We start from the raw sequence: 56,391 nt of genomic DNA, 5'->3' as shown, positions 1-56,391 counted from the left end.
CGATGGTGATGATGCTCAACGGCCTTCCTTGGACCACACGCCGCGAAGGGACGCTGTGGGACTTTAATTTCACTGCCGGCGTTCTATCCTTTGGCGAAGCAAAAATCGAGGAAGGCATTCATGAAACTGACCTGGTACGGACATTCCGCATTCCGCATCGAAACCACCGACGCGAAAATCCTCATCGATCCCTATCTGATCGGCAATCCGTCATGGACGGGCGGCTGGGAAGGGCCGGCGGAAGGGGTCACGCATGTCCTTTTGACCCACGGCCATAGCGACCACATCAACGGTGCGCTGGAAGTGCTTGGGAAAAGCGGCGCCATGCTGGTCGCCAATTTCGAGGTCTGCATGTATCTGGTCGGCAAGGGCGCCAGCGACAAGAAGATTAATCCCGGCAATATCGGTGGCACGATCGATTGCGGCGGTTTCACCACCACGTTCGTTCAGGCCCTGCATTCATCGTCGTTCCCAGGTGACAATGGCCAGAACACCTATCTCGGCAATCCAGGCGGCCTCGTCCTGCATTTTTCGGACGACAAGACGCTCTATCACATGGGCGACACCGACATCTTTTCAGATATGGCGCTGATCAACGAATTGCATGAGCCGAAGATCGGCATTGTGCCGATCGGTGACCGCTTCACCATGGGTGGCGCAGTGGCAGCCCTTGCCTGCCGACGCTTCTTTCAGTTCGAGACGGTCATTCCTAGTCACTTCGGCACGTTCCCGATCATCGACCAGACCGCCGACAAGTTTGTCGCGGGGTTGGAGGGATCCGGCGTGAAGGTGGCGTTGCCGGAGATCGGCGGGACGATTACCTTGTAGAGCATGCCCAAGGCGCCAGCTATTTCCTCTGCGACGGCGTGGCCCAGCCATAGACCTTCTGGCCCGGTTCACGGCACGATGCATGTTGCGCGGCACGCGCCGCGCCGCTATAGCGCGGACTGGTTTTCCAGAGGCACAAACAACTATGTCCGTTGATGTCAAGACTGTGAAGCGCGTCGCGCGTCTCGCCCGTATTGCGGTGAGCGAGGAGGATGCAGAGCGCATGACCGGCGAGTTGAACGCCATTCTCGGTTTTGTCGAGCAATTGAACGAGGTCGACGTTTCCGGCGTCGAGCCGATGACTTCAGTTATCCCGATGGAGATGAAGAAGCGCCCGGACGTCGTCACCGACGGCAGCAAGGCGGCCGACATCGTCGCCAACGCACCGGCCACCGAAGAGAATTTCTTCCTCGTTCCGAAGGTCGTGGAGTAGCGGGCCGATGGCAATCGAGATCGCCATCGAGACGCCGCTGCAGGACGACGTGCGCGGGCTGGTTAGGGAGCTCAACGACGCGTTGCTGGAACTGACGCCGCCGGAGCACTGCTATCACATGACCGTCGAACAGATGGCCGACAACGACACAACCGTCTTCATCGCTCGCGACAACGGCCTTGCCATCGGCTGCGGCGCGCTGAAGCGCCACGATGGCGCTGTCGGCGAGGTCAAGCGCATGTACACGCGGCCTTCGCATCGTGGACAGAAGATCGGCGCCAGGATCGTCGAGCGGATCGAAGCGCTGGCGCACAATGAAGGGCTGAAGCGTTTGGTGCTGGAAACCGGCGACCGCCATCCGGCAGCGTGGACCGTCTATGAGCGCGCCGGATTTTCGCGCTGCGGCCCGGTGCTGGACTATCCCGATACCGAGTGGTCGGTGTTTTACGAAAAGAGCCTTGCCTGATGAGCGACCTGACCCACCTGACGATTTCGCAGGCCCGCACCAAACTGCGCGCCAAGGAAATCACCGCAACCGAGATCACCGAAGCCTATCTCCAGGCGATCGAGCGCGCCAATCCTGTGCTCAACGCCTATGTCGTCGTTACCGACGACAAGGCGCGCGACATGGCCAAGGCCTCGGACGCGAAGCTGGCGAAGGGCGAGGGCGGGTCGCTCGAAGGCATTCCGCTCGGGATAAAAGACCTGTTCGGCACCGAAGGCGTTCACACCCAGGCCTGCAGCCATGTGCTGGATGGGTTTAAGCCGCACTACGAATCGACCGTCACCGCCAATCTGTGGGCCCACGGCGCCGTCATGCTCGGCAAGCTCAACATGGACGAGTTCGCCATGGGCTCCTCCAACGAGACCTCCTTTTACGGCCCTGTCGTCAATCCGTGGCGGCGTTCGCGCCTCGACACGGTGGTGATGCCGACCACGCATCAGGGCGATGGCGGGTTCGTCTCGGCCGGCGGCACCAGGACCGCGCGCACGCTGGACAACGCCCAGCTCGTGCCGGGCGGCTCGTCGGGTGGCTCGGCCTCCGCCGTTTCGGCGCTCCTGTGTGCCGGCGCCACTGCCACCGACACCGGCGGGTCGATCCGCCAGCCCGCCGCCTTCACCGGCACGGTCGGCATCAAGCCGACCTACGGCCGCTGCTCGCGCTGGGGTATTGTCGCCTTCGCTTCGTCGCTCGACCAGGCCGGACCGATCGCCCGCGACGTGCGCGACGCCGCGATTCTCTTGAAATCCATGGCCTCGGTCGATCCGAAGGACACCACCTCGGTCGACCGGGCGGTGCCGGACTACGAGGCGGCGATCGGCAAGCCGATCAAGGGCATGAAGGTCGGCATCCCCAGGGAATACCGCGTTGACGGCATGCCCGAGGAGATCGAGGCGCTGTGGCAGAAAGGCATTGCCTGGCTGAAAGATGCCGGCGCTGAGATCGTCGACATTTCGCTTCCGCATACCAAATATGCGCTGCCGGCCTATTACATCGTCGCGCCCGCCGAAGCCTCGTCGAACCTCGCCCGCTATGACGGCGTCCGCTATGGGTTGCGCGTGCCGGGCAAGGACATCGTCGACATGTACGAGAAGACCCGCGCCGCCGGCTTCGGCCGCGAGGTCAAGCGCCGCATCATGATCGGCACCTATGTCCTCTCCGCCGGCTACTACGATGCCTACTATCTGCAGGCGCAGAAGGTGCGAAATCTCATCAAGCGGGATTTCGAAAATGCATTCACGGCCGGCGTCGATGTCATCCTGACACCGGCGACGCCGTCGGCGGCCTTCGGCATCGCCGACGAGGACATGGCCGCCGACCCGGTCAAGATGTACCTCAATGACATCTTTACGGTGACGGTGAACATGGCTGGACTGCCGGGCATCGCCGTGCCCGCAGGGCTAGACGCCAAGGGCCTGCCGCTCGGCCTGCAGCTGATCGGCCGGCCCTTCGACGAAGAAACTTTGTTCCAGACCGCCCATGTCATCGAACAGGCGGCGGGTACGTTCCAGCCCGAAAAGTGGTGGTAGTATCTCCTCCCATCTGAAGGGGTGAGGGATGTTCTACTATCTTTCCAAGGTATTTTGGCTGCTCGTCCAGCCGTTGAATCTGGCGATCATCCTGCTGCTGGTCGCGTTGCTTGCTGCCTTGGTCGGGCGCAGAAAGCTGTTTGCCACCGGCAGCGGGCTGGCCTTTCTCATCCTCGCCCTCTCGACCTGGACCTCGCTTGGCGCACTGATGCTCAACCCGCTCGAAGAGCGCTTTCCGCGACCGCCGCTGCCGGATAAGGTCGATGGCATCGTCGTGCTCGGAGGCGGCATGGAGGGCGCCGTCAATTTCGCGCGTGGCGGCTATGAACTGAGTGCCAGCGGCGATCGGATGGTCGCGGCGGCCGTGCTGGCACGGCATTTTCCGACAGCGAAAGTCGTCATCTCAGGGGGCACCATCGCAATGATCGGCGAAGGTGAGGGCGATGCAGAGACGGCGCCACGTCTGTTCGCCGCGCTTGGTGTGGCGGCCGATCGGCTGATCCTCGAGAACAAATCCCGCAACACCTACGAGAACGCCGTGTTCACCCGGGAACTGGTCATCCCAAAACCGGGCGAGACCTGGCTGCTGGTGACCTCGGCCTTCCACATGCCGCGCGCCAAGGCGCTGTTCGACAAGGCCGGCTTTGCCACCGTTCCTTGGCCGGTCGATTACCGCACCTCCGGCAAGGAAGGCATCGGCCTATTCCGCGACGACCCCTTCGGTTCGCTGCAGACCACCACCACGGCGGTCCGCGAATGGATCGGGCTTGTCGCCTACTGGCTGTCGGGCCGCATCGATCGGCTTTTTCCTGGACCGGGTGTTGGCTCGGGCGGCTGACCGATCACGGCTTGCCGCGCCGCCGAGAAGAACTGGCGACGCACCAGAACCGCTAGCAACAGCAGCGTCGACAGCACGAACACCATTGGGTCGACGAACCAGCCGAGATAACCGATCGAGAAGAACACCCCGCGCATGCCGGAATTGAAATGTTTCCCGGCCAGCATGTTCATGCGCGCCGCACGCCATACCGCCGTTTTGCTAACCGGGTTGCGTGATGCCTCGCCATGCGGGATCGGCACCGCACCGATCAGGATCGAGCAATAGTTGAACAGCCGGTAGGCCCAGCCGAACTTGAAAAAGGAATAAGCAAGGATCAGCACCAACCCGAACACCTTCATCTGAAAGGCGGAGCGGGATGATGTCGCGCCGAGGGGCAGATCGCTCAGCACAGAAAGAACCTGATCGGAGGCGCCGAGCAGGGCGAAACAGCCGCCGATCGCAATCAGCGAACTGGAGGCGAAGAAGGCGGTTCCCTGTTGAAGGCCGGCCATGATGGCGGTGTCGACGATGCGGACCTCGCGTTCGGCCATGTTCCGCATCCAGGCTTCGCGCTGGACGTTCATCGCCGTCGTCAGCGACATGCGGCTGACCAGCTTTCCGTCGGAGGCGAGCGTATGCAGCACCCATACGAAAAGGAAGAAGGCCAGCGCCACGAGGTCGGCCGTCGACAAATGAAAGGAATCGCCCATGCGACCCTTTTACCACAAGCGGTGGCGGTGCTTCGATGGCGGAACGCAACGATGTCGCTGCCGGAGCAAACAAGGTCGGCAGGTGCAGCGCGGCGATCTTTGAAAGAGCGGAAACATCACAGGAATTCCTATATGTAAATTCCAATAGGAGAGAGCGGCGCGTGTTCCTTTCGGTTTTCGACCTGTTCAAGATCGGCATTGGACCATCGAGTTCGCACACGATGGGACCGATGACGGCTGCGCGGCGTTTTCTCGACGAGGTCGCGGGAGATGACTGGCCACGCCCGGCCGGCGCCAAGGTCGACCGCGTCGCCGCCAGCCTGCACGGCTCGCTCGCTTATACCGGCATCGGCCATGGTTCAGATCGCGCCGTCGTGCTCGGCCTTGCCGGCCAGACGCCGCAGACGGTGGACCCCGATCAGGCGGACAGCATCGTCGACCGTATTGCCGTGGACAAGCGAATTTCGCCGCCCGGCCATCCCTCCTATCGCTTCGACCCGGCCACAGATCTCGTGCTTGACCGCAAAACGCCGCTTCCCGGCCACGCCAACGGCATGGCTTTCTCCGCCTATGATGCAGACGACCGCCTGCTGCTCAAGCGTATCTATTATTCGATCGGCGGGGGCTTCGTGGTTTCGGAGGAGGAACTGCAGCGGATGAAGGTGAAGGGCTCGGTGACAACGGAAGGCAAGAAGGTTCCATACCCCTTCAAGAACGCCGTCGAGATGCTGTCGATGGCGGCGAAAAGCGGCCTTTCCATCGCCGACATGAAGCGCGTCAACGAAGAGACGCAGATGCCGCGTGAGGAGCTCGACGCCGGCCTCGACGGCATCTGGAGTGCTATGAAGAGCTGCATCGAGCGCGGCCTGTCGCAGGACGGCATCATGCCGGGTGGACTGAAGGTGCGTCGTCGCGCGCGGCGATTGCATGACAAGCTGCAGGAGCAGTGGCAGCAGAACCGGCCCAACCCGCTGCTCGCCAACGACTGGCTGTCGATCTATGCCATGGCGGTGAACGAGGAGAACGCCGCCGGCGGGCGCGTCGTCACCGCGCCGACCAATGGTGCTGCAGGCACGCTGCCCGCGGTGCTGCGCTACTGGCTGCACTTCCATCCCGAGGCCGACCAGCCAAGCATCCGCGATTTCCTGCTGACCGCAGCGGCGATCGGCGGCATCATCAAGACCAACGCTTCGATCTCGGGCGCCGAAGTCGGCTGCCAGGGCGAGGTCGGTTCGGCCTCGGCGATGGCGGCAGCGGGGCTGTGCGCGGTCATGGGCGGCACGCCCGAGCAGGTCGAAAACGCTGCCGAGATCGCGCTCGAACATCATCTCGGCATGACCTGCGATCCGGTCGGCGGCCTGGTGCAGGTGCCTTGCATCGAGCGCAACGCGCTCGGCGCCGTCAAGGCGGTGACTGCCGCTTCGCTGGCCATCAAGGGCGACGGCGTTCATTTCGTGCCGCTCGATGCCGCGATCGAGACCATGCGCCAGACCGGCCTCGACATGAACGAGAAATACAAGGAAACCAGCCTCGGCGGACTGGCCGTCAATATCGTGGAATGCTGAGCCAAACCTGGCACTGTGGAGACAGCACTGCGAAGACTGGCACTGTGGAGAAAGTCGACCAGGCCGTTGACGCCTTCGCACGCCGGACTAAACCTTAATTCATGTCTCTCAATCTCATAAAGCTCTGCGTCGGCTGCGACAGCGTCGAAGATCTCGAAGAGTGGATCGCCTTCCGCCTCGACGAACGGCAGCGCGCCGGTGAACCGGTCGAGCATTACCACACCACCCGCATGATGCCGACGCGCGGCGCCGAGGTCACCGATGGCGGTTCCCTCTACTGGGTGATCAAGGGCAATGTGCAATGCCGCCAGTTGATCACGGAAATCCGTCCTTTCACCGATGACGAGGGCATCGGCCGCTGTCATCTGATGCTCGATCCCGCGGTCGTGCGCACCGAATGGCAGCCGCGCCGCGCCTTTCAAGGCTGGCGCTACCTGAAACCGTCGGACGCACCGGCCGATCTCGGCAAGGGTAAAGCGGGATTGGTCGAGATGCCGCCGAAACTCAGGCGCGAGCTTGCCGATCTCGGCCTTCTCTAGGAACGCCTCCAAATTCAAAGCTGCCGTGATCGCTGGCCCTCCGGGTCGCCTCATGCTGGGCTTGCAAGCTGCGCGGCAACGCCACATCTTGAATGTCATGAGCGACAAGAAGCAGCCCGTGCCCGCAAAGGCCAATCTGGCGCCGGTCGAACCCCAATCGAGCACCGGCGAGATCGACGCCTTTATACGTCAGGCAAGAACGCTCGCTGCGTCCGCGACCGGTTCTGGCAGGCTGATTCTCTCGCTCGACGCGACGATGAGCCGCCAGCCGACCTGGGACCTCGCCTGTGCGCTGCAGGGCGAGATGTTCGACGCCGTCGGCAAGGCCGGGGCGCTCAAGGTACAATTGGTTTATTTTCGTGGTCTCGGCGAGTGCCGCTCATCCGCATTCGTCACCGATACGGAGGCGCTGAAACAGTTGATGACGCGGATCGAATGCCGCAGCGGCCACACCCAGATCGGCAAGGTGCTGACTCATGCGCTGAAACAGACGACGGCGGCCAAGGTGAACGCGCTGGTCTATATCGGCGATGCGATGGAAGAAAATATAGACGATCTGGCCGAAAAGGCCGGCAGCCTCGGCCTGCACGGCGTTCCGGTCTTCGTCTTTCAGGAGGGCCATGATGCCGGCGCAGAAAAGGCATTTAAGGAGATTGCGCGGCTGTCCAAAGGGGCTTGGTTCCGATTTGATCGGCGGGCCGCCGCAACCTTGGCCAGCCTGCTTTCGGCGGTCGCCGTGTTTGCAACCGGCGGGCTGAAGGCACTGGAGGCCAGGGGCAGGCCGGAAGACCGGCTGATGATCGAGCATCTGCGGAGCGGCAGGAAATAATGGGCGCGATTATCGCATTCGTGGCGTTGCTTTTGGTGCTGCTCGGCGTGGCCACGATCTTTCTCCGCGCCGACCCCGCGAGACTCGCAAGCGGGATGAGGACACTTGGGCCCGTCCTGCTGGCGCTGATCGGCGTCGCCGTGCTTCTGGTCGGACGCGAAGGTATCGGCGGCTTGATTCTGTCGACGGCGCTCGCCTGGTATGGCTCCATGCGGATGAAGCGGCCGACGGCGAAACTGGAGCCGGGCAAGCATTCGACGGTGCGCACCGCGGCACTCGAAATGGAGCTTGATCACGATACCGGCAGTCTGGAGGGGCTCGTGCTCGCCGGCCGCCATGAAGGCAAGATGCTTGGCACGATGAGCCTTGCGGAATTGCAGCAACTTTATCGCGAACTCCCCGGGGACCCGGAGAGCCGCCAGTTGCTAGAGACGTATCTTGACGGCAGATTTCCCATCTGGCGCAAAGACGCTGAGGCGAATGGTGGCGAAGGGCTGGGTGTTTCGCCAGGTTCGGGCGCCATGACTAAGGAGGAGGCCTACAAGATCCTTGGTCTTGAAGCGGGGGCCGCCGCGGCGGATGTCCGCAAGGCGCACCGCCGCCTGATGCAGCGCCTGCACCCCGATATCGGCGGCACGTCTTTTCTGGCGGCGCGGATCAATGAAGCCAAGGACGTCTTGCTCTCCAATCACAACTAGTCTCCTTCGACGCAGAATTTTTCCGGGAGATGGTTTCGACGCCGCCTACTGCTGGACGGCGTAGCACTCGATTTTCTTTTTCTTCAGAGCGTTGCAGGCTTTCCAGGCAGCAGTCTTCGAACCAAAGCCGAACCGGGCGCGGTAGTAGGTGACGCCGTCCTTTTCGAAGGCGACGGTGAAACCTGTGGCATCGGCGAGGATCGAAGGCGCCTGCTTGCTCGTCTCGTCCAGGAGAGCCTGGGCTTCGGATTGTTTTGGCGAAGAGGCGACCTGGACTGCCCAGCCTGACGGCACCGATGCCGTGTTGACGGGATCGACCGCCGCCGGTTCGGCGTAGGCAGCTGCGACCCGTGCCGTCGCGACATCGTCGGCCGTGGCCGCGGCCAAGGCGTTGACCTTCCTGGTCTGAGAGACGGGCATGGTCTGGACGACGGGGGTGGTTTCTTCAACGACCGGCTCGGCTTCCTCAACAAGGGAGGCAATAGCATCGTCGTCCGGCCTGCTGTCCGGCATCGGCGCATCGCGCTTGGGCAGGAATACTTTTGCCAGGGCGGTGATCGGGTTGCCACCGCTGGCTTTGGCGATCAGCATGCCGCTGCCGCGCGACGACGCCTTCGGCATGTAGGTTTTGATCAATGCGGCCATCTGGTTGTCGCGGCTGCCGCCGGATTTCCCGCCTATCACCACCGCGACAATGCGGCGATCGCCGTCGTCAACCGAGGAGACGAGATTGTAGCCGGAGGCGCGGGTGTAACCGGTCTTGATGCCGTCGACGCCCTTGATGCGCCCAAGCAGGCGGTTATGGCCGTTGATGCGCTTGCGGCCGTAGAGAAAGGAACGCTGCGAGAAATAGCCGTAATACTGCGGAAAATGCTCCCGCAGCGCGATGCCGAGCACCGCCATGTCGCGCGCGGTCGTGAATTGACCGGGATTTGGCAAGCCGTGGGCGTTGCGGAAAACGGTACCCTTCATGCCCAGCGCCCGCGCCTTGGCCGTCATCATGTGAGCGAAATTGGCTTCATTGCCGCCGAGAAGTTCGCCGAGCGCCGTTGCCGAGTCGTTTGCCGACTTGGTCACCATCGACAGGATCGCGGTCTCGACCGTGATCGCACCGCCCCGTCTGACGCCGAGTTTCGTCGGCGGTTCAGCAGCAGCATTGGCCGAAAAGACGACCCGGGAGTTCTTGCTGATCTTGCCGTTCGCCATGGCCTCGAAGGCCAGGTAAAGCGTCATCATCTTGGTGAGCGAGGCCGGATAGCGCCGACCATCGGCATTCGAAGAATAAAGCACCTTGCCGGTCTTGGCATCGATGACGATGGCCGCCGACCTCGCTGCCATGGACGAAGCAGCGTCGGCAACGACGAATGTCATCGCCAAAGCGAGGATCATGATCGTTTTCAAAGAGGACGCGGATTTGGAGAGAATGCCCGACAACGCCTGACGCACCGATGGTTCCTTTGAATTTTTTGTTGCTGGAGGCGGCAAAGGTCCTGCCTCACTTCAAGCCAAGCTATCGCGGCCAGCGTTACCAATCCGTTTATGGTAACCGCCGTGTTCACCATTTTCTTCGGGCTTGAGCTTCTCTTTATTCGAATTTTAGCCATTGCCGGTGGCTGGGCCTGTGTGTGTTGGGCGATGTGCTGGCGCCGCGCTCGGCGAAACATTGACTTTTTGTGCAGTGCACAATATATGACTTGCATTGCACAACGCGGCCCCGGACAGGGCGCGTCCACCGTCAACGGCAACTGTCAAGGGAGCGTGAAATGACCCAGACCTATGAAGATTTCAGCAAATACGGCAAGGAGTTTGCCGACACCGGCTTGAAGAGCTTCGCATCCCTTTCCAAGGGTGCGCAGGCCATCGCCACAGAGGCGGGCGAATACACCAAGAAAAGCTTCGAGGCCGGCAGCGCAGCAGCCGAGAAACTTTTGTCGGCCAAGTCGCTGGAGAAGGCGATCGAGATCCAGTCCGATTTTGCCAAGCAGTCGTATGAAGCCTTCGTCACCGAAGCGACCAAGATCGGCGATCTCTATGCCGAACTCGCCAAAGAAGCCTACAAGCCGTTCGAATCAATCGTCGCAAAAGCGAAATAATCTCGCTGTCATGTGAAGATGGGTTTCAGGCCCGCACGACAGACCCGGTCGCGAACGCGCGGCCGGGTTTTTTCATGGCAATTTGAAATCAGAGGGCTCTGCCGCCTTCACGATTTCGAAAATCGGCCAAGTTTGGCCACCTAGCCATATTGTCAGCTAAACAGAAGGGCTTAAAATCGTTCATCGAAGACCTACATGTCGAACTTGCATGGGGATTCGAAAAGGCAGGGCTACGTGACGATTGGTTTGACTGCCACAAGAGATGTGGTGCGGATGCAAAACGGCAACGACGGCAATGAGGCCGGTCGCGGCACGGCTGTCATCACACGCACCAAAACCAAGACCAAGAAGCCTAGCCTTTATCGGGTCCTCATTCTCAACGACGACTATACGCCCATGGAATTCGTGGTTCACGTGCTGGAGCGTTTTTTCCAGAAGGACCGTGAAGCCGCCACACGCATCATGCTACATGTTCACAATCATGGAGTGGGCGAGTGCGGGGTCTATACATTCGAGGTGGCCGAGACCAAAGTGTCTCAGGTCATGGATTTCGCCCGACAGAATCAGCATCCGCTGCAATGCGTGATGGAGAAGAAGTGAGGTAACATGCCGGCTTTCTCCCAAGGCCTGGAAAAGGCGCTTCACCAGGCGCTGACGCTCGCCAATGAGCGGCACCACGAATACGCAACCCTTGAGCATTTGCTGCTCGCTCTCATCGACGACACCGAGGCGGCCGCGGTCATGCGCGCCTGCAACGTCGATCTCGACGAGCTGAAGCACACGGTTCTCACCTATATCGACACCGAGCTCGACAATCTCGTCACCGGCTACGACGAGGATTCCAAGCCGACGGCCGGTTTCCAGCGCGTCATCCAGCGCGCGGTGATCCATGTGCAGTCGTCCGGCCGCGAGGAAGTCTCCGGCGCCAACGTGCTCGTTGCGATCTTCGCCGAGCGTGAGAGCCATGCCGCCTATTTCCTGCAGGAACAGCAGATGACCCGCTACGACGCGGTCAACTACATCTCGCATGGCATCGCCAAGCGCCCCGGCGCATCGGAGACGCGGTCGCCGCGCGGCGCCGATGACGAGCAGGGCGGCCAGAGCGGCGCCGAGCCGCAAGAGGACGGCGGCAAGAAAAAGCAGCAGCAGGACGCGCTGACCGCCTATTGTGTCAATCTGAACAACAAGGCCAAGGCCGGCAAGATCGATCCGCTGATCGGCCGCGAGTCCGAGATCAACCGCACCATCCAGGTGCTGTGCCGCCGCTCGAAGAACAATCCGCTCTATGTCGGCGACCCCGGCGTCGGCAAGACGGCGATCGCCGAAGGCCTTGCCAAGCGCATCGTCGAGGGCGACGTGCCGGAAGTGCTGCACAACGCCACCATCTTCGCGCTCGACATGGGGACATTGCTGGCCGGCACCCGCTATCGCGGCGATTTCGAGGAGCGGCTGAAGCAGGTCGTCAAGGAACTCGAGGATTATCCGGGCGCGGTTCTGTTCATCGACGAGATACACACCGTGATCGGGGCAGGGGCGACGTCGGGCGGCGCCATGGATGCGTCGAACCTGTTGAAGCCGGCGCTGTCGTCCGGCGCGATCCGCTGCATCGGCTCGACCACTTACAAGGAGTTCCGCCAGTTCTTCGAGAAGGATCGCGCTTTGGTGCGGCGCTTCCAGAAGATCGACGTCAACGAGCCGACCATCGAGGATGCCATCGAGATCATGAAGGGTCTGAAGCCGTATTTCGAGGAGTTCCACAAGGTTCGCTACACGGCTGAGGCGATCAAGGCTTCGGTAGAACTGTCGGCGCGCTACATCAACGACCGCAAGTTGCCGGACAAGGCGATCGACGTGATCGACGAGACCGGCGCCTCGCAGATGCTGGTGCCGGAAGCCAAGCGCAAGAAGACCATTGGCATCAAGGAGATCGAAGCGACGATCGCCACCATCGCCCGCATTCCGCCGAAGACGGTTTCCGCCGACGACGAGAAGGTGTTGGCCGGTCTCGACGTCGAGCTGAAGCGCGTCGTCTACGGTCAGGACACCGCGATCACGGCGTTGACCTCGGCGATCAAGCTGGCGCGTGCCGGCCTGCGCGAACCGGAGAAGCCGATCGGCTCCTATCTGTTCTCGGGACCGACCGGCGTCGGCAAGACCGAAGTGGCAAAGCAGCTCGCCGCCTCCCTTGGTGTCGAGCTGATCCGCTTCGACATGTCGGAATATATGGAACGCCACACCGTCTCGCGGCTGATCGGCGCGCCTCCAGGCTATGTCGGCTTCGACCAGGGCGGCCTGTTGACCGACGGCGTCGACCAGCATCCGCATTGCGTGCTGTTGCTGGACGAGGTCGAGAAGGCGCATCCGGACCTGTTCAACATCCTGTTGCAGGTCATGGACCACGGCAAGCTGACCGACCACAACGGCAAGCAGATCGACTTCCGCAATGTCATCCTGATCATGACCACCAATGCGGGCGCCTCGGATGCGCAGCGCGCGGCGATCGGTTTCGGCTCGACCAAGCGCGAAGGCGACGATGTCGAGGCGATCAACCGGCTGTTCACGCCGGAATTCCGCAACCGTCTCGATGCGATCATCCCGTTCGGCTCGCTGCCGGTTCCGGTCATCCATCAGGTGGTGCAGAAGTTCGTCATGCAGCTCGAGGCCCAGCTCTCCGAGCGTGGCGTCACCTTCGACCTGTCGCAGGAGGCGATCGCCTGGCTGGCCGAGAAGGGCTATGACGAACGTATGGGTGCGCGGCCGCTCGGCCGGGTCATCCAGGAGCACATCAAGAAGCCGCTGGCCGACGAGGTGCTGTTCGGCAAGCTTAAGAAGGGCGGCACCGTGCGTGTCACCGTCGACAAGAAAGAGACCGGCGAGACCGGCCTGAAGCTCGAGTCGCTCGCCGACGAGGCGCCGGTCAAGCCGAAGAAGGAAGAACCGGACGACACGCCGAAGCCCAAGAAAGCTGCCATCAAAAAGCCCGTCGCGAAAAAGGCGATCGCGCAGAAGGCGGAGCCCAAGGGCAAGGATGGCGGCAAGCGCAGCTTGGTGCCGCAACTGCCCCGCAAAGGGTGATGCCCTGAAAACTAAAAAAGCCCCGGAAGCGGGGCTTTTTTGTTGGATGAGGAGGTAGTGAGTGGCCGAAGGCGTTTGGCGTGCGACCTCCGGCTTCAGTTTCCCAGCGCCGTTCGTATCTTGCCGGCGTTCTCAGCCAACACTTCTGGTTTCTCCATCTGACCGCTATGCGGCTTCAAAGGAATGCCCTCGAAGCGTGGAATGATGTGAACATGGAGGTGAAAGACGGTCTGGCCCGAAGCAGGCTCGTTGAACTGCATGACCGTGACACCATCGGCAGTGAAGGCCTTTTTTACTGCCCGCGCAACTTTCTGGACATTTGCGCAGAGCGGGCCGAACACTGCCGGATCGGCATCGAGCAGGTTGCGCGACGGCGCCTTCGGCACAACCAGCGTATGACCCGGCCCTTGCGGCATTACATCCATGAAGGCGACGACTGCGTCATCTTCATAGACGCGATGCGATGGGATTTCACCGCGTAGGATTTTCGCGAAGATATTGCTGCTGTCGTAGGTGGTTTCGGCCATGGCGTGCGCTCCGGATTGTGCCTTGCTCTACCGCATCGACCCGAAAATTGGAATCGATTTTCGGAAAGTATGATCTGGAGATTCAAAGTGTTAGAGCGTACTTTGTGTGTCCAACTGGACGCACGTCGCTCTAATTTAATCGCCCGCCAGATCCTTGCGGAACGGCGTGTGCTCTTCAAGATAGTCGCCCATCCGCTCCACCTCGCGCCGCTCGCGCCTGAGATAGTCGGCGACCGCGTTGCGCAAGCCCGGATGCGCGATGTAATGCGCCGAATGCATGGTCACCGGCCGATAGCCGCGCGCCAGCTTGTGCTCGCCTTGCGCGCCCGCTTCGACCACTTTCAGCTTACGGTCGATCGCGAAGTCGATCGCCTGATGATAGCAGACCTCGAAATGCAGGAAGGGATGGTCTTCGATGCAGCCCCAGTTGCGGCCATAGAGCGCATCGGAACCGATGAAATTGATGGCGCCGGCAATGTAGCGTCCATTGCGCTTGGCCATCACCAGCAGGATGTCGTCGGCCATGCGCTCGCCGATCATCGAGAAAAACTCGCGGCTGAGATATGGCCGCCCCCATTTCCTGCTGCCGGTATCCATGTAGAAGGCAAAGAAGTCGTCCCAGACCCTTTCGGTCAGGTCCTTGCCGGTCAGCCAGTCGATCGAGATGCCGTGAGCGAGCGCCTCGCGCCGCTCTTTCTTCATTGCCTTGCGCTTGCGCGATGCCAGAGTGGCGAGAAAATCGTCGTAGGTGAAATAACCTTCGTTGTAGAAGTGGAACTGCTGGTCGGTGCGGTGCAGGAAGCCCGCCGCTTCCAGCGCCCCGACATCCTTCTGCTGCGCGAAGGTTACGTGGGCGGAAGAAACGCCGAGCTTGTCCGTCACCGCCTTCAGGCCTGCTGCCAAGCCGGCTTTCACGGCGCGACTGTCCTCGCCCTTGTTGACCAGCAGGCGAGGACCGGTGACAGGCGTGAACGGTACGGCGCATTGCAGCTTTGGATAGTAGCGTCCTCCGGCGCGCTCGAACGCGTCCGACCAGCCGTGATCGAAAACATATTCGCCCTGGCTGTGCGATTTCAGGTAGCAGGGAACGGCACCGAGCAGTTTTCCCTGCGCTGTCTCCAGCCTGAGATGATGGCCCTGCCAGCCGGTGCGCCGCACGGCGCAGCCGGAATCCTCAAGCGCGCTCAGAAAAGCGAAAGAAACAAGGGGATTGTAGCCATTTTCTGTATCGCCGCGTGCGGTACCGCCCAGGCCATCCCATTCCGTGCAGGTGAAGGCTCCGATGCCGGAGGCAACCCGGATCGCATACGCTCCATTCGCCGTTTGCCCGTCGCCTTCATCGCCTTGATCCATGAGGCTCATTTAAGCTCCGTGCCGGTCCATGCAAGCTCGGTTTCAAGCGACCTGTACAAGATCGGGTTCGAATCCTTCGAACGTCATTTGGTCGGCATATCTGAAGGTCAGGTCGACCGCCGGCTGGTCGAGCACGGTCCAGGTGATTACCGGCATTTTGAGCTTTTCGCGCACGAAGGAGACGAACCGGTTCGGCAGGTCGCCGGCAGCGTAGGAGGCGAAGGCGATGTCGTGCGCCAGCATGGCGAAATGCGCCTCGATCAGCTTGACGTCCTTGCCATAAGCCGTCAGCCCGCCCGGAATGCCGGGCGCGTGTTTCGGGAAATCGCGGATCAGCCAGTGGTCGAACGACATGATCGCCGCCTTGCCCTTGTAGTGCTTGAGCATCTTGCCGACGCTTTCCACCAGGCCTTCGTCCCGGCCGGGAACCCCTTTCAGCTCGACGACCATCGGCACACGACCATCGACCAGGTCGAGTGCCTGCTGCAAAGTCGGCAGATGGTCTGATGTGCCGCCAACCTTGAGTGCCGTCATCTCCGCTGCCGTTCGCTGCCAGACGAAGCCGTCCTGGCCGGTCAGCCGCTTCAGATCGCCATCGTGAATGACCACGGGGATGCGGTCAGACGACAGATGCACATCGCATTCGATCGCATAGCCGCGTTCAGCCGCCGCGGCAAAGGCGGAAAGCGTGTTCTCCCACCGCGTCTTGTTCATGTCGTGGAGGCCGCGATGGGCAACGGGTCGGGCGGTCAGCCAGGAAAGATCAGTCATATCTGGCTCATTCAACTTCGAAGATGGCTTCGATTTCCACTGCGGCATTAAGCGGCAGGGAGGCGGCGCCGACGGCGGAGCGGGCATGTTTGCCGTGATCGCCGAGCACTGCAACCAGAAAATCCGAGGCGCCGTTGGCAACCAGGTGCTGTTCGACAAAATCCGGAGTCGAGGCGACGAAGACGGTGATCTTCACCAGGCGGCGGATTTTCTCGAGATCGCCAAGGGCTGCCTTGGCCTGCGCCAATACGTTGATCGCGCAGTATTTTGCCGCTTCCTTGCCGCTTGCGGTGTCGACATCGCGGCCGAGCAGTCCGCTCGCCTGCAGCTTGCCCTCGCTGAGCGGCAGCTGCCCGGCGGTAAACAGCAGATTGCCTGACCTGGAATAGGGCACGTAGTTGGCGGCGGGCGCGGCGGCGACCGGAAGCGTCACGCCGAGTTCGCTTAGCCGCTTTTCGATTGTTTCACTCATGGTATTTCCCTATTGCTTGATGACGCCGGGCGGGCCGGGCCGAAATTGCTATTTTTGCCTCGCTTCCGCCACGACTTTTTTTAAGCTGGACCCTCTTTCCCTGCGGCCTGCCATCAGGCGCGATGATCGGAGCCCCTCATGCGCGCAACACGCCTCGCATTCCACGCTGTCTTGCTGCCAGCGGTGTTCTCGATGGCGCCGGCTTTTGCCGTACCGGCGCTGCAAGCGCATCGCGCAGTTTACGATCTGAGCCTGGACAAAGCCTCCGATCGCTCCGGCATTACCGGCATTTCCGGCCGCATGGTCTATGAGTTCAACGGCTCACCTTGCGAAGGCTACACGGTGAAGTTCCGCTTCGTCACCCAGATCGCCACCAACGACAATGCAACAAAGCTGACCGACCAGCAGACGACCACTTTCGAAGACGCCGAAGGCAAGACGTTCTCGTTCGTGACAAAATCCTTCGTCGACCAGAACCTCGACAAGGAGGTCAAGGGCACCGCGACGAAGGAGACGACGGGCCTCAAGGTCGACATCGACAAGCCGGAGAAGAGCAGCCTCGAACTCGCCGCCACCCAGTTTCCGACCCAGCATCTGGCCGAACTGATCGACAAGGCCGAAAAGGGCGAAAATTTCTACGAGACCAACCTGTTCGACGGCTCGGAAGATGCCGATAAGGTGATGACCACCACCGTCGTCGTCGGCAAGAAAGCCGATGCCGACAAGGCTGATCCGGAAGCGCAGGCGCTGGCAAAGCTCGCCACCGACAAATACTGGCCAGTCGACATCGCCTATTTCGACGGCACCGACAAGTCAGGCGAGGAGGTGCCGGAGTACCGGATCAGCTTCAAGCTGCATGACAATGGCATCACCCGCGACCTCGTCATGGACTACGGCGAGTTCTCGATGACCGGCAAGCTGGTCAATCTGTCGTTGTTCGATCAGTCGAAAGCCTGTCCGCCGAAATAGGCCCGCAAGGCGGCGGCGAATGACTTGAACACGCCGCAATTGCATCTCAACCTCAACGCCGATGGGGTCGATCGGGGGGTGGGTTGAGCAGAATCGATGTGTTCGTGGCGCCGAAGCCCAATCCGGCGCTGATCAAGATCATGACTGTAGTCAACCGGGTTGTCATGCTGCATGGCATTCCCGGGTTTCGCGACCTGTTGCCGTTCAACCGCCTTGCCGGATTGCGCGGCGTCGCCAATGTCCGTCATATCGACTTTCCCGACGTCGACCGGCAGCGGCTGAAGGCCTGTTGCGGCGCCGGCAAGGCGACGTTCATCACCCCCAACCATCCGGAATTCTTTACCGACTGGATGATCGACAAGGAGATCGTCTCGCAGGTCAGTCCGCTCGCGGCATCCTGGGCCACGCATGGCGTCGTCAACGGCCTCGGCCGGATCATGCAGAAATTCTGGCTGGCCAACAATCTGATCGCCCAGATTCCAGGCAACAGCGGGGCTGCCAAGGAACACTCGATCGCCTGGGCGCTGAAAGGGCATGGTGTTCTCTTGCATCCCGAGGGCGGCGTGGGCTGGCATGCAAATGTCGTCGGTCCGCTCCTTCCGGGGGCGGTCGAGATGGGGTTCGAAGCGCTCAAGCGCGATCGCGCCACGGATCAGGATTCTAGGGTTTGGATCGCGCCGGTTGTCTGGAAGCTCGCCTTCACCAAAAATGTCGAGCCGGCGCTGGCGCAGGAATGCACCTATGTCGAGAAGAGCTTGAAGATCGAACGCCGTGCCGCCGATACCCTGCCGGAGCGCGTCCACCATATCTATTCGACGCTGCTGTCGCGCGATGAGATTGCCTGTGGCATGGTGCCCGACGAACGGGCTTCGTATGCCGCGCGTCAGACGCAACTGCTGCTCGAATTGAGCCGACGCCTGGGGGAGGGTATTTCGGTCGATCCCGCTGTCAACGAGATCGCCGAGCTTTTACGCAGGTCGCGCCGCTGGCTGCGGGAAGGCACCGGCGACGCCGAGCGACAAAAACAGATCCGCACGCTGGCGGACACGATCCTGCGTCTCCAACGTGTCGGACCGTGGACCTCAGCCAACCCGCGCATCACGCAAGAGGAGATCGCCGAGCATCTGAAGCGCATCCGCAACGACTATTGCAAGGGCACGCTGCGCGACACGATCAACCGCTTCGTGCCACAGCCGGCCGGGCCGCGCTGCGCGCATATCCGTGTGCCGGAACCGTTGGGATTGCACGCCTTTCCGGGCTCGATCGACGATGCGCTCGCCGAACTGCACAGCCGCATGCAGGCGGCTGTCACCACGACCGTAGCCGAACTCGAAGCCGCTGGCGGGTTCATTTTCTATCCGAATCCCTTCTATCATCGCTAGCATTGGATCTCGGCTCCAGGTGAGCTGCGGCCCCGCTGGTCGGCGCAAGATGAAGGAGTGCGGCAAGCCTCATGGCGGTTTATGTCGACGCGGCGATCTGGAAATGGGTCGGCCACCGCTGGTGTCACTTGCTGGCCGACGACACCGATGAGCTGCATCGTTTTGCAGCACAGCTCGGTATCAAGCGCTCGTCCTATCAGGGACCGCCGAAGACATCGGCGCCGCACTATGACATAACCGGCTTCGAGCGCGACCGCGCGGTGCGGCTAGGCGCCATCGAATGCAGCCGCGAAGAGATCGTTGCTGTTTTCCGGCGTGTCCGGGTGCCGAAGGGGAAGATACGACTATAGCCGGGTGCGCTGATCGCCGCACGCTGAGCCGCAAGACACCGTAGCGCTTGCGTTTGTCGCGCATCCCCTCTATATGCGCGCTCATTCCACACACGGACTTTGGTGTCTGCCCGGGAGAAATCCGGCTGAAACCTCCGGTGGCGTTCGAGGACAAGGTCCAGAAATGCCTGTGTCCGTGGAGGCTAACCGGAAAGGATACTCAAGAATGGCTCTGCCTGATTTCAGCATGCGCCAGCTTTTGGAAGCTGGCATTCACTTCGGCCACCAGACTCACCGCTGGAACCCCAAGATGGCGCCCTATATCTATGGCGCCCGCAACAACATCCACATCATCGACCTCTCGCAGACGGTGCCGCTGCTGCACCAGGCGCTCAAGCAGGTTTCCGACACCGTCGCCAAGGGTGGCCGCGTGCTGTTCGTCGGCACCAAGCGCCAGGCGTCCGACATCGTCGCCGACGCCGCGCAGCGCTCGGCCCAGTACTATGTCAACTCCCGCTGGCTCGGCGGCATGATGACCAACTGGAAGACGATCTCGAATTCTATCCAGCGCCTGCGCAAGCTCGACGAGATGCTGGCCGGCGAGGCCCAGGGGCTCACCAAGAAGGAGCGCCTCAACCTTGATCGCGAGCGCGAGAAGCTCGACAAGGCGCTGGGCGGTATCAAGGACATGGGTTCGACGCCGGACCTGATGTTCGTGATCGACACCAACAAGGAAGCGATCGCCATCCTCGAGGCCAAGCGCCTTGGCATCCCGGTCGTCGCCATCATCGATTCCAACTGCGACCCGGACAAGATCGATTTTCCGATCCCCGGCAATGACGACGCGGCCCGCGCCATCCAGCTCTATTGCGATCTGATCGCCAAGGCTGCAATCGACGGCATCGCTCGCCAGCAGGGCGCGCTCGGCGTCGACGTCGGCGCTTTGGCCGAGGCTCCGGTCGAGCCGGCACTCGAGCCGACGCCGACCGCCGAGACACCGGCCGCCCAGACGCCGGAAGCATAACAGCGAAGGCCGGTTTCGGCCTTCATCTTTCTCATATTTTGGCGCGAAGCGCTGGCGCCAGGCGCATCATCGAGGACGGTGGTGCGTCGGTGCATTTTAAACAAAGAGGCGACAATGAGCATTTCGGCTGCACAGGTCAAAGAACTTCGCGACTTGACTGGCGCGGGCATGATGGACTGCAAGGCGGCGTTGAACGAGACCAACGGTAACATGGAAGAGGCCGTCGACTGGCTGCGCAAGAAGGGCATTTCCAAGGCCGACAAGAAGGCCGGCCGTACAGCGGCCGAGGGCCTGATCGGCGTCGATTCCGGTATCCGCGAGGCGGCGGTCGTCGAGGTCAACTCCGAGACCGACTTCGTTGCCCGCAACGCCGCTTTCCAGGAGATCGTCGCCAACGTCGCCAAGGTCGCGCTCGCCTATGGCGGCAAGACCGAGGCCGTCGCAGCCGCCCCATATCCGGGTTCCGACAAGTCGGTTGCCGACACCATCAAGGACGCTGTCGGTACAATCGGTGAGAATCTTGGCTTCCGCCGTTCGGCCAAGCTCACGGTCGAGCACGGCGCTGTCGCAACCTACGTCCACAATGCGGTTGCCGACGGCCTTGGCAAGCTCGGCGTGCTGGTCGCCATCGAGACGACAGGCAACGCGCAAGCCGCCAACGCCTTTGCCCGTCAGGTCGCTATGCATGTCGCCGCCACCAACCCGATGGCGCTGACGACGGAGCAGCTCGATCCGGCCGCGGTCGAGCGCGAGAAGGCGATCTTCGCCGACCAGGCGCGCCAGTCCGGCAAGCCGGAGGCGATCATCGAGAAGATGGTCGAGGGCCGTCTGCGCAAGTTCTACGAAGAAGTCGTGCTGCTCAAGCAGGCTTTCGTGCTCAATCCCGACATCACCGTCGAGAAGGCGCTGACGGATGCCGAGAAGGAAATCGGCGCACCGGCCAAGATCACTGCCTATCTGCGCTTCGCGCTCGGCGAGGGCATCGAGAAGGAAGGGACCGATTTCGCGGCGGAAGTCGCGGCGGCGGTCAAGAAGTAAACCGCACTCTATCGTTCTGAAAAGACTTTACGGCCGGGTGTCCGCGAGGATGCCCGGCCGATTTCTTGCGCGGTGTCGATGAAGGCCAGGCGGTCGGCGACAAGCCGGCTGGCTATCTGCCGGATCTGCTCACGCCCGGATCTGCTCGTGCCCGGATCTGCTCATGCAAGGTGCATTTGCCGGTGTAAGTTACAGGCTGGAAGAGAGTTTCCGGCTCGGGCGCCGCGTGACATCGCGGCGCCCTTCGTGTATCGGAACCCAATGTTTCGGGGTAGCGCCTGCGCGGCGGCAGGCGCGTCACACGTATAATGATGAGGACCAGATGACGGTGAAGCCCCTCTACCGACGTGTCTTGCTGAAAGCGTCGGGCGAAGCGCTGATGGGTGAACAGCATTTCGGCATCGATGTGTCGGTAGTCGATCGCATCGCCGCCGACATCGCCGAGGCCCGCGCCCTGGGCATCGAGGTCGGCGTCGTCATCGGCGGCGGCAACATCTTTCGTGGCGTGGCCGTTGCTTCCAAGGGCGGAGATCGCGTCACCGGCGACCACATGGGCATGCTCGCCACCGTCATCAACTCGCTGGCGCTGCGCACTTCGCTGAACAAAATCGGCGTCGACGCGGTGGTGCTGTCGGCAATCGCCATGCCTGAGCTTTGCGAGAGCTTTTCGCAGCGCCAGGCGACCGCCTACATGAATCAGGGCAAGGTCGTCATCTTCGCCGGCGGCACCGGTAATCCGTTCTTCACCACCGATTCGGCCGCGGCGCTGCGCGCGGCAGAAATCGGGGCGGACGCGCTGTTCAAGGGCACCCAGGTCGACGGCGTCTATTCGGCCGATCCCAAGAAGGACCCGAACGCGACACGCTTTGAGCGTATCAGCCATGGCGAAGTCATAAAACGCGGTCTTTCGATCATGGATACGGCCGCGATTGCACTTGCGCGCGAAAACAACATTCCGATAATCGTCTATTCGATCCACGAGAAGGGTGGTTTCGGTGATATTCTGAGGGGCGGCGGCCGTTGCACGGTCGTTACGGACGACTGATCGGGAGCCCGATCCCGAACCGAAGGTTTCCCCCAGGCGAAAAGCGGGAACCGGTTTTCGGATTGAGGCTTGAATACGGGGTTACCCCTGAAGTGAACCCGGCTAACGGGTCGAGGAGACGATGATGAGTGGCGAATACGATGATCTCAAACGGCGCATGGACGGGGCGATCGCTGCGTTCAAGCACGATCTGGCTTCGCTGCGGACCGGCCGCGCTTCGAGCAACCTGCTCGACGCGATCCAGGTGCAGGCCTACGGCACCACCATGCCGATCAACCAGGTGGCAAACGTGTCGGTGCCGGAGCCGCGCATGATCTCGGTTTCGGTCTGGGATAAGTCGATGGTCGGCGCGGTCGATCGCGCCATCCGTGAATCCAATCTCGGCTTCAATCCGATCGTCGATGGCACCAATCTCAGAATTCCGCTGCCCGAGCTCAACGAACAGCGCCGCAAGGAACTGGTCAAGATCTCGCACGGTTATGCAGAGAATGCCCGTATAGCCGTGCGCCACGTGCGCCGGGACGGCATGGAGTTTCTCAAAAAGGCGGAAAAGGACGGCGATATCAGCGAAGACGATCATCGCAAGCGGTCCGACCAGGTCCAAAAGCTCACAGACGAGATGATCGGTACCATCGACCATCTGCTTTCCGATAAGGAAGCTGAAATCATGCAGGTTTAAGGGTTAGGTGACCAACCCGAAAGCGAGACTATGACAAGCCCCGCGCATGTCGCGATCATCATGGACGGAAACGGACGCTGGGCCAAGGCGCGTGGCTTGCCGCGGCTTGCTGGGCATCGTGCCGGCGTCGAGGCGCTGCGTAACACGGTGCGCGCCGCTCCTAGCCTCGGCATCTCGTTCCTGACCGTCTACGCCTTCTCGTCGGAAAACTGGTCCAGGCCGAAGTCCGAAGTCAGCGACCTGTTGGGCCTGTTGAAAATCTTCATCCGCCGCGATCTCGCCGAGCTTCACCAAAACGGCGTGCGGGTCAGGATCATCGGCGACCGGGCAGGGCTGCAACCTGACATCAGGACCCTGCTTGAAGAGGCCGAAACGCTCACCGCCCGCAATGACGCGCTGACCTTGGTCATCGCCTTCAACTATGGCGGACGCGACGAGATCGTGCGCACGGCGCGCAAGCTTGCCTCGGCAGTGGCGCGCGGCGAGCTCGACAGCGAGGCGATCACGGCCGAATCCTTTGCCGGCTCTCTCGACACCCAGGGTATTCCAGATCCGGAACTGGTCATCCGCACCAGCGGCGAGCTCAGGCTGTCGAATTTCCTTCTGTGGCAGGCGGCCTATAGCGAGCTTGTCTTCCTGCCTTGCTACTGGCCCGATTTCAGCCGCGAGCATTTGGCCGACGCATTGCGCGACTTCGCCAGTCGCGAGCGCCGTTTCGGCGGGCTTGGCGCTCAAGACGTCGCCGTGACAGCCAAAGGATGAGCAACCTCCAGCTTCGCGCCATTTCTGCCGTCGTGCTTGCGGTCGTCACACTCGGCCTGACCTGGCTCGGCGGACTGCCCTTCCGGTTGCTTTGCGCTGCCATGACGATCCTGATCTTCTATGAATGGACGCGAATGTGCCGCCCGGTCGCCGCCGCGGGTCTTGGTTTGCTGCCGGAAGCGCTGCTTCTGATTTTCGTCGGTGCCTTGGTCGCCGGCCTGCCGGCGTCCTGGCTGCTGCTTCTTGTGGCAGCGATGGTCGTTGTCACCGTGGTCGTGGGTTCGATGCGCCAGACTTCGATGCATCAAACGGGACAGTGGGACGCGTCCGGCGTTGCCTATGCCGCCATTTCCGGACTGTCGCTTGCTCTTTTGCGCGACGGCGACCATCCTGGCCTCGTCGCCATTCTCTTCCTGTTCGCCGTGGTTTGGGCGACCGACATAGCAGCCTATTTTGTCGGCCGCGCTGTCGGCGGTCCGAAGCTGGCGCCGTCGATCTCGCCAGGCAAGACGCAGAGCGGGGCACTCGGCGGTGCCGTCGGCGGCGTGGTTGCCGGGCTGCTTCTGGCCGCCGCGGCCGGAGCCGGCAATCTCGCAGTGCTCGGCGTCGTCGCGCTCGTGCTTTCGCTCGTCTCTCAGGCCGGCGACCTTTTCGAATCATGGGTGAAGCGCCGCCACAACCGCAAGGATTCAGGCACGCTGATACCGGGCCATGGCGGCGTCATGGACCGGGTCGACGGGCTTGTCGCGGCGGCTTTCGCCCTGTACGTCATCGGCTGGATTTCGGCGACCGCCGACCATCCGGCACAGGGCTGTTTCCAGCTTGATCGGCATTGATTCCCGGCCTGGTTTCTTGACCTGCGCAGAATGCGCCATGGATTCGCCTGGATTGATGCCACAGTCGCGGTACGACCGTGCTGCGGACGAATTTTGAGGACATGAGTTGAACGAGATTCTTCACGCGGTTTTCAGCACGGAAGGCTTTGTCCTCGGCACGCTGGTGCCGTTCCTGTTCGTGCTGACCGCAGTCGTGTTCGTCCACGAGATGGGCCACTACCTCGTCGGCCGCTGGTGCGGCATCGGCGTGAAAGTCTTTTCGATCGGCTTCGGCCCGGAACTCTTCGGTTTCAATGACAGCCATGGCACGCGCTGGAAACTCTGCGCCATTCCACTCGGCGGCTACGTCAAATTCGTCGGCGACATGAACGCCACCTCGAGCCAACCCAGTTCGGATGAGATCGAAACGCTGACCGATGCCGAGCGCAAGGTTGCGTTTCACACGCAGCCGGTCTGGAAGCGCGCGGCGACTGTGGTGGCCGGTCCGCTGTTCAATTTCCTGCTGACGATCGCCGTCTTCGCCGTGCTGTTTACCGCCTATGGCCGCCCTGTGATGGAGCCGATGGTGGCTGAAGTCACCGCCGGCAGTCCGGCGGCACAGGCCGGCATCCTGCCCGGTGACCGATTCGTCAGCGTCGACGGCAGCAAGGTCCAGACCTTCGCCGACGTCCAGCGCCGGGTTTCGGGCCGCGGCGGCGACGCCATCACGTTTGTCATGCTGCGCGACGGCAAGGAGATCACCGTCACGGCGACGCCGCGGTTGATGGAAAAGGAAGACGCGCTGGGCAACAAGGTCAAGGTGGCCGTGATCGGCGTCGTCAACAACCAGGAAGTCGGCCAACCCCGCCTGATCACCTATAGCCCGGCCGGCGCACTGGCTGCCGCGGTCGAGGAAACCGGCCACATCATCCAGGGTACCGGCCAGTTCCTGCAGCGTTTCGTCGTCGGTCGCGAAGACAAATGCCAGTTGGGCGGGCCAATCAAGATCGCAAAGATGTCGGGGCAGGCGGCAAAACTGGGCTTCGACTGGCTTGTGCAACTTGTTGCGCTGTTGTCGGTCGGGATCGGTATTCTCAACCTTTTGCCGATTCCCCCCCTCGACGGCGGGCATCTCCTGTTCTACGGCGTGGAGGCCGTCATTCGGCGACCGGTGTCGGAACGGATGATGGAGATGGGTTACAGGGCCGGCCTGCTTCTCGTCTTGGGCTTCATGGGGTTCGTTTTCTGGAACGACCTGTTTGGGTGCTGAAATCATGAAGAAATTTGGCTTCGGCACAGCCAATGTTGAGACGCCGTTTACCATGCATTGGGATATGCGTGACGCGAAAGCCACGCAACAGGGTTAAGTAAATACAAATTAACCAGGAGCCTTGCGTGTAGGGAAAATCCGGTTAATACGGTAGGGGAAATTACCGCACGTCCGGTTTTCTCGCCGTGGGGACTTCGAGAAAAGGTACAAAAGCCCGATGAAGGCAGCATCCAAGTTTCTGAGCGCCGCGTCCGCGGTGGCCCTATCCGCCGCTCTGGTCGTACCAGGTGCGCTCGCAGTGCAGTTCGTTGCCACATCGGCGGCCGAGGCCGCTGTTGTTTCAAGAATTGAAGTCAGCGGCAATCAGCGTGTCGACGCCGACACGATCCGCAACTACGTCACGATCAAGCCCGGCAAGGCCTTTTCCAGCTCCGATATCGACGATGCGGTCAAGGCGCTGTTCGGCACCGGGCTGTTCTCGGACGTCCAGATCAACCAGGTTGGTTCGTCGCTGGTCATCAAGGTTTCCGAATATCAGGTCGTGAACCAGGTGCTGTTCCAGGGCAACAAGAAGCTCAAGGACAATGCCCTTGCGGCCTCGGTGCAGTTGAAGCCGCGTGGAACGTTCTCGCAGCAGGCGCTCGATGCCGATGTCGAGGCGGTCAAGGCCGCCTACAGGCGTATCGGCCGCGACGACGCCGCCGTGACCACCCAGATCATGGATCTCGGCGACAACCGCGTGAACGTGGTCTTCAACATCAATGAAGGCGGCCGCACGCAGATCGCCGCGATCAATTTCGTCGGCAACAGTGCCTATTCGAGCCGTCGCCTGTCCGACGTCATCTCCACCAAGCGCTCGTCCATCCTTTCGTTCGTGCTGCGCGACGACGTCTATGACGAAGATAAGCTGCGCGCCGACGAGGAGCTGCTGCGCCGTTTCTATTACAATCACGGCTATGCCGACTTCCAGGTGATTTCCGCGGTCGGCGAACTCGACGAGACCACCAATAAATACACGGTGACGATCACCGTGCAGGAGGGCGATCGCTACACCTTCGGCGACGTCAGCGTCGAGAGCACGATTCCCGAGGTCGACGCTGCCTCGCTGCAGTCGGTGGTCGAAACCCACAAGGGCGACGTCTACAACGCTGAGAACGTCGAAGACACCATCATTGCGTTGACCGAGAGGGTCGCCGGTTCCGGCTATCCCTTCGCCCAGGTGACGCCGCGCGGTGATCGCAATTTCGAGAACCACACCATTTCAGTGGTCTATACGATCGACCAGGGCACCAAGGCCTATGTCGAGCGCATCGAGATACGCGGCAACGACCGGACACGCGACTATGTCATTCGCCGCGAATTCGACGTGAGCGAGGGCGATGCCTTCAACCAGGTTCTCATCCAGCGCGCTAAGAAGCGGCTGGAAGCGCTTGATTATTTTGAAAAAGTCGAGGTTTCCACCGTGCCCGGCTCTGAGCCAGACCAGGTGGTGCTGGTGGTCGACGTGGTCGAGAAATCGACCGGCGAGTTCTCGGTCGGCGCCGGCTATTCGACAGGCGGCGACACGTCAGGCCCATCCGTCGAAGGATCGATCACCGAGCGCAACTTCCTCGGACGCGGCCAGTTCATCAAGCTATCGGCCGGCGGCGGCAAGAATTCGCGCGACTACAGCTTCTCCTTCACCGAGCCCTATTTCCTCGGGCGGCGTATCGCTGCCGGTTTCGATGTCTTCCACCGGACCAGAGAATACGACGACTACCAGAGCGAGACGACAGGCGCAACAGTGCGGTTCGGCCTGCCGATCACCGACGACATCTCGACGCAGCTGGCGTATAATATCTCGCAGGAGAAATACGAGCTCGACGAAGACTGCGAGACTGCTGGCGTTTACGATCCCCTCAAATGCAACGTCTCTCAGCCTATCCTAAACGGCATTGAGGAAAGCCCGTGGCTCAAGTCGTCGGTCAGTCTCGGCCTGGTCTACAATACCATCGATGACATGAAGAACCCGCATGAAGGCATCTACGCCAACGTCGTCACGGAATTCGCCGGCCTCGGCGGCGACGCCAAATTCGTCAAGGTGACGGCGCGTGGCAGCGTCTACCAAACGCTGTCGGAGCAGCTTGATCTGGTTGGTTTGATTTCGGGCGGGGCCGGTCATATCCAGGGCTTCGGCTCCGGCGATCTGCGCATCTTCGATCATTTCCAGAGCAGCGATCGCATGATCCGCGGCTTCGCCTATGGCGGCATCGGTCCTGTCGACGACCAGGGCTTTGACGACCATCTCGGCGGTACCACCTATTTCAACGCCTCGGCGGAAGGCCAGTTTCCGATGCCGATCATTCCGGAAAGCTTCGGCCTGCGCGGCGCAGTCTTTGCCGATGCGGCGACACTTTATGGCAACGAGGTGTCGGGCGTCGATCAGTCAACAACCGACATGCAGTGGCGCGCCTCTGTCGGCGTCGGTCTGATGTGGGCGTCGCCCTTTGGTCCGATCCGCATCGACTATGCGATTCCCGTCCTCAAGGAGGACACCGACGACGTGCAGGAATTCAACTTCGGCATATCGACCCGCTTCTGATCGGTGGGCAACGATACTTCCGGGCCGTTGGGGTCCGGAAGAGAGTGACCCGACACTGCAGCGCCGCATGTCCTCTTGGATGCGCAAAGGACGCTGTAGAACTTTGATTTTGCGCATGATCCTTTCCGAAGATCGGTTCCGATTTTCGGGGTCATGCGCTAGCTGGATATAGCTTCTGGAATGACCGATCCGGTGTTCTTCGCGCCATCACGCCGGTATACGGCTGGCGAAGTCGCGAATCTGACCGGCTCGGTGCTCGTCGATTCCGGCCTCTCCGATATATCGATCGAAGCCTTGGCGCCGGCAAGCGAAGGCGGCGAGCACGCCCTTGTCTTCGTTGATGGCAGGCGCAACTTCGCGCTGATGCAATCGCTGCGGGCAGCGGCGGTTCTCTGTCCCGCCGAATTTGCCGGCAAAGCGCCGGCGGGCATCGCGGTTCTGGTTCATCCGCGCCCGCAACAGGCTTTCGCGATGGTCGGACGCCTTCTTTTCCCGGCGGCTGCGACACCGGCGCCGATGACCGGCGAAACCGGTATTTCGCCGCATGCCCATATCGATCCATCGGCGCATGTCGAGGCCGGCGCGATTGTCGAGGCCGGCGCGATTATCGGCCCTCGCGCTTCTATCGGCAGCGGAACCGTCATTGCTCCTCATGCCGTCATCGGTCCCTCCTGCCAGTTCGGCCGCGACGGCTATGTCGGTCCAGGCGCCAGCATCCAGTACGCGCTTATCGGCAACCGCGTCATCATCCATGGCGGCGCCCGCATCGGCCAGGACGGTTTTGGCTTCGTGGCCGGCGCCAAGGGCCCGGAGCGCGTCCCGCAAATCGGCCGGGTCGTCATCCAGGACGACGTCGAGATCGGCTCGAACACCACGGTCGATCGTGGCGCCATGTCCGACACGATCATCGGTCAAGGCACCAAGATCGACAATCTGGTGCAGATCGCTCACAACGTCCGCATCGGCCGCAATTGCATAATCGCCGGCCTTTCGGGTATTTCCGGTTCCGTAACGGTGGGCGACAACGTCACCATGGGTGGCGGTGTCGGTCTTGCGGATCACCTGACCATTGGGACAGGGGCCAAGCTTGCTGCAAGAAGCGGGTTCATGAGCAACGTCCCCGCGGGCGAGATTTGGGGAGGGTATCCGGCGCAGCCGATGGCTGAAGCCATGCGGGAGATCGCGGCTCTGCGAAGACTGGCCAGGGCGCGCAAATCCGGCGACGGAGGGAAGAGCTGAGATGGTGGCGACGACGCTCGAGGCGGTCGACATATTGGGGCTAATGAAGCTCCTGCCGCATCGCTATCCGTTCCTGATGATCGACCGCATCATCGACATCGATGGCGACGAGTCCGCTATCGGCATCAAGAACGTGACCATAAACGAGCCGCATTTCCAGGGTCATTTCCCGGATCAGCCGGTCATGCCCGGCGTGCTGATCGTCGAGGCGATGGCGCAGACGGCCGGCGCCATCTGCATCCGCAGCCTTGGCACCGAAAAACCCTCGCTGGTCTATTTCCTGACCATCGACAACGCCAAATTCCGTAAACCGGTCGTTCCTGGCGACCAGTTGAAGATCCATGTGAAGAAAATCAAGAAACGCGGCAACCTTCTCAAATTCGCCTGCGAGGCTCTGGTCGACGGCGTCAAGGCCGCGGAAGCCGAGATCTCGGCGATGATGGTTACGAGCGACTGACGATCGAATGCTTATGAAAATCCAGACAGTCATCCATCCATCTTCGGTCATCGAGGCCGGTGCAAAAATCGGCGAAGGTGTCCGCATCGGGCCATTCTGCCACATCAGCGCCGACGCGGTGATCGGCGACCGCGTGGAGCTGGTCAGCCACGTCGCGGTGATGGGCGCGACCACCATCGGTGCGTCGACCAAAGTGTATCCGATGGCGACACTGGGCGCTCCGCCGCAGAACACCAAGCACAAGGGCGGCCGCACCACGCTGGTCATCGGCGAGAACTGCACGATCCGCGAAGGCGTGACCATGCACCTCGGCACCGATTCCAGCCGCGGCGAGACTGTTATCGGCGACAACGGCAATTTCCTTGCCTACGCCCACATCGCCCATGATTGCATCGTCGGCAAGAACGCCACCTTCGCCAATGGAGCGACGTTGGGGGGCCATTGCGAGATCGGCGACAACGTCTATATCGGTGGTCTCAGCGCCGTCCATCAGTTTGTCCGCGTCGGCGACAACGCCTTTCTCGGCGGTTGCTCGGCAATCGTCGGCGACGTCATTCCCTACGCCATCGCCGTCGGCAATCGCGCCAGCCTCCGCGGCCTCAACATCATCGGCCTGAAGCGCGCGGGCCTGCCGCGCTCCGAGATCCACACGCTGCGCAAGGCCTACAGGACGATCTTCGATCGCTCCCGAACCGTCGGCGAAAACGTCGAGTTCGCCAAGGCGGAATTCGCCTCCTCACCGACCGCCATGAAAATCATCGATTTCATCGTCAGTCGCGGCAAGCGGCACTATGCCGTCCCGTCGCTCAAGGCTGGCGACGGCGACGATGCAGATGACGAAGATTGAGGCCACCCGGACGGGCCTTGATCTCGCGCCAGACGCCAAGGTCGGCATCATTGCCGGCGGCGGCAGTTTGCCGGTCGAAGTCGCCAGGGCGCTTGCTGGGCAAGGCAAGTCTCCCTTCGTGGTAGTAGTGGCGGGCGAGGTCGATCGCATATCCGACTTCGACGCCTATGAGCAGACGACGTTGAGGCTGGAGGATGTCGGCTCTCTGCTGCCAACGCTCAAGCACCATCATGTTACCCATCTGGTGACCGCGGGCCATATCACACGCCGTCCCCGGCTGAGCGCCATGCGCCTCAATCTCGGCCTGCTCGCCTGGGTGCCCAGCCTTCTTGTCGGTGTAACCCAAGGCGACGACACCGTGCTGAAACTGTTCGTGCGAAGGATCGAGCGCAGCGGCATCAAGGTTGTCGGCGCCCATGAGATCGTGCCGGAACTGGTCGCGGCCGAAGGGACGCTGACCAAAGCTGCGCCGCGGAAATCCGACTGGCGCGACATCGAAGCGGCGCATACGGCGGCAAAGGCCATCGGCGCGCTGGATATCGGCCAGGCGGCTGTTGCGATCGGCGGCCGCGCCATCGCGCTGGAAGGCGTCGAGGGTACTGACGGATTGCTCGATCGAACAAGGCAGTTGCGCGGCCATGGCAGGCTGGCGGGCAGAACGCGCGGCGTCCTGGTCAAATGCGCCAAGCCCGGCCAGGAGTTGCGTGCCGACCTGCCCTCCATCGGCCCGCAGACGGTCGAGGCGGCGCATGCCGCCGGACTTGCCGGCATTGCGGTCGAAGCCGGCCGCTCGCTGGTTCTGGAAGCCCCCACCGTCGTCGCCCGTGCCAATGCGCTCGGCCTGTTCGTGATCGGCCTGCCTGCTGCGGAGCCGGCGCATGGCGACTGACAAACCGCTGAAGATCGCGATCGTCGCCGGCGAGGAATCCGGCGACCTGCTTGGCGCCGACATCGTAGCGGCGCTGAAGCGCACGACCGGCCGCGAGGTCCGGCTCGTCGGCATCGGCGGCCGGCATTTGCAGGCGCTCGGCCTCACGCCGCTCTTCGACGGCGGCGAGATCGCGCTGATGGGCCTGAGCGCCATCCTGCGCGACCTGCCGCGCCTGATGCGGCGGATCAGCCAGACGGCCAATGCGGTCGCCGGTGAAAAGCCCGACTGTCTCATCACCATCGACAGCCCGGATTTTTCGCTGCGTGTGGCGAAAAAGGTGCGTGCAGCCGATCCGGCAATCCCGATCGTCCACTATGTCTGCCCGAGCGTCTGGGCGTGGCGGCCGGGCAGGGCCGTGGCGATGAAACCGTATGTCGATCATATCCTCTGCATTCTGCCTTTCGAAGTGAAGGAGCTCGCCCGCCTCGGCGGTCCGCCCGGCACCTATGTCGGCCACCGCCTTACCCATGATCCGGGTGTGCTGGGCGCTGCCAAAGCGCAAAGCCTGCCGCGCGACCTGTCCGAAGATCGTGTGAAGACACTGCTTGTGCTGCCCGGCTCGCGTCGCGGCGAGGTACGACGGCTGGTCGGCCCGTTCGGCAAGACGATCTCGATCCTGCGCGCACGCGGACACCGCTTGCGCGTGCTGTTGCCGACGGTGCCGCACGTCGCCGACCTGGTCAGGGCTTCAGTGGCAAGCTGGGACGAGAAGCCGGAGATCATCCTTGATCCCGAACGCAAATGGCAGGCCTTCGGAAAGGCAGATGCAGCGCTGAGCGCATCGGGAACGGTGTCGCTGGAACTGGCGCTGTCGGGTGTGCCGATGATCTCCTGCTACCGGCTCGATCCGGTCATGCGGATGGCCCAGCGCCTGATCACCGTATGGAGCGCTGCCTTGCCCAATCTCATCGCCGATCGCCCGATCGTGCCGGAAAGCTACAACGAATATGTGCGGCCGCACTATCTGGCGCGGCAGTTGGAGGCGCTTCTTTCCGATACCCCCTATCGTGCATGGCAGAAGGACGGTTTTGCCGAGGTGGCCAGACGCATGGCCGTCGACAGACCATCCAGCGATATCGCTGCGGGGATCGTGATGAGGTACATCAAGAGAGTGAGTAGTGAGTAGGGAGTAGGGAGTAGGGAGTAGAAAGTAGAAAGCAGATGGAGCCAATCAGCGCTCCCTTACTACTCCCTACTCCCTCATCTCTTCGCAATCGGCACGTAGTCGCGTTCCGGCGCACCTGTATAAAGCTGGCGCGGGCGACCGATCTTCTGGTGCGGGTCCTCGATCATTTCTTTCCACTGCGCGATCCAGCCGACGGTGCGGGCGACCGCGAACAGCACCGTGAACATGGTGGTGGGGAAGCCCAGCGCCTTCAGCGTGATGCCGGAATAGAAATCGACGTTGGGATAAAGCTTCTTCTCGATGAAATAGGAGTCGGTCAGCGCGATCTTTTCCAGTTCCATGGCGATGTCGAGCAGCGGATCGTCCTTAATGCCGAGTTCGCCCAAAACCTCATGTGCGGTCTTCTGCATGATCTTGGCGCGCGGGTCGTAGTTCTTGTAGACGCGGTGGCCAAAGCCCATCAAACGGAACGGATCGTTCTTATCCTTGGCGCGGGCGATGAATTCCGGGATGTGGTCGACATGGCCGATCTCGCCCAGCATGTTCAAGGCCGCCTCGTTGGCGCCGCCATGGGCTGGTCCCCACAGGCAGGCGATGCCGGCGGCGATGCAGGCAAACGGGTTGGCGCCTGACGAGCCGGCGAGGCGGACGGTCGAGGTCGAGGCGTTCTGCTCGTGATCGGCGTGCAGGATGAAGATGCGCTCCATCGCACGCGCCAGCACCGGGTTGATCTTGTATTCCTCGCATGGCACGGCAAAGCACATATGCAGGAAATTGGCCGCGAAATTCAGCTCGTTCTTCGGATAAATGAAGGGCTGACCGATGTGGTATTTGTAGGCCATCGCCGCAATCGTCGGCATCTTGGCGATCAGCCGCATCGATGCGACCATGCGCTGATACGGGTCCGAGATGTCGGTGGAATCGTGATAGAAAGCTGACAGCGCGCCGACCACGCCGCACATCACCGCCATCGGGTGCGCGTCGCGGCGAAAGCCGGTGAAGAACCGCGACATCTGCTCATGCACCATGGTGTGGCGCGTCACCCGGTAGTCGAAATCGTCCTTCTGCGCCTTGGTCGGCAATTCGCCATAGAGCAAGAGATAGCAGACTTCGAGGAAGTCGCCGTGCTCGGCCAACTGGTCGATCGGATAACCGCGATGCAAAAGGATGCCGGCATCGCCATCGATAAAGGTGATTTCCGACTCGCAGCTCGCGGTCGACGTGAAGCCGGGGTCGTAGGTGAAGGCGCCGGTGGTGCTGTAAAGCGAGCCGATATCGATGACATCAGGTCCGACCGAGCCGCTTCGCACCTTGAGTTCGTGAGTTTTGCCGCCGAATTCAAGTTTTGCAGTGGACGCGTGGGTTTTGCCGCCAAATTCCATTTTTGTCGCAGCTTCGGACATTGCAAACTCCTTTTGGTTTTCTCATGCCGGCAAAGGCAAAATATCTGCAACGCAACACGTCGAAAGCACCGGAGTTCGCGCGTTTGCGCCCGTAATTGGATTTGCGTGCCAAATTGGGCCAGGACCTAATGTTGCACTGCGAAACCTACCTTTCAATGCCAATCTTCTTGGGCCAGTTTTGCTAATCGATTTGATCCGCTATGCGCGCCAGGCTTTCCTCGCGACCAAGCACGGCAAGCACATCGAACACGCCGGGCGAGGTGCTTTTTCCGGTGAGTGCGGCGCGCAAAGGTTGGGCCACAGCGCCGAGCTTATGGCCGCCGGCCAGTGCATATTCGCGGATCGCAGCCTCCGCCGCTTCGGCCGTCCAGTCGCCTGAAATCGCGTTCAGCGCCGCGTGCGCGCCCCGCAGGATCTCGCGCGCCTCACCGCCCAGCAATGCAGCCGCCTTCTCGTCGATCGGCAGCGGCCGCACGGCGAACAGGAAGGCGGCACCATCGGCCAGCTCGACCAGCGTCTTGGCGCGCTCCTTCAAGCCTGGCAGCGCAGCGAGCAACTGCTCCTTGCGTATCTCGTCGAGGCGCGCTGCGATCGCCGGGCCGCCTTCGAGATAGGGCAAGGTGTTGATGAAGATACCGAGCAATTCGTCGTCATTCATGCGGCGCATGTGCACGCCGTTCAGCGCCTCGAGCTTGGCGAAGTCGAAGCGGGCGGCTCCCTTGTTGACATCGCCGATGTCGAACCACGCAATCAGGTCGGCGATCGACATGACCTCGTCGTCGCCGTGGCTCCAGCCGAGCCGCGCCAGGTAGTTGAGCAGTGCCTCGGGCAGGTAGCCCATGGCACGATAGGCTTCGACGCCGAGCGCGCCGTGCCGCTTCGACAGCTTGGCGCCGTCGGCGCCATGGATCAGCGGGATATGCGACATCGACGGCACGTCCCAGCCCATGGCTCGATAGATCACCATCTGGCGGGCGGCATTGGTCAGATGATCGTCTCCGCGGATGATGTGGGTGATGCCCATGTCATGATCGTCGACGACGACCGCATGCATATAGGTCGGATTGCCGTCCGAGCGCAGGATGATGAAATCGTCAAGATCCTTGTTGGGGAAGCGGACTTCGCCCTGCACGAGGTCATGCACCACCGTCTCGCCGTCGGCCGGAGCCTTGATGCGGATCGCGCCCTTGGCGCCGGCCGGCGCCTCCGACGGGTCGCGGTCGCGCCAGCGGCCGTCATAGCGGGGAGGCAGCCCCTTGGCACGCGCGCTTTCGCGCATCGCCTCCAGCTCGGCCCGCGTCGCATAGCAGTGATACGCCTTGCCGAGCCGCACCAACTCCTCGGCGACGGCGCGGTGGCGCGGTGCGCGCTCGAACTGCGATACCGGGTCGCCGTCCCAGGTGAGGCCGAGCCAGGAGAGCCCGTCGCGGATGGCGGCGGTTGCCGCATCGGTCGAACGCTCACGATCGGTGTCCTCGATGCGCAGCAGCATCGTGCCGCCAGTGTGTTTCGCATACAGCCAGTTGAACAGCGCCGTGCGCGCTCCGCCAATATGCAGGAAGCCGGTGGGCGAGGGGGCAAAACGGGTGACGACCTTGTCGGACATGGAACTCTCAGGCAAGCGCAGGAAACGGATGTGATTGCGCGGACTTTCGCGCGTCGCGCGTTCATGTAGCATAGGAGGTCAAGGGCGCAAGGGGCAGACCCGATGGCTGGACCAGGCCGCGGCGTGGACGAGAGCGAGGGCGCGATCACAAGCGTCAGCGAACGATCGCTGTTTGCCGACGTTCCCCACGCCGAGCCGCTACCCGCTCCGCTGCCTGCGTCGCAGCCGGGCATTCAGCCTCCTTCGCCGGACCGCGCCGCGCCAACACCGGCTCCAACACCCGGGCCTGTCATTCGTTTCCGCCGGCAGCTCAGCCGTCTTTCACCATCCGGTATCCGCAACAGCGTGGCCTCGGCAGCCGGCTTGGAACTAGACCGCGGCGTCGCCTTCCTGCTGGTGCCGGTTTTTCTGGCATGCGGGGTGATCGTTTATTTTTCGCTTGCCGTCGAACCGGACTTTCCGCAGCCCATTGCCGTCGTGGTTCTCACGGCATTGTGTGCAGCGGTGACGCGCTCATGGCGCAAGACGCATTTGTGCTTCATGGCAGCGTTGCTGTGCGCGCTTGGTGTGCTCGCCGCCAAGGTTGAAACCTGGCGCGCGGGAACGCAGATGCTCGGTTCGGAAATCCAGACCCAGCTCACCGGCCGTGTCGTCAGGCTCGACCAGATGGCGAACGGCCGGATCAGGCTGACCATCGACGTGATGTCGACGGCCCGGCCGACACTGCGTTATGCGCCGGAACGTGTCAGGGTTTCGGCACGCAAAATTCCCGCTGAGATGACCGCAGGCTCGGTGGCAACCGGCTATGTGAGGCTTCTGCCTCCGACTGGCCCGGTTAGGCCGGACAGTTATGACTTCTCCTTCGACAGCTATTTCGCCGGTATCGGTGCCAGTGGCTTTTTCCTCGGCAATCCGAAGATCGTCGTTTCCGAGGATGCGCCGTTCGCCGCGCGCCTTTCTTCCTCGATCGAAAAGGCGCGCGAAACCATTGCCGACCATATCAGGGACAGCATTGGTGGCGCCGAGGGGGAGATTGCCGCCGCGCTGATCGTCGGCGTGCGTGCCGGCATTCCCGAAGAGATAAACGAATCGATGCGGCGCACCGGCATCTACCACATCATCTCGATTTCCGGCTTGCACATGGCGCTTGTCGCCGGCACCATCATGGGATTGCTGCGCGGCGCCTTTGCGCTGTTTCCCGATTTTTCGTCACGCCGGCCGGTCAAAAAATATGCGGCTGCTGCCGCACTCCTTTCCATCGCGGCCTATCTCATTTTTTCCGGTATCGTGGTCGCGGCTGAGCGCAGCTTCATCATGCTGGCGGTAATGCTTGTTGCCGTGCTGTTCGACCGGGCGGCACTCACCATGCGCAATCTGGCGATTTCTGCCATCGCCGTCATCGTCGTGTCGCCGCACGAGGTGGTCGGCCCAAGCTTCCAGATGTCCTTCGCCGCGACTGCTGCTCTCGTGGGTGCCTATGCCGGCTGGTCCGACTATCGTGCCGACAAGGCCACGGCGCCGCCACAGCGACGGTCACCGGTCGTTTTCGTCACGCGGAAACTCGCCGCTGGGACAGGCACCATCGCAATGACCTCCATCATTGCCGGCACCGCCACCGCGCTCTTCGCCATTTGGCACTTCCAGCGCGTCTCGCCGCTTAGCCTGTTCGCCAATCTGGCGGTCATGCCGATCGTAACGGTCGTCATGTTCCTGGCCGTCCTCAGCGCCTTGGCAATGCCTTTCGGCTTCGACGGACCTTTCCTCTACATGATGGGCAAGGGGCTGACGGCCATGATCGCAATATCGGGATGGATTTCCGAGCGTTCGCCGGTCGATGCAGTCGGACTTATTTCGTTGCAATCGGTGCTGCTGGTGACGGTCGCCCTGGTCATCGCCACGATGGCGACGACATGGTTGCGGCTTGCGGCACTTCCCTTTGCGCTTGCCGGCCTGCTGACGATTTCCGAGACGCGCACGCCCGACGTGCTGATCTCGGAGGATGCGCATCTGGTGGCGTTGCCGATCGGCGGCGGCGAATTGGCCGTCAACCGGGTGCGCTCGAACGAATTCACCACCGACAACTGGAAACATGCGCTGGTTTCAGCGACCATTGTCGAGCCCGAGACATTCGAAAAAGGAGACGTGCGGTTCGACATCGCCGACCCGGCCGACCTGCCGCCGGGAGCGCCCTTCTACTGCACTGCCGGCCTGTGCCTCGCCCGGCATCCGTCCGGCGCGATCATCGCGCTCGCCGACAACCGCAAAACCGCGCGGTCAGCCTGTGCCTTTGCGGATCTGATCGTCATCGACGACGCCACAGCCTATTACAATCCCTGCCGCAATCCGCTGGTCCTCGTCGTCACCAAACGGCAGCTCGCTCGCATGGGCAGTGCCGCCGTCTTCTTCGATCCGCTATCGGCGACGACGCGCGCAGAAATCCGTTTTGCCGTCAGACAGCCCTATAGACCCTGGCATGAGCAGCGGAGATTTTCGCGCGAGGCGAAGGGCCTGCCGCCATACCGCAGGGCCGAGAAACCCAAAAAGCCTGCCGCTCAGTAACGCCGGATTAGTCCGACGAGCTTGCCTTGCACCTTGACCCGGTCCGGCCCGAAGATACGCGTTTCATAGGCCGGATTGGCGGCTTCAAGTGCGATCGAGGCGCCCTTACGGCGGAACCGCTTCAGCGTCGCTTCCTCCTCGTCGACCAAGGCGACGATGATCTCGCCAGGCTGGGCGGTGTCGGCGTTGCGGATGATGACCGTGTCGCCGTCGAAAATGCCGGCCTCGATCATCGAATCACCCTTGACCTCCAGCGCGTAGTGCGTGCCGCCGGTGATCATGTCCGGCGGCACCGAGATCGAATGCGTCTGGTGCTGGATCGCATCGATCGGTACACCGGCAGCGATGCGGCCCATCACCGGGATGGAGACGGTGGCAACGACGTCGTCATCATTGCCGGCCGCAGGCATGCGTGAAGGCGCCGGCTTGATCTGTCGCCCGAGGCTGCCCTGCCCAAGGCTGCCCTGAATGACGCTCGGCGAGAATTTGCGCGCCGCATTGAGGCCGGGCGCGATCGAATCGGGCAGGCGCAGCACCTCCAGCGCGCGGGCGCGGTTGGGCAGGCGGCGAATGAAGCCGCGCTCCTCCAGCGCCGTGATCAGCCGATGGATTCCCGACTTGGAGGCGAGGTCGAGCGCTTCCTTCATCTCGTCGAACGAGGGCGGAATGCCGCTTTCCTTCAGCCGCTCGTGGATGAACATCAGCAGTTCGTGTTGTTTGCGTGTCAGCATCGCGACCCCCAACAGAATCAGAAAAACAAACCCAGAACAAACACTATCTGTTCCAGTTGTGTTCCGCAACCGTTTAAAGTTTAATGAATGTGTTGACGTTTTGTTCAGCGTAGCATCAGCACGCTGCAGGCGGCGCCCGTCGCGGCTGGGGGAGCGAATGGCTCGCGCACGATCAGCCCGTTGGCGTCGGCCAGCATTTTGAGCATCGAGGAATCCTGGATGCCGAACGGGGTCGCCAGCAGCGTGCCGGCTTCTTCACTCACCACGGCGCGTACATAGTCCTGCCTGAGATCGTTGGCCGGCATGGCAGCGCCGAGCCGCGCCTGACGCATGTCCTGCCGGAAGGCGCGGCCGCCGAGGCGCGCAAGCAGCGGCTTCAGAAAGAGCTGCGTGCAGACCAGGCTCGCCACCGGATTGCCAGGCAGGCCGATGCAGCGGATGTCACCCAGCCGCCCGAACATCAGCGGCTTGCCGGGCCGCATGGCGATTTTCCAGAAATCGAGCGTCATGCCTTCGCCGGTCAGCACGTCATGGACTAGGTCATGGTCGCCGACCGAGGCGCCGCCCAGCGTGACGATGACGTCGGCGCCTGCATCGACCGCTTGTTTCACCAGCGTGGCGATCGCCTCCTTGCGGTCGGGGGCGATGCCGAGATCGAGCGCGCTGGCGCCGACTGAGCGGGCAGCGGCGGCGACGCCATAAGCATTGGACGAGATGATCTGGTCGGGGCCAAGGTCGCTGCCTGGCGGCAGCAATTCGTCGCCGGTGGCGATGATAGCGACCAGCGGCCGTTTCACCACGCTGACCTGCGGATGGTTGGCCGACGCCGCCAGCGACAATGCCGCCGGATCAAGCAGGCGGCCTTTCTCCAGCAGCACGTCGCCCTTCGAGAAATCGAGCCCGAGGCGGCGGATGTTGCGGCCTTCAACCGTCGACGCGGTCACTTCGATGCTGCCGCCGCCGAGATCGCGGACATTCTCCTGGATAACGATGGTGTCGGCGCCTGCAGGAAGCGGGGCGCCGGTGAAGATGCGCACGGCCTGCGCCGGGCCGACTGTTCCGGCAAAGCCGCGTCCGGCCGGAGCCATGCCGATCACCGAAAGTTTCGCGGACACGGACGCGACATCCTCGGCCCGCACGGCATAGCCGTCCATGGCGGACGCGTTGAACGGCGGCTGGGTGCGGAGCGCCACGAGCGGCTCCGCCAGCACGCGGTTGGCGGCGTCCATCAGGGCGACGCTTTCAGCTTGCGAGGGCGCAGCATCTTCAAGCAGGCGCTCGAGCGCCTCGGCGACCGGAAGCAGCGCCATTATCGGCCTGCCTGTTGGGCGCCTACCTTGTAGTCGCCGGATTTGCCGCCGGTCTTTTCCACCAGCCTGATGCTGGAGATCACCATGGCGCGATCGACTGCCTTGGCCATATCGTAGATGGTGAGGCAAGCGACCGAGACGGCGGTCAGCGCTTCGATCTCGACGCCGGTCTTGCCGGTGACGCGGGCCAGCGCCGTGACCTTCAGGCCGGGCAGCGCCGCGTCCGGTTCGATGTCAACGGATACCTTGGTCAACAGCAGCGAATGGCAAAGCGGGATCAGTTCATGCGTCCTCTTGGCCGCCATGATGCCGGCGATGCGCGCCGTGCCCAACACGTCGCCCTTTTTGGCGTCGCCGTCGAGGATCATCTTCAGCGTTTCGGGTCTCATCGAGACAAGACCCTCGGCAATCGCCGTGCGGGTCGTCTCCGCCTTGTCGCCGACATCGACCATGTTGGCTTCGCCTTTCGCACCAAGATGGGTGAGGGCGGCCGTCATCGTCAGGTCACCTTCGAGCGACGTGCGTCCGTTTGGACGCACCAAGTACGCTCCAATACTTTGAATCTATGCATCGTGCTCTCCGAAAATCGATTCCGATTTTCGGGCCGATGCATCGGCGGGCGCCTTGCCCGTCAAAAGCAGGCGCGTCGCAGTGGCCACGTCCTGTTGCCGCATCAGGCTCTCGCCGACGAGGAACGTACCGATGTCGCTCCGTTCCAGTCTGCGGCAGTCTTCGTGCGAGAAAATACCGCTCTCGCTGACCAGCAGGCGGTCGGCCGGCACCATCGTCGCCAGCCGCTCCGAGGTCTCGATGCTGGTTTCGAACGTCCGGAGATTGCGGTTGTTGATGCCGATCAGCCGTGATGACAGTTTCAGCGCGCGTTCCGTCTCGGCCTCGTCATGCACCTCGACCAGTGCGTCCATGCCGAGCTCGAAAGCCGTCGTTTCGAGTTCTCTGGCCACGGCGTCATCGACGCTCGCCATGATGATCAGGATGGCGTCCGCGCCCCACGCGCGGGCTTCGAACACCTGATAGGGATCGAACAAAAAATCTTTGCGCAACGCGGGCAATGTCACGGCGTTGCGCGCATCGGTGAGGAATTCAGGCGCACCCTGGAAGGACGGTGCGTCGGTCAGCACCGAAAGGCAGGCGGCGCCACCTTTAGCATAGGCCCTGGCCAGTGCCGGCGGATCGAAATCGGCGCGGATCAGGCCCTTGGACGGGCTCGCCTTCTTGACCTCGGCGATCAGCGCGAAACTCCCGGATTTGCGCTTGGCTTCAAGGGCCGAGAGAAAGCCGCGCGGCGCATCGGTGTCCTTCGCCCGCGCCTTGATCTCGGCAAGCGGCACGCGCGCCTTCGCCGCGGCGATCTCGTCGCGCTTGTAAGCTTCGATCTTGCGCAGGATATCAGACACGGCTCTATCCGTTCGAAATCTCGACCAGCTGGTCAAGCACTTTCAGCGCCCGGCCGCTGTCGATGGCTTGCGCCGCCGTCGCCATGCCATCGGCAAGCGTCGTTGCCTCGCCCGCCACCACCAGTCCGGCGCCGGCGTTCATCAGCACCGTATCACGAAAGGCGCCGGCAGCGCCGCCCAGCATGTCGCGCAGCGCTTGGGCGTTGTAGGCGGCATCGCCGCCGCGCAACTCGTCCTTGGTATGCCGCTTCAGCCCGACCGCTTCCGGCGTCAGTGTAAAGGTGCGGATCTCGCCGCCGACCAGTTCGGCCACTTGGGTCTCACCGGTGGTGGTGATCTCGTCGTAGCCGTCGCCATGGGCGACCCAGGCGTGGTCGGCGCCCAGTGCCTTCAGCGTTTCGGCCACCGGCATGATCCATTCCGGCAAGAAGACGCCGACCATTTGCCGGCTCACACTGGCCGGATTAGAGAGCGGGCCAAGCAGGTTGAAGATGGTGCGGGTGCCGAGCTCGACGCGGATCGGGCCGACATGCTTCATCGCCGGGTGATGCGCCGGCGCGAACATGAAGCCGACGCATGTGTCGTGGATGCAGCGGCCGATCGTTTCGGGGGGGATATCGATCTTGACGCCGAGCGCGGCCAGCACGTCGGCGGCGCCCGTCTGCGAGGACAGTCCGCGATTGCCGTGCTTGGCCACCGGCACGCCGCAGGCGGCGATGACGAAGGCGGATGCAGTCGAGATGTTGACGCTGTGCGAATTGTCGCCGCCGGTGCCGACGATGTCGATCGCGCCAGCGGGCGCGTCGACGCGCAGCATCTTGGCGCGCATGGTGGCGACGGCGCCGGAAATCTCGCTTACCGTCTCGCCGCGCACGCGCAGCGCCATCAGGAAGCCGCCGATCTGGCCGGGCGTAGCGTCGCCCGACATGATGATGTCGAAGGCCTCGCGCGCCTCCTCGAAGGAAAGGGAGTTGCCGGCGGCGACCTTGGCGATATGGGTCTTGAGCGCGCTCATCTGGTCAGGGCTTGGGCAACGGCGGTCTGGTCGATGCGAACGTCGTATTGCGTCTGCAGCTGCGCCACGAGCTGGTCGAGCAGGTCGTCGGACATGCCGGAGGTGAAGGATTTCTGCGCGTCGTCCGGCACCGAGCTGGCGTCGGCTCCGGCAGGCTCGAAGACTTCGGCGATCTTGAACAGGATCTGTCCGTCGCCAGTGGGCGAGGGGATCAACCCGGTCCCGCCTTCGCCTTCGCCGAACATCGCAGCCGCCCCTTCCTTGCCGAAATCGACGTCGTCCGCCCCGCGCTTGACGCCGCGCTTGGTCTGCTTCTCGAGCTTGAGCTCGCTCGCGATCACATCGAGCGTGGCGCCGGCAGCGAGACGCTTTTCGAGCTCGTCCGCTTTTGCGGTGAGCCGCTTGGTCGTTTCCGCCGCCGTCCAGTCGGCCACCACCTTCTGACGGACTTCATCCAACGTGCGGTCGCGGGCCGGCGTGATCGAATCCACCTCATAGAACACGAAGCCGTTGTCGGCAGTGGTGAGGTCGGGATTCTCGGTGCCGGGTTCGGCGTCGAACACCGCCTTGATGAGCTCCGGCGATTCCGGCAGGTCCTTGACGATGGTGCCGTCCGGCCTCAGGCCGGTGCGATCGATCGCGTCGATGGTGACGACCTTCAGCTTCAGCTTTTCGGCCGCTTGCTTGAGCGTGCTGCCCGAAGCGCGGATATCTTCGTAATTGTCATGCACGTCCAGCAAAATGCGGCTTGCCTCGCCCAGCGCCAGATCCCTGCGGATATCGGCGGACACTTCGGCCAGCGGCTTCACCACTTCGGGCTTGATGTCGGTGACGCGCAGCAGCACCGGACCGAAGGCGCCCTGAACGACCGGACTGACTTCGTTGACATTGAGCGCAAACGCCGCATCCGCCACCGCCTTGTCGGCGATCTTGTCCTTGGACAGCGTGCCGAGCAGCGTGTCGGCTTGCGTCTTGCCCTCGGCGGCGACGATCTTGTCGAAGGTCGCGCCGGTCTTGAGTGAATCGAGCGCGGCCTTCGCGGCATCAGGCGTTTTGAACACGAGCTGTTCGATGGTGCGCGTTTCCGGCGTGGTGTAGCGCCCTTTGTTCTTGTTGTAGTCGTCGCTGACCTGTTGGTCGGTCACGGCACTCAAATCCATGATGTCTTGCGGCTCGAGCCTGACATAGGAGAATTTGCGGTATTCGGGTGCCGCATAGGTCTTCTTGTTTTCCTCGAAATAGGCCGAAAGCGCGCTGTCGGATGGCGCTTCGATCGGCTCGACCAGCGATTTCGGCAAGGTCAGATAGTCAATAGTGCGGTCTTCGCCACGATAAAGCGCGACTGCCTTCAAGAAAGTATCCGGAGCCTTGAGGCCGTCCGAAACCGCCTCGACGATCTGCTGGCGCACAGCCACCTGGGCGCGATTCCTCAGATAGTCTTCCGGCCGCATGCCGACCTGTTGCAGTATGTATTCGAAGGTTCTCCTGTCGAAGGTGCCGCCGGGACCCTTGAAGGCCGGGTCTTCATGCGTGAGTTGGGCCAGCCGGTCCTTGGACAGCCCAAGCCCGAGCTTGCGGGCCTGCTCATCGAGGACTGCACCCGACACGAGTTGCGCCAGCACCTGGTTGTCGAGGCCGAGCGCCGTCGCCTGCTCGCGGCTGATGCGCTGGCCGAATTGCTGCGACATCACGCTGATCTGGCGATCATAGGCGAGGCGATACTCGTTGATCGATACTTTGGTGCCTCCGGCCGTGACAACGGCGTCATGGCCTGCAAAACCACCGACCATCTGCCCGGAAATGCCCCAGACGGCGAAGCTCAACACCAACAATATCAGCAGCGCCTTCGCGACCCAGGTTCCCGCCGCACTTCTCAAGATACTAAGCATGGTCACTTCCGATTTTTGCGCATTTTCGCATGCGCCGAGTCTGAAACAAGCGCAATAGCGTCCTTCCGGCCCACTGTCGATTGCTTTGTGGGCTGAGTTTGGTAGTGAGGACGCAGCCGAATATCGCCCGGAGAAACAAATCCCATGACGCCAGGAATCCGCCCGCTGGTCGCAGGTAACTGGAAAATGAACGGCACCAGCGCCTCGCTCAACGAACTTAGGATGATCGGCAACGGTTTCATGAGCGGGCTCGACGCGGAAACCGAAGCGCTGGTCTGCGTTCCGGCGACGCTGCTGGCGCATGCCGCAGAGATTTTGTCGCGCACGCCGGTCCGGGCCGGGGGCGAGGATTGCCACACCAAGGAGAGCGGCGCCCATACCGGCTGTATTTCGGCCGAGATGCTGAAAGATGCGGGCGCCAGCCACGTCATCGTCGGCCATTCGGAACGCCGCGCCGATCACAATGAGGACGACGCCATTGTACAGGCCAAGGCGTCCGCCGCGTGGCGCGCCGGACTGGTAGCCATCATCTGCATCGGTGAGACGAGAGCAGAACGCGAGGCAGGCGCGACGCTCGACGTACTGTCGCGGCAGGTCGCCGGCTCGGTGCCGCCCGACGCCACGGCGTCGAATACCGTCATCGCCTACGAGCCGGTATGGGCGATCGGCACGGGACTGACGCCGACCGCCGCCGACGTTGCTGAGGCGCATGCGCATATTCGCGAAAAGCTTGGCAGCGCGGCGGCGAAGATGCGCATCCTCTATGGCGGCTCGGTCAAGCCGTCGAACGCGGTCGAACTGCTCGGTGTGAAAAATGTCGACGGTGCGCTGGTCGGCGGCGCCAGTCTGAAGGCGGCGGACTTTCTCGGCATCGCCGAAGCCTATCGAAATATCTCCTAAAGCGCGTCGCGTTTGGCCGGCCTAATGCGACGCGCTTTAGGTTGTTGTTTTTACGCATGTCGTTATCGCAAAACCGCTGCACACTTTTGCGCGACATGCTTTAGCATCGAAAGGCTGTCGGGCACTTTGGATAGGCTGTGCCGTAGCGGAAATCATTGCAAAGGGCGCATTGCTTCCCATATTCCGGCCACGGGCTTGGAAATGCCGTCAAAGCATTGTATTGAGCCGCCTCCAAATCACCGGCCGTATCCGCGGCCGCGCAAGGCTTTGCCAGGGTAAACTATGGAAACCGTACTGATCGTCGTCCACCTCATGGTCGTGCTCGCTCTTGTCGGCGTGGTGCTGCTGCAGCGCTCCGAAGGCGGCGGCCTCGGCATCGGCGGGGGATCGGGCTTCATGACCGCGCGCGGTGCGGCAAACGCGCTGACGCGGGCGACGGCGATCCTGGCAGCGGCTTTCTTCGCCACCTCGCTGACGTTGTCGATCGTCGCCCGTTACGGCGAAAAGCCGATCGATATTCTCGATCGTGTGCCTGTGACCAACGGCGGGGGCGGCGTGCTCAACCAGTTGCCTGGCACCACGACGCCGCCTTCCGGCAGCACGGCGCCGACGCCGCCTACCGGCAATGATGCCGCAGCCCCGGCGCCCGCAGCGCCGCCCGCGGCGGATTCGACCACGCCGCCGGCCACAAACGGCGTCACCCTGCCAGTAACGCCGCAGGTTCCAAACCAGTAACCGGCAAACGTCCAGCGCCGCGATCTGTGGTTGTTTGAACACAGTCGCGGCAAATGCCGCACGATCACGAGGATTCGACCGTGCGCGGCACGACAGGGTGCTTGAGGCGTCTCCGATTATTCGATTATAGATTGCGCGCGGCACTTTCGGGGTCCTTGGGGGACGCCGGGCGACGCCGTGGGCAACAAGCATTGAACGATCGGATCTTCGCCATGCAGCTTCGCAGCTTCATTTTAGCCGGCCTTTGTGCCGTGCTCAGCCTTGGTGCGCCCGCTTACGCGGCCATGCCGGCGGGTAATTCGGCCTCTAAAACCGCAGTAACAACTGACGTCGTCAACGTCGCCGCCAAAAGCGATACGGCGCAGCTAAGGCTCCTCAAGAAGAAGAAAAACCCGACCGCGGACGATCTTGCCCAGATCAGCAAGATCGAGGCCAAGATCGCGGCCGGCAAGGAGGCCGCTCGAGCCAAGGCGCTCGAGGCCAGGAAGCTGGCGATGCGCGAGGCGGCCAAAGCCAAGGCCGACGCCGAACGGCAGGCGTTCCTTGCCAAGAAGGGCGTTGCCAAGAATGCCCAGCTGGCTGATGCCAAGCCGGCTAAGAATAAGACCGTCAAGATCATCGAGTCGGTTCAACCCGTCGTACCGATCCAGTCGGCCGAGTCAATTCCCGCCGAAGCCATGAACGTCGCGCTGACCGGCAACAACGGGGAATTGCGCAGCGAGCCGATTGGACAGAAGCCGCAGAGCGTCGGTCTCTTCGCCGGCCTGTTCGGCGGCACGTCCTCGTCGATGTCGCTGCTCCCCGAGACCCGCGCCCTCGACGCCGCACTCGCCAGGAAGGAAAGCAAGAAGCAGTTCAAGGTGAAGCCGGAGTTCGTGCCGCAAGAGGTCGAATTCACCGGCTATAGTCCCGGCACCATCGTCATCGATACGAGTGCTCGCCGCCTCTATCTCGTCGAATCCTCATGGACCGCCCGCCGTTACGCGATTGCCGTCGGTCGTGACGGCCTGCAGTTCAAGGGCACGGTCGCCGTCGGCGACAAGCAGGAGTGGCCGCGTTGGATCCCGACGCTCGAGATGCAGAAGCGCGAGCCTAAGAATTACGGGCGGTACAAGGACGGCATGCCCGGCGGCGGCGAAAATCCGCTCGGCGCGCGCGCCATCTATCTTTACGACGGCAAGAAGGACACGCATCTGCGCATTCACGGCACCATCGCGCCGCAGTCGATCGGAACGAGCGCCTCCAACGGCTGCTTCCGCATGATCAACGAGCACGTTATGGACCTTTACCGCCGGGTGAAAGTAGGCACCAAGGTCGTCATCATCTGACGACTTAACGGACTATTCCAAAGGGCCGATCTCGCCGGCCCTTTTGTTTTGGTTCGAGCATCACCAGGGCGCCTTCTTGGGAAAAAGCCTTCGCGGCGGTTTTTTTCTCTGGCGGAATCAATTCGGCCGCGTTAAGCGATGACTCCCATGGCGCGATATGTATTCATCACAGGCGGCGTGGTTTCCTCACTCGGAAAAGGCATCGCTGCAGCGGCCCTTGGGGCTCTCTTGCAGGCGCGAGGCTATCGCGCACGCATCAAAAAGCTCGATCCCTATCTCAACGTCGATCCCGGCACGATGTCGCCATACCAGCATGGCGAGGTCTTCGTGACCGACGACGGCGCCGAGACCGATCTCGATCTTGGCCACTATGAGCGCTTCACCGGCCGCTCTGCCAACCAGCAGGACAACATCACCACGGGCCGCATCTACAAGAACATCATCGAGCGGGAGCGGCGCGGCGACTATCTTGGCGCCACCGTGCAAGTGATTCCGCACGTCACCGACGAGATCAAGAATTTCATTCTCAACGGCAACGACGACTACGACTTCGTCCTGTGCGAGATCGGCGGCACCGTCGGCGACATCGAGGCGATGCCGTTCCTGGAGGCGATTCGCCAGCTCGGCAACGACCTGCCGCGCAACAACGCCGTCTACGTGCACCTGACGCTTATGCCCTACATTCCAACGGCGGGCGAATTGAAGACCAAGCCGACCCAGCATTCGGTCAAGGAATTGCGCGGCATCGGCATCGCACCCGACATCCTGCTGGTCCGCGCCGACCGCCCCATCCCCAGGGAAGAGCGCCGCAAACTGTCGCTGTTCTGCAATGTCCGCGAGAGCGCGGTCATTCAGGCGCTCGACGTGCCGCACATCTACGACGTACCGATGGCCTATCACAATGAAGGGCTGGATTCGGAAGTGCTGGCCGCCTTCGGCATCGATCCGGCGCCGAAGCCGCGCATGGAACCCTGGCAAGCGGTGTCCAACCGCATTCACAATCCGGAAGGCGAGGTGACAATAGCCGTCGTCGGCAAGTATACCGGCCTCAAAGACGCGTACAAATCGCTGATCGAGGCGCTGTCGCATGGCGGCCTCGCCAACCACGTCAAGGTCAAGCTCGACTGGATCGAGAGCGAGATATTCGAGAAGGAAGATCCGGCGCCGTGGCTGGAAAAGGTCCACGGCATTCTGGTCCCCGGCGGTTTTGGCGAGCGCGGCGCGGAAGGCAAGATCCTGGCAGCAAAGTTCGCCCGCGAGCGAAAAGTGCCGTATTTCGGCATCTGCTTCGGCATGCAGATGGCCTGCATCGAGGCAGCGCGTTCGCTGGCCGGCGTCGAGCATGCCTCGTCGACCGAGTTCGGCCCGACCGAGGAACCGGTCGTCGGCCTGATGACCGAATGGCTGAAGGGCAACATGCTGGAGAAGCGCAGGGAAACCGGCGACCTCGGCGGTACCATGCGGCTCGGTGCCTATCAGGCGGATCTCGCCAAGGGCTCGAAAATCGCCGACATCTACGGTGACACGCAGATTTCCGAGCGCCACCGCCACCGCTATGAGGTCAATGTCGACTACAAGGAACGGCTCGAGGATTGCGGCCTGGTCTTTGCCGGCATGTCGCCGGACGGCGTGCTGCCCGAAACGGTCGAATACCCCGACCATCCCTGGTTCATCGGCGTGCAGTATCATCCCGAGCTGAAAAGCCGGCCGCTCGACCCGCACCCGCTGTTTGCCAGCTTCATCGAGGCGGCGGTGGAGCAGAGCCGCTTGGTCTGAACCGACAGGCTACCATGCAAACCTACGTCGCCCTGCTTTACAGCATCGTTCTGGGCGAGGGGCGGCGTCTCGTCATGTCCGATCTCAGGGCCATGACAGAAGACCTGGGGCTGTACAACCCGCGCACGCTGGTGGCGACCGGCAATCTGGTCTTCGAGACGAAAGAGACAGAAATTGCCGTGCTGGAGCGCCGGTTGGAGACGGCGTTCGAAAAGACCTTCGGCCGCCATGTCGACATCATCGTGCGCCGCGCGGATGACTGGTTGAAGCTTGCGGCAGGCAATCCGTTTCCCGCCGAATCGGCTGCCGCGGCGGATCAGGTAGCGGTGCGCGTGATGCGCCGGCCCGTTCCCGCTGAGGCGGTTACGCCACTGGAGACCTATGTCGGCAAGGATGAAAGGATGCAGGTGGTCGGCGGCGACATCTGGATCGTATTTTCGCGCGAGACGCCAAGTTCGCGGTTGCTTGCGGCGGGAAGCCATAAACGGCTCGGCGTCGGCACCTCGCGCAACTGGAACACGGTGCGCAGGCTGGCCGAGATGGTCGGTGAATAGGACTTCACCTTCTCTCATAAGCAAGGGGAGAACGGGGAAATTATCTCATGCCTTCGCCGCCCCGCTTCGGCGGAACTCGCCGTTTTCCTGTAGAGAGCCTCGACGCGAGGGAACCGGCAACCGATTGATTTGTCGGCTTTGGCCTTGCAGGCATTCGACGAAACTCGCGCTTATCGGAGCACAACGGTTCGTCGCACGTTTGTCACGTTTGGTGATTCGATTTCGGTCGAACGATGTGAGAGACTTCGTCTTGGCCCGGCCTCTTTTTTAGCGTCGGGCCCTGTTTGCCGAACCACGTGGTCAGCCGTAAGTTTAACAAGGTTCGATCAGGCACGTAGCGATCGACCGGGAGGAAACGATGGATCGCCTGCAATTCTTTACGCCTGTGCGGATTTCGAGCGGGCAGGAAAGCCCTGCCGAAGAAATTTATAACGTAGCCGAAGCGATGGGGTTCTTGCGCAAATGGCCAACAGGCCGGCGTGGGCCAGTCTACCAGTGCGCGGTGAATTGCTGCTCTGCGGCTCTGGTGGGCCGGATGTCAGCAGAGGAAGCAAGGAAGGCTTTTGCCGGCTTCGCCCGCATCACACGCTTGCTCGAAGACGACATGGCACTGCCGATGGCCGGCGAAAATATTGATAGCGTGCATGCGCTGAGACGATGAACGTTCATATTTGGCAAAGTCACAGCACCTCGACTGAGGCAGCCAACACGTAGCCGGCGCCCCTCTCGGTGACAACGAGCTTCGGCTCGCTCGGGTTAACCTCGAGCTTGCTCGCGGCTCAGGATCTGCTGCGGCGATTGCAGGAACGCTGCCAGCATGTCAAGGATCATCAGGTCCACCGGTCTTTCGTTGAGGACGCGCGACAAGGGCCGAATGCTCGTCACGACACTGCCTTTCTTGCCCGCTCGAACATGGGAATGACATTGTTGTTCGATGGCCGCTCGCCGTTGCCCGTCACCCGGTCGAGGTCGCCGCGCTTGCGAAGGCGGGCCGCATCCAGAAGCATGCTGCCGGCCCAGCGATAGACGTTATTGTCGCGGACCATCTCGCGCATGGGCCGCATACGCTCGCGCTGTTCCTCCGGCGTCATGATCAGCGCCTGCAGCAGCGCTTCGCTCGTCATCGCCGTATCGTAGGGATTGACGATCAATGCCTCCAAAAGTTCGCGCGAGGCGCCGGCAAAGGTGCTGAGCAACAGCACGCCCTGTTCGTCGTCGCGCGCCGCGACGAATTCCTTGGCCACCAAGTTCATGCCGTCATGCAGGCTGGTGACCATGCATATGTCGGCGGCGCGATAGATCTCGTAGACCTGTTCCTGGGTATGATGCTTGTCCACCATCAGCACAGGACTGTAGTCCTCGCTGCCGTAGCGCTGGTTGAGCTCTTCGACATAGCGGCGGCATTCATCGTGGAGTTGCTTGTAAGCCGGGAGCGTGCCCCGGCTGGGCGCCGCGATCTGCAGGAGAACCAGTTTTCCGATCCATTCGGGATGTCTCGTGAACAATTCTTCCAGCACCTGGAAACGGTCGAGAATGCCCTTCGTGTAGTCGAGACGCTCGACGCCGACGCACAGTTTGACATCCGCTTTCAGTCCGAACCTCTCGCGCAGGCGGGCGCGGCATTCGCCGACATCAGGCAGTTTAGCCAAAAGTTCGGCCGGCCATTCTATCGAGATCGGATAGGCGTGCACCAGCGTCGTCCGTCCACCGTAGGAAATCGCTGCATCGGCACGCTCTATACGGCTTTCCAGGAAGCGATCGACGCTTTCGGCGAAATTGTTGGCATGGAACTGGGTATGAAAGCCGATGATGGAGCTGCCGAGCAAGCCTTCCAGGATCCGTTCACGCCATGGACAGATGCTGTACACTTCCGAGTTGGGCCACGGGATATGCCAGAAAGTGATGACGATCGCCTCGGGCAGGCGCTCGCGGATCATGCGCGGCAAGAGCGCGAAATGGTAGTCCTGGACCAGCACAATCGGCCGCTCGTTGCGCGCCTCGGCAACTACCGTATCGGCGAACTTCCGGTTGACGGCCTCATAGGCCTCCCAATCCGACGCGCGAAACATCGGGCGGGTGAAGGCGATATGGCAAAGCGGCCACAGACCTTCATTGGCGAAGCCCAGATAATAGGCCTGGTACTCTTCCTCCGTCAGCCAGACCCTGCGCAGTGTGTAGGACGGATTGCCAGGCGGCACCTCAACCCGGTCGCTCTTGTCGACGGTGAGACGGTCCGCTGTTCCGCCGCCATAGGCGATCCAGGTGCCGGCACAGGCTCGGGTGATCGGCTCAAGCGCCGAAACCAGCCCGCTGGCCGGTACCAAGAGCTCGACGCCATCGTCCTTGATGTTGTGGATGTAGGGTTCGCGGTTTGACACCACGATCACCTGCGTCTCCGGCAGATCGTCGGCCAGGATCTTGCGCAAGGTGTCGGGCGACCATGTGATCAGCGCTGCATCGGCCGAGTGGCCGTTCTTTTCAAACTCCCGCAGCACTTTGCGAGCCGCTTCCGAAGCCACGTCCTCGCCGGCGGTGTATGCGACCGCTGGTGTGTGTTTGTGGCGCCGATGGAATATCGAGAACACCACGGCAACAACGGAAAGGCCCAGGCTCGCAAGGATCAGAAGCCAGAGTATCTCTAAGCCATAGTCCGACATCAGAAAACGGTTTTCCTCCGGCCGGTCGGCGGCCATTCTGTTTTTCGAATTCGCAGCCGGCCAATCGTGACAAGCTGCCGTGCGTCGGAACGCTCAGACGGGCCATCGGTTCCGCTAATTGCAACGCCGCGGTCAGTCCATGCGAAAAGCCAAACTAGGTCAGCACGATGAGCGGCACTAAGCTCTCATGCCGGTCGGCGAGAAAGGCGACGACCCTATCGCCGGCACGCTGGAAGGTGAGATCCACCTTCCTGATGCCAACGCCCAGATGCCTCAGCGTGAGCGTGTCGATACCAATCGGCAGCCTGGGACGGGTGACGTGGATTTCGCCGTTCCAGCCGTCGATCTCCAGGCCGAGGCAGGCCTGCATCAGTCGCTCACGAGGCTCTTGCTTCGGCCGAGGGACCGAGCAGGCGCGCGTAGGCGGAAACGTAGTCGCGGGTCATTCTTTTGGCGGAAAACCGCCTTTCGAAGACGGCTCGCACCTTCCGCCTGTCGAGCCGCAGCATACCGGGCACCGACGCGACCGCGCCCTCCATGGAATCCACGATAAAACCGGTCACGCCTTGATCGACGATTTCCGGCATGGCGCCGGAGTTCCAGGCGATCACCGGCGTGCCGCAGGCCATCGCTTCTATGACGGCAAGACCGAACGGCTCGGGCCAGTCGATCGGGAATACCAGGCCGGCCGCTTTGCCGAGGAATTCCGCCTTCTCGTCCTCTTCGATCTCGCCGACATAGTCGACACGATCACCGTCGACCAGCGGCTCGACCATCTTGTGGAAATAGGCGCGGTCGTCGTCGCCGATCTTTGCCGCAAGCTTCAGTTTCAGCCCCGAGCGCAGCGCGATCTCGATGGCCCGATCCGGACGCTTATCGCGCGACATCCGGCCAAGGAAGGCGAGGTAGGGTTCCCCTGGGCTCGTCTCGAAAACCGGCTTGTAGAGTTCGGTCGGCAGCCCATGGTGGATCGTCGTCAGCCAGTTGGCATTGGTGAGCCCCGTGCTTTGGCTACGGGAAACGGAGATCATCGGAAAGCGCGGAAAACGCTCATAGGCCGGCGCCAGATCGACATAGTCGAGCCTGCCATGCGGCGTCGTCACCGTCCGCTCGGGCATGTGCTCGAAGAAAGAAAAATGCAGGAAATGGCTGAGGTGAAAATGGATGATATCAAATTCTTGAGATCGTTTCCTCACCTCGGAAAGCATCAAAAGGTGCGCGGCTGTCTCGGATTTCAGCGGGCGTGGGTCAAGACGCAGCGCACGCTCGCGACACGGCACCAATTTTGCCGACGTTTTTGTATCGCCACTGGCGAACAAGGTTATGTCATGGCCAAGCTCGACCAATCCTTCGGTCAGATAGGAGACAATGCGCTCCGTACCTCCATAGAGCCGAGGTGGTACGGATTCATGGAGCGGCGCCACATGGGCTATTCTCATAGTCTGGCATTTCCCTCAAACATCCATCGCTGAGGTCGAAATGCATCACACCCCCGAACGTTCCCGCGACTGCAAGAAGTCGGCCGATGACTGGCGCTTCACTCAGCCGACACGTTGCAATTTTATCGAGGCCGTGGGCGTTTTTGCCGGGAACCAATTGGCTGACCGTGAATTTAGTAAGGTTCGATCGAACGCATCGCGATCGACCGGGAGGAAACAATGAATCGCCTGCAGTTCTTTACGCCGGTGCGCATTTCGCGCGGGGAGGGAAAACCTGTCGAAGAAATCGACAGTGTCAGCGAAGCGATGACGTTTTTGCGCCATTGGCCGAAAGGCCGGCGCGGCCCGGTGTATCAATGCGCGCTAAACTGCTGCGCTGCGGCTCTGGCGGGCCAGATGTCTGCCGAGGAAGCAAGAAAGGCTTTTACGGGCTTTGCCCGGATCACCCGCCTGCTAGATGACGACATGGCGCTGCCGATAGGCAGCGAAAAGATGGACAGCGTATACACACCGAGGCGATAGATGCCGCCATTTCTCTTCAACTTGCGCTGTGTCGGAGCCGGACGCGAGCGGTCACCTGGCTATGAGGCTCGTCTCAAGGGCCGAAAAATTGCTAAATTAGAATGGTTATGGGAACGGCCAGCACGGTCCGCGCCAGACCATCCACGCCGCCAAAAGAGACAGGCTTCAAGGTGCTGTTTGTGCACCTGTCTCTGTTGGCAAGCGCGGGTCCTCGCGTGATGTCGTTGCCCACTAGCTCCTTCAGGTCACAAAGAATGCAGCTGCTGTAAGCGAGAGACCTGGAGCAAGAGTGGCGAACTGTTTTTGAGCGGCGCCGCCGATCCCGTCGCTGTCGAAAGAGAGCGCTCCAGTTGAATTGTTATAGATGATGTGGTCCGAACTGTCGTGCGCGGCGGCACCAGCAAAGAAAGCGGCGGATGTGAGGGCGCCCGAGCTCAGCCCGGCAAAAATGGCGTTGTCGATGTGAATCTTGTCCTGGAGCTTGTTGAAGTCGGCAATCCTGTCGATATTGCCGGCTCCAAGAGCGGAGTTGAAAACGAAGGTGTCGTTGCCACCGTTGCCGGTCAAGATGTCGGCGCCACGGCCGCCATTGATGACATTGGCGCCGGCGTTGCCCTGGATAGTCTGGGCGAACTCATTGCCGGTGAGGTTGATTGCCGTGGTGACGGACGGATACCTGGTGGCCAGAAGCTCGACCTGCGAGCCGGCCGCAAGCGCATAGCTCACCATAGTGGCCACGCTGTCGCGACCGCCGCCTATCGCCTCAATCACCTTGTCGCCGGCATTGTCGATATAGTAGCCGTCGTTGCCCTCATAGCCGATCATCGTGTCGGCGCCGCCGAGACCATTGATGGCATTGGCGCCGGCGTTGCCCTGGATTGTCTGGGCGAACTCGTTGCCGTTGAGGTTCATAGCCGCCGTGCCGGACGGGTTGTTGATGGCGAGAACCTCGATCTGCGAGCCAGCCGAGAGCGCATAGCTCACCGAGGTGAGCACCTTGTCGGTGCCGCCGCCCGCCGCCTCAATCACCTTATCTTTGGCATTGTCGACATAATACGTGTCGTTCCCGCCGTAGCCGGTCATCGTGTGGGCGCCGATTGACTGAAGTACATCGGCGCCGCTGGTGCCGTAGACGTTATCGTCGGTTGGCGGTGGTGGGGTGGTAGTGCTGGTGTTGTGTCGCAGGAAAAAGTCTTGCATCGCCGGAGTGTTGCCAAGCGAGGTTTCGCCGTTCTGCGAGGCCCATTTATAAGCCATGTCAAAGGCCGGATTGGGAACCAGCCTGTCCCAGTGGTCCATCATGGTCTGCATCTG

52 protein-coding genes and 3 pseudogenes (1 of these 55 only partly in view) are annotated in these 56,391 nt (G+C 62.0%); 36 read left to right on the top strand and 19 right to left on the bottom strand.

Going from position 1 to position 56,391, the window contains the following annotated elements; all coding sequences use genetic code 11:
* Positions 1–19, bottom strand: the start of a protein-coding gene (ruvX, locus tag NKH12_RS13060) for a Holliday junction resolvase RuvX (RefSeq protein ID WP_352953482.1). 467 nt of this gene lie to the left of the window's left edge; the window shows 19 of its 486 coding nt (coding positions 1–19); it begins with the start codon at positions 17–19; the stop codon falls past the left edge of the window.
* 101 nt (positions 20–120) lie between these two features.
* Here ruvX and NKH12_RS13055 point away from each other — a divergent pair, with 101 nt between their 5' ends.
* From NKH12_RS13055 to NKH12_RS13035, 5 genes are all read left to right on the top strand, one after another.
* Positions 121–828 carry a metal-dependent hydrolase gene (locus NKH12_RS13055; protein ID WP_352953481.1) on the top strand — a complete coding sequence of 236 codons (708 nt, stop codon included), beginning with the start codon at positions 121–123 and terminating at the stop codon, positions 826–828.
* A 145-nt stretch (positions 829–973) separates the two neighbouring features.
* The gene (gatC, locus tag NKH12_RS13050; protein WP_095492846.1) at positions 974–1,261 is read left to right on the top strand and encodes an Asp-tRNA(Asn)/Glu-tRNA(Gln) amidotransferase subunit GatC; all 288 of its coding nucleotides are present in this window, start codon (positions 974–976) and stop codon (positions 1,259–1,261) included.
* A 7-nt stretch (positions 1,262–1,268) separates the two neighbouring features.
* Positions 1,269–1,727, top strand: a complete 459-nt coding sequence (locus tag NKH12_RS13045; RefSeq protein WP_352953480.1) for a GNAT family N-acetyltransferase — start codon at positions 1,269–1,271, stop codon at positions 1,725–1,727.
* Entirely contained in the window at positions 1,727–3,292 is a 1,566-nt protein-coding gene (locus NKH12_RS13040; protein WP_352953479.1) for an amidase, read from the top strand. The genes NKH12_RS13045 and NKH12_RS13040 overlap by 1 nt, the downstream gene beginning before the upstream one ends.
* 28 nt (positions 3,293–3,320) lie before the next feature.
* Positions 3,321–4,130, top strand: coding sequence for a YdcF family protein (locus NKH12_RS13035; protein WP_352953478.1), 810 nt, complete (start codon positions 3,321–3,323; stop codon positions 4,128–4,130).
* Here NKH12_RS13035 and NKH12_RS13030 read toward each other — a convergent pair.
* Entirely contained in the window at positions 4,067–4,822 is a 756-nt protein-coding gene (locus NKH12_RS13030; RefSeq protein ID WP_352953477.1) for a DUF599 domain-containing protein, read from the bottom strand. The two genes, NKH12_RS13035 and NKH12_RS13030, sit on opposite strands and share 64 nt — an antisense overlap.
* A gap of 161 nt (positions 4,823–4,983) precedes the next feature.
* Here NKH12_RS13030 and NKH12_RS13025 point away from each other — a divergent pair, with 161 nt between their 5' ends.
* From NKH12_RS13025 to NKH12_RS13010, 4 genes are all read left to right on the top strand, one after another.
* Positions 4,984–6,387, top strand: coding sequence for an L-serine ammonia-lyase (locus NKH12_RS13025; protein WP_352953476.1), 1,404 nt, complete (start codon positions 4,984–4,986; stop codon positions 6,385–6,387).
* A gap of 101 nt (positions 6,388–6,488) precedes the next feature.
* Positions 6,489–6,926, top strand: a complete 438-nt coding sequence (locus tag NKH12_RS13020) for a DUF1489 family protein (RefSeq protein ID WP_135937522.1) — start codon at positions 6,489–6,491, stop codon at positions 6,924–6,926.
* 97 nt (positions 6,927–7,023) lie between these two features.
* A complete protein-coding gene (locus NKH12_RS13015) occupies positions 7,024–7,755 on the top strand; it encodes a vWA domain-containing protein (RefSeq protein WP_352953475.1) in 732 nt (243 codons plus the stop codon).
* Entirely contained in the window at positions 7,755–8,453 is a 699-nt protein-coding gene (locus NKH12_RS13010; RefSeq protein ID WP_352953474.1) for a DnaJ domain-containing protein, read from the top strand. Before NKH12_RS13015 ends, NKH12_RS13010 begins: the two co-directional genes overlap by 1 nt.
* 45 nt (positions 8,454–8,498) lie before the next feature.
* Here NKH12_RS13010 and NKH12_RS30595 read toward each other — a convergent pair whose 3' ends face one another.
* On the bottom strand, positions 8,499–9,899 hold the full coding sequence (locus tag NKH12_RS30595; protein WP_502910788.1) for a D-alanyl-D-alanine carboxypeptidase: 1,401 nt from the start codon (positions 9,897–9,899) through the stop codon (positions 8,499–8,501).
* A 317-nt stretch (positions 9,900–10,216) separates the two neighbouring features.
* On the opposite strand from NKH12_RS30595, the gene NKH12_RS12995 reads away from it, so the two are divergent.
* From NKH12_RS12995 to clpA, 3 genes are all read left to right on the top strand, one after another.
* A complete protein-coding gene (locus NKH12_RS12995; protein WP_352953473.1) occupies positions 10,217–10,546 on the top strand; it encodes a phasin family protein in 330 nt (109 codons plus the stop codon).
* A 273-nt stretch (positions 10,547–10,819) separates the two neighbouring features.
* Entirely contained in the window at positions 10,820–11,146 is a 327-nt protein-coding gene (gene clpS / locus NKH12_RS12990) for an ATP-dependent Clp protease adapter ClpS (protein WP_029352795.1), read from the top strand.
* A gap of 6 nt (positions 11,147–11,152) precedes the next feature.
* Positions 11,153–13,621 (top strand): ATP-dependent Clp protease ATP-binding subunit ClpA, encoded by a 2,469-nt coding sequence (gene clpA / locus NKH12_RS12985; RefSeq protein WP_352953472.1) that lies wholly within the window; start codon positions 11,153–11,155, stop codon positions 13,619–13,621.
* A 95-nt stretch (positions 13,622–13,716) separates the two neighbouring features.
* On the opposite strand, the gene NKH12_RS12980 is transcribed toward clpA, so the two are convergent.
* From NKH12_RS12980 to NKH12_RS12965, 4 genes are all read right to left on the bottom strand, one after another.
* The gene (locus tag NKH12_RS12980; RefSeq protein ID WP_352953471.1) at positions 13,717–14,148 is read right to left on the bottom strand and encodes an HIT family protein; all 432 of its coding nucleotides are present in this window, start codon (positions 14,146–14,148) and stop codon (positions 13,717–13,719) included.
* 135 nt (positions 14,149–14,283) lie between these two features.
* The gene (locus NKH12_RS12975; protein ID WP_352953492.1) at positions 14,284–15,501 is read right to left on the bottom strand and encodes a GNAT family N-acetyltransferase; all 1,218 of its coding nucleotides are present in this window, start codon (positions 15,499–15,501) and stop codon (positions 14,284–14,286) included.
* Between the two features lie 42 nt (positions 15,502–15,543).
* A complete protein-coding gene (locus NKH12_RS12970) occupies positions 15,544–16,272 on the bottom strand; it encodes a glycerophosphodiester phosphodiesterase (RefSeq protein ID WP_352953470.1) in 729 nt (242 codons plus the stop codon).
* A 7-nt stretch (positions 16,273–16,279) separates the two neighbouring features.
* Positions 16,280–16,744 carry a RidA family protein gene (locus tag NKH12_RS12965; protein WP_352953469.1) on the bottom strand — a complete coding sequence of 155 codons (465 nt, stop codon included), beginning with the start codon at positions 16,742–16,744 and terminating at the stop codon, positions 16,280–16,282.
* A gap of 138 nt (positions 16,745–16,882) precedes the next feature.
* Here NKH12_RS12965 and NKH12_RS12960 point away from each other — a divergent pair, with 138 nt between their 5' ends.
* The 16 genes and pseudogenes from NKH12_RS12960 (at position 16,883) to lpxB (ending at position 33,238) form a co-directional block, all read left to right on the top strand.
* Complete coding sequence (locus NKH12_RS12960; RefSeq protein ID WP_352953468.1) at positions 16,883–17,713, top strand: cell envelope integrity EipB family protein; 831 nt, start codon at positions 16,883–16,885, stop codon at positions 17,711–17,713.
* Between the two features lie 83 nt (positions 17,714–17,796).
* Positions 17,797–19,095: a hypothetical protein gene (locus tag NKH12_RS12955; protein ID WP_352953467.1), complete on the top strand. Its 1,299-nt coding sequence runs from the start codon at positions 17,797–17,799 to the stop codon at positions 19,093–19,095.
* Positions 19,096–19,166: 71 nt separating this feature from the next.
* Complete coding sequence (locus NKH12_RS12950) at positions 19,167–19,445, top strand: DUF4031 domain-containing protein (protein ID WP_352953466.1); 279 nt, start codon at positions 19,167–19,169, stop codon at positions 19,443–19,445.
* Positions 19,446–19,650: 205 nt separating this feature from the next.
* Positions 19,651–20,448, top strand: a complete 798-nt coding sequence (gene rpsB / locus NKH12_RS12945) for a 30S ribosomal protein S2 (RefSeq protein ID WP_095492864.1) — start codon at positions 19,651–19,653, stop codon at positions 20,446–20,448.
* Positions 20,449–20,562: 114 nt separating this feature from the next.
* The gene (gene tsf / locus NKH12_RS12940; RefSeq protein WP_352953465.1) at positions 20,563–21,486 is read left to right on the top strand and encodes a translation elongation factor Ts; all 924 of its coding nucleotides are present in this window, start codon (positions 20,563–20,565) and stop codon (positions 21,484–21,486) included.
* A 322-nt stretch (positions 21,487–21,808) separates the two neighbouring features.
* Complete coding sequence (pyrH, locus tag NKH12_RS12935) at positions 21,809–22,531, top strand: UMP kinase (RefSeq protein WP_095492866.1); 723 nt, start codon at positions 21,809–21,811, stop codon at positions 22,529–22,531.
* A 124-nt stretch (positions 22,532–22,655) separates the two neighbouring features.
* Positions 22,656–23,210: a ribosome recycling factor gene (gene frr, locus NKH12_RS12930; RefSeq protein ID WP_077384157.1), complete on the top strand. Its 555-nt coding sequence runs from the start codon at positions 22,656–22,658 to the stop codon at positions 23,208–23,210.
* An 18-nt stretch (positions 23,211–23,228) separates the two neighbouring features.
* Positions 23,229–23,972: pseudogene (locus NKH12_RS12925) on the top strand (isoprenyl transferase); the annotation flags it as partial.
* On the top strand, positions 23,969–24,808 hold the full coding sequence (locus NKH12_RS12920) for a phosphatidate cytidylyltransferase (RefSeq protein WP_352953464.1): 840 nt from the start codon (positions 23,969–23,971) through the stop codon (positions 24,806–24,808). The pseudogene NKH12_RS12925 and the gene NKH12_RS12920, both read left to right, overlap by 4 nt.
* Positions 24,809–24,914: 106 nt before the next feature.
* Entirely contained in the window at positions 24,915–26,057 is a 1,143-nt protein-coding gene (rseP, locus tag NKH12_RS12915) for an RIP metalloprotease RseP (RefSeq protein ID WP_352953463.1), read from the top strand.
* Between the two features lie 217 nt (positions 26,058–26,274).
* The gene (bamA, locus tag NKH12_RS12910) at positions 26,275–28,638 is read left to right on the top strand and encodes an outer membrane protein assembly factor BamA (RefSeq protein ID WP_352953462.1); all 2,364 of its coding nucleotides are present in this window, start codon (positions 26,275–26,277) and stop codon (positions 28,636–28,638) included.
* A 180-nt stretch (positions 28,639–28,818) separates the two neighbouring features.
* Positions 28,819–29,877 (top strand): UDP-3-O-(3-hydroxymyristoyl)glucosamine N-acyltransferase, encoded by a 1,059-nt coding sequence (gene lpxD / locus NKH12_RS12905; protein WP_352953461.1) that lies wholly within the window; start codon positions 28,819–28,821, stop codon positions 29,875–29,877.
* Position 29,878: 1 nt separating this feature from the next.
* Positions 29,879–30,334: a 3-hydroxyacyl-ACP dehydratase FabZ gene (gene fabZ, locus NKH12_RS12900; protein WP_352953460.1), complete on the top strand. Its 456-nt coding sequence runs from the start codon at positions 29,879–29,881 to the stop codon at positions 30,332–30,334.
* Positions 30,335–30,347: 13 nt separating this feature from the next.
* Complete coding sequence (lpxA, locus tag NKH12_RS12895) at positions 30,348–31,181, top strand: acyl-ACP--UDP-N-acetylglucosamine O-acyltransferase (RefSeq protein ID WP_352953459.1); 834 nt, start codon at positions 30,348–30,350, stop codon at positions 31,179–31,181.
* Positions 31,168–32,070, top strand: a complete 903-nt coding sequence (locus tag NKH12_RS12890) for an LpxI family protein (RefSeq protein ID WP_352953458.1) — start codon at positions 31,168–31,170, stop codon at positions 32,068–32,070. The genes lpxA and NKH12_RS12890 overlap by 14 nt, the downstream gene beginning before the upstream one ends.
* Positions 32,060–33,238: a lipid-A-disaccharide synthase gene (lpxB, locus tag NKH12_RS12885; protein WP_352953457.1), complete on the top strand. Its 1,179-nt coding sequence runs from the start codon at positions 32,060–32,062 to the stop codon at positions 33,236–33,238. Before NKH12_RS12890 ends, lpxB begins: the two co-directional genes overlap by 11 nt.
* Positions 33,239–33,312: 74 nt before the next feature.
* Here the strand turns inward: lpxB and gltA are convergent, their stop codons facing one another.
* Together gltA and gltX are read right to left on the bottom strand one after the other, a co-directional pair.
* Entirely contained in the window at positions 33,313–34,641 is a 1,329-nt protein-coding gene (gene gltA, locus NKH12_RS12880) for a citrate synthase (protein WP_065009590.1), read from the bottom strand.
* Positions 34,642–34,822: 181 nt separating this feature from the next.
* Positions 34,823–36,247: a glutamate--tRNA ligase gene (gene gltX, locus NKH12_RS12875; protein ID WP_352953456.1), complete on the bottom strand. Its 1,425-nt coding sequence runs from the start codon at positions 36,245–36,247 to the stop codon at positions 34,823–34,825.
* A gap of 102 nt (positions 36,248–36,349) precedes the next feature.
* Between gltX and NKH12_RS12870 the strand changes: the two genes are divergently transcribed.
* Positions 36,350–38,806 carry a ComEC/Rec2 family competence protein gene (locus NKH12_RS12870; RefSeq protein WP_352953455.1) on the top strand — a complete coding sequence of 819 codons (2,457 nt, stop codon included), beginning with the start codon at positions 36,350–36,352 and terminating at the stop codon, positions 38,804–38,806.
* Here the strand turns inward: NKH12_RS12870 and lexA are convergent.
* The 6 genes from lexA to NKH12_RS12840 all read right to left on the bottom strand — a co-directional run bounded on the left by lexA (position 38,800) and on the right by NKH12_RS12840 (position 45,166).
* Entirely contained in the window at positions 38,800–39,537 is a 738-nt protein-coding gene (gene lexA / locus NKH12_RS12865) for a transcriptional repressor LexA (protein WP_258116956.1), read from the bottom strand. The two genes, NKH12_RS12870 and lexA, sit on opposite strands and share 7 nt — an antisense overlap.
* Before the next feature lie 104 nt (positions 39,538–39,641).
* Positions 39,642–40,847: a molybdopterin molybdotransferase MoeA gene (locus NKH12_RS12860; protein WP_352953454.1), complete on the bottom strand. Its 1,206-nt coding sequence runs from the start codon at positions 40,845–40,847 to the stop codon at positions 39,642–39,644.
* Positions 40,847–41,344, bottom strand: a complete 498-nt coding sequence (gene moaC, locus NKH12_RS12855) for a cyclic pyranopterin monophosphate synthase MoaC (RefSeq protein ID WP_352953491.1) — start codon at positions 41,342–41,344, stop codon at positions 40,847–40,849. The genes NKH12_RS12860 and moaC overlap by 1 nt, the downstream gene beginning before the upstream one ends.
* Positions 41,345–41,410: 66 nt before the next feature.
* Complete coding sequence (gene trpC, locus NKH12_RS12850) at positions 41,411–42,262, bottom strand: indole-3-glycerol phosphate synthase TrpC (protein WP_352953453.1); 852 nt, start codon at positions 42,260–42,262, stop codon at positions 41,411–41,413.
* 4 nt (positions 42,263–42,266) lie between these two features.
* On the bottom strand, positions 42,267–43,277 hold the full coding sequence (gene trpD, locus NKH12_RS12845) for an anthranilate phosphoribosyltransferase (RefSeq protein WP_352953452.1): 1,011 nt from the start codon (positions 43,275–43,277) through the stop codon (positions 42,267–42,269).
* Positions 43,274–45,166, bottom strand: coding sequence for a peptidyl-prolyl cis-trans isomerase (locus tag NKH12_RS12840; protein WP_352953451.1), 1,893 nt, complete (start codon positions 45,164–45,166; stop codon positions 43,274–43,276). The genes trpD and NKH12_RS12840 overlap by 4 nt, the downstream gene beginning before the upstream one ends.
* A gap of 144 nt (positions 45,167–45,310) precedes the next feature.
* Here NKH12_RS12840 and tpiA point away from each other — a divergent pair, with 144 nt between their 5' ends.
* The 6 genes from tpiA to NKH12_RS12810 all read left to right on the top strand — a co-directional run bounded on the left by tpiA (position 45,311) and on the right by NKH12_RS12810 (position 51,120).
* Positions 45,311–46,066 carry a triose-phosphate isomerase gene (tpiA, locus tag NKH12_RS12835; protein WP_352953450.1) on the top strand — a complete coding sequence of 252 codons (756 nt, stop codon included), beginning with the start codon at positions 45,311–45,313 and terminating at the stop codon, positions 46,064–46,066.
* Between the two features lie 282 nt (positions 46,067–46,348).
* Positions 46,349–46,801 carry a preprotein translocase subunit SecG gene (gene secG / locus NKH12_RS12830; protein ID WP_352953449.1) on the top strand — a complete coding sequence of 151 codons (453 nt, stop codon included), beginning with the start codon at positions 46,349–46,351 and terminating at the stop codon, positions 46,799–46,801.
* 212 nt (positions 46,802–47,013) lie between these two features.
* Positions 47,014–48,129, top strand: coding sequence for a L,D-transpeptidase (locus NKH12_RS12825; RefSeq protein ID WP_352953490.1), 1,116 nt, complete (start codon positions 47,014–47,016; stop codon positions 48,127–48,129).
* A 138-nt stretch (positions 48,130–48,267) separates the two neighbouring features.
* A complete protein-coding gene (gene pyrG, locus NKH12_RS12820; RefSeq protein ID WP_352953448.1) occupies positions 48,268–49,905 on the top strand; it encodes a CTP synthase in 1,638 nt (545 codons plus the stop codon).
* A 14-nt stretch (positions 49,906–49,919) separates the two neighbouring features.
* A complete protein-coding gene (locus NKH12_RS12815; RefSeq protein WP_352953447.1) occupies positions 49,920–50,459 on the top strand; it encodes a DUF1697 domain-containing protein in 540 nt (179 codons plus the stop codon).
* A 358-nt stretch (positions 50,460–50,817) separates the two neighbouring features.
* Positions 50,818–51,120: a DUF982 domain-containing protein gene (locus NKH12_RS12810; protein WP_352953446.1), complete on the top strand. Its 303-nt coding sequence runs from the start codon at positions 50,818–50,820 to the stop codon at positions 51,118–51,120.
* Between the two features lie 220 nt (positions 51,121–51,340).
* Here NKH12_RS12810 and NKH12_RS12805 read toward each other — a convergent pair whose 3' ends face one another.
* From NKH12_RS12805 to NKH12_RS12795, 3 genes and pseudogenes are all read right to left on the bottom strand, one after another.
* Positions 51,341–53,152 (bottom strand): alpha,alpha-trehalose-phosphate synthase (UDP-forming), encoded by a 1,812-nt coding sequence (locus tag NKH12_RS12805; protein ID WP_502910787.1) that lies wholly within the window; start codon positions 53,150–53,152, stop codon positions 51,341–51,343.
* Positions 53,153–53,270: 118 nt separating this feature from the next.
* A pseudogene (locus NKH12_RS12800) lies at positions 53,271–53,489 on the bottom strand (amylo-alpha-1,6-glucosidase); the annotation flags it as partial.
* 4 nt (positions 53,490–53,493) lie between these two features.
* Positions 53,494–54,555: a glycosyltransferase family 4 protein gene (locus tag NKH12_RS12795; RefSeq protein WP_352953445.1), complete on the bottom strand. Its 1,062-nt coding sequence runs from the start codon at positions 54,553–54,555 to the stop codon at positions 53,494–53,496.
* A gap of 219 nt (positions 54,556–54,774) precedes the next feature.
* On the opposite strand from NKH12_RS12795, the gene NKH12_RS12790 reads away from it, so the two are divergent.
* Positions 54,775–55,077: a DUF982 domain-containing protein gene (locus NKH12_RS12790; RefSeq protein ID WP_352953444.1), complete on the top strand. Its 303-nt coding sequence runs from the start codon at positions 54,775–54,777 to the stop codon at positions 55,075–55,077.
* 240 nt (positions 55,078–55,317) lie between these two features.
* On the opposite strand, the pseudogene NKH12_RS12785 reads toward NKH12_RS12790, so the two are convergent.
* Positions 55,318–56,391: pseudogene (locus NKH12_RS12785) on the bottom strand (calcium-binding protein); the annotation flags it as partial.

The sequence above is a fragment of the Mesorhizobium sp. M1322 genome (assembly GCF_040318085.1).
Classification (GTDB): domain Bacteria; phylum Pseudomonadota; class Alphaproteobacteria; order Rhizobiales; family Rhizobiaceae; genus Mesorhizobium.
Note: the sequence above shows the minus strand (reverse complement) of the source record. Positions and strands in the feature narration are given on the sequence as shown.

Bases quoted from the DNA above. Each gene is read 5' to 3' on its own strand.
- NKH12_RS12810 (WP_352953446.1), top strand. From the start codon at position 50,818: ATGGATCGCCTGCAATTCTTTACGCCTGTGCGGATTTCGAGCGGGCAG.
- fabZ (WP_352953460.1), top strand. From the start codon at position 29,879: ATGGTGGCGACGACGCTCGAGGCGGTCGACATATTGGGGCTAATGAAG.
- NKH12_RS12980 (WP_352953471.1), bottom strand. From the start codon at position 14,148: ATGGCCGAAACCACCTACGACAGCAGCAATATCTTCGCGAAAATCCTA.
- NKH12_RS12790 (WP_352953444.1), top strand. From the start codon at position 54,775: ATGAATCGCCTGCAGTTCTTTACGCCGGTGCGCATTTCGCGCGGGGAG.
- NKH12_RS12795 (WP_352953445.1), bottom strand. From the start codon at position 54,555: ATGAGAATAGCCCATGTGGCGCCGCTCCATGAATCCGTACCACCTCGG.
- NKH12_RS12920 (WP_352953464.1), top strand. From the start codon at position 23,969: ATGAGCAACCTCCAGCTTCGCGCCATTTCTGCCGTCGTGCTTGCGGTC.
- NKH12_RS12965 (WP_352953469.1), bottom strand. From the start codon at position 16,744: ATGAGTGAAACAATCGAAAAGCGGCTAAGCGAACTCGGCGTGACGCTT.
- NKH12_RS13010 (WP_352953474.1), top strand. From the start codon at position 7,755: ATGGGCGCGATTATCGCATTCGTGGCGTTGCTTTTGGTGCTGCTCGGC.
- clpS (WP_029352795.1), top strand. From the start codon at position 10,820: ATGCAAAACGGCAACGACGGCAATGAGGCCGGTCGCGGCACGGCTGTC.
- NKH12_RS12970 (WP_352953470.1), bottom strand. From the start codon at position 16,272: ATGACTGATCTTTCCTGGCTGACCGCCCGACCCGTTGCCCATCGCGGC.
- NKH12_RS12805 (WP_502910787.1), bottom strand. From the start codon at position 53,152: ATGGCCGCCGACCGGCCGGAGGAAAACCGTTTTCTGATGTCGGACTAT.
- frr (WP_077384157.1), top strand. From the start codon at position 22,656: ATGAGTGGCGAATACGATGATCTCAAACGGCGCATGGACGGGGCGATC.
- secG (WP_352953449.1), top strand. From the start codon at position 46,349: ATGGAAACCGTACTGATCGTCGTCCACCTCATGGTCGTGCTCGCTCTT.
- NKH12_RS12860 (WP_352953454.1), bottom strand. From the start codon at position 40,847: ATGGCGCTGCTTCCGGTCGCCGAGGCGCTCGAGCGCCTGCTTGAAGAT.
- gltX (WP_352953456.1), bottom strand. From the start codon at position 36,247: ATGTCCGACAAGGTCGTCACCCGTTTTGCCCCCTCGCCCACCGGCTTC.
- NKH12_RS13045 (WP_352953480.1), top strand. From the start codon at position 1,269: ATGGCAATCGAGATCGCCATCGAGACGCCGCTGCAGGACGACGTGCGC.
- NKH12_RS13035 (WP_352953478.1), top strand. From the start codon at position 3,321: ATGTTCTACTATCTTTCCAAGGTATTTTGGCTGCTCGTCCAGCCGTTG.
- bamA (WP_352953462.1), top strand. From the start codon at position 26,275: ATGAAGGCAGCATCCAAGTTTCTGAGCGCCGCGTCCGCGGTGGCCCTA.
- NKH12_RS12825 (WP_352953490.1), top strand. From the start codon at position 47,014: ATGCAGCTTCGCAGCTTCATTTTAGCCGGCCTTTGTGCCGTGCTCAGC.
- moaC (WP_352953491.1), bottom strand. From the start codon at position 41,344: ATGACGGCCGCCCTCACCCATCTTGGTGCGAAAGGCGAAGCCAACATG.
- lpxD (WP_352953461.1), top strand. From the start codon at position 28,819: ATGACCGATCCGGTGTTCTTCGCGCCATCACGCCGGTATACGGCTGGC.
- gltA (WP_065009590.1), bottom strand. From the start codon at position 34,641: ATGTCCGAAGCTGCGACAAAAATGGAATTTGGCGGCAAAACCCACGCG.
- NKH12_RS13020 (WP_135937522.1), top strand. From the start codon at position 6,489: ATGTCTCTCAATCTCATAAAGCTCTGCGTCGGCTGCGACAGCGTCGAA.
- NKH12_RS13055 (WP_352953481.1), top strand. From the start codon at position 121: ATGAAACTGACCTGGTACGGACATTCCGCATTCCGCATCGAAACCACC.
- gatC (WP_095492846.1), top strand. From the start codon at position 974: ATGTCCGTTGATGTCAAGACTGTGAAGCGCGTCGCGCGTCTCGCCCGT.
- pyrH (WP_095492866.1), top strand. From the start codon at position 21,809: ATGACGGTGAAGCCCCTCTACCGACGTGTCTTGCTGAAAGCGTCGGGC.
- lpxB (WP_352953457.1), top strand. From the start codon at position 32,060: ATGGCGACTGACAAACCGCTGAAGATCGCGATCGTCGCCGGCGAGGAA.
- NKH12_RS12870 (WP_352953455.1), top strand. From the start codon at position 36,350: ATGGCTGGACCAGGCCGCGGCGTGGACGAGAGCGAGGGCGCGATCACA.
- NKH12_RS12975 (WP_352953492.1), bottom strand. From the start codon at position 15,501: ATGGATCAAGGCGATGAAGGCGACGGGCAAACGGCGAATGGAGCGTAT.
- NKH12_RS13015 (WP_352953475.1), top strand. From the start codon at position 7,024: ATGAGCGACAAGAAGCAGCCCGTGCCCGCAAAGGCCAATCTGGCGCCG.
- NKH12_RS12815 (WP_352953447.1), top strand. From the start codon at position 49,920: ATGCAAACCTACGTCGCCCTGCTTTACAGCATCGTTCTGGGCGAGGGG.
- NKH12_RS12995 (WP_352953473.1), top strand. From the start codon at position 10,217: ATGACCCAGACCTATGAAGATTTCAGCAAATACGGCAAGGAGTTTGCC.
- NKH12_RS13030 (WP_352953477.1), bottom strand. From the start codon at position 4,822: ATGGGCGATTCCTTTCATTTGTCGACGGCCGACCTCGTGGCGCTGGCC.
- NKH12_RS12950 (WP_352953466.1), top strand. From the start codon at position 19,167: ATGGCGGTTTATGTCGACGCGGCGATCTGGAAATGGGTCGGCCACCGC.
- pyrG (WP_352953448.1), top strand. From the start codon at position 48,268: ATGACTCCCATGGCGCGATATGTATTCATCACAGGCGGCGTGGTTTCC.
- tpiA (WP_352953450.1), top strand. From the start codon at position 45,311: ATGACGCCAGGAATCCGCCCGCTGGTCGCAGGTAACTGGAAAATGAAC.
- NKH12_RS12890 (WP_352953458.1), top strand. From the start codon at position 31,168: ATGACGAAGATTGAGGCCACCCGGACGGGCCTTGATCTCGCGCCAGAC.
- NKH12_RS12960 (WP_352953468.1), top strand. From the start codon at position 16,883: ATGCGCGCAACACGCCTCGCATTCCACGCTGTCTTGCTGCCAGCGGTG.
- clpA (WP_352953472.1), top strand. From the start codon at position 11,153: ATGCCGGCTTTCTCCCAAGGCCTGGAAAAGGCGCTTCACCAGGCGCTG.
- rpsB (WP_095492864.1), top strand. From the start codon at position 19,651: ATGGCTCTGCCTGATTTCAGCATGCGCCAGCTTTTGGAAGCTGGCATT.
- trpD (WP_352953452.1), bottom strand. From the start codon at position 43,277: ATGAGCGCGCTCAAGACCCATATCGCCAAGGTCGCCGCCGGCAACTCC.
- NKH12_RS13040 (WP_352953479.1), top strand. From the start codon at position 1,727: ATGAGCGACCTGACCCACCTGACGATTTCGCAGGCCCGCACCAAACTG.
- tsf (WP_352953465.1), top strand. From the start codon at position 20,563: ATGAGCATTTCGGCTGCACAGGTCAAAGAACTTCGCGACTTGACTGGC.
- lexA (WP_258116956.1), bottom strand. From the start codon at position 39,537: ATGCTGACACGCAAACAACACGAACTGCTGATGTTCATCCACGAGCGG.
- NKH12_RS12840 (WP_352953451.1), bottom strand. From the start codon at position 45,166: ATGCTTAGTATCTTGAGAAGTGCGGCGGGAACCTGGGTCGCGAAGGCG.
- lpxA (WP_352953459.1), top strand. From the start codon at position 30,348: ATGAAAATCCAGACAGTCATCCATCCATCTTCGGTCATCGAGGCCGGT.